The organism is Microbispora sp. NPDC049125, from assembly GCF_040802045.1.
Classification (GTDB): domain Bacteria; phylum Actinomycetota; class Actinomycetes; order Streptosporangiales; family Streptosporangiaceae; genus Microbispora.
The window spans coordinates 280,598-334,154 of record NZ_JBEZDW010000004.1 but is presented as its reverse complement, the minus strand read 5'-3'; the positions used below and the strand labels follow the sequence as shown (position 1 = coordinate 334,154).

The following is a 53,557-nucleotide window of genomic DNA, read 5'->3' as shown; positions in this document are numbered from 1 at the left end:
ACGAAGGTCCGGACGGCGTCGAGGTCCATGCGGACACCCTACGGATACAACCGCCGGTTGTGGCCAGGAGGGCTTTCGGTTGTTTGATCCGCAGGCATGATGCTCGCTTTGATGCTTCCGATCGCGGATCGGTTGTGCGAGTGAGTGACGAGGGGCGTCGGACATGAGGAACGGGCACCGGCTCGGACGGCCATTCGGGTGGCTCTGGGGAGCGTACGGGACCAGCGCGCTCGGCACGTGGCTCGCCTTCGGCGCGTTCCCGCTGATCGCGATCCGGTCGCTGCACGCCGGGCCGGCGGAGGTCGCGGCGTTGTTCTCCGTGGGGGCGGCGGTGGGCGCTGCCGTGGCGGTGCCGCTCGGCCCGTGGGTGGAGTTCCGCCGCAAGCGGCCGGTGCTGATCGGGATGGACCTGGTGCGGTTCGCGGCACTGCTGACGATCCCCGCCGCGTTCGCGTTCGGCGTGCTCTCCTTCGTCCAGCTCCTGCTGGTCTCGGTCGTCGTCGCCGCGGCCGACATCACCTTCCGTGCCGCCTCGGGGGCGTACCTGAAGACGCTGCTGCCGGCCGGGGACCTGCTCGTCGCCAACGCCCGATTCGAGTCCACGGCCTGGACGACCACGATCATCGGGCCGCCGCTCGGCGGTGCCGCGATCGGGCTCCTCGGCCCGGTGGCGACGGTGGTGGCCGACGCGGTCAGCTACCTGCTCTCGGCCCTGGGCATCCGCGCGACGGGCGGCCAGGAGCCGCGGCCCGAACGCGGGAATGCCGCGCGCATGCGGGCCGGGGACCTGCTCGACGGCTGGCGGTACATCCTCGCCGACGCGACGCTGCGTCCGCTGTTCTTCAACACCGCCCTGTTCAACGGCCTGGTGATGGCCGCCGACGCGCTGCTGGCCGTGCTGATGCTCGGCCAGCTCGGCTTCGCACCGTGGCAGTACGGCCTCGCCTTCGCCGCGCCCGCGATCGGCGGGCTGCTCGGTTCGCGGCTGGCCCGGCCGCTCGTCACCCGGTTCGGGCAGCACCGGGTCCTGGTTGTGGCGGGGGCGTCGCGCGCGCTCTGGCCCGTCGGCCTGGCCTTCCTGGGGCCGGGCACCGGAGGGCTGCTGCTGGTGATGGGCGTCGAACTCGGGCTCATCTTCAGCTGCGGGGTCTTCAATCCCGTCTACGCCACCTATCGCCTCGAGCGCACCGCGACCGGCCGGGTCGCCCGCACCCTGTCCGCCTGGGCGGTGACGACCAAGGCCTCGACCGCGCTCCTGACGGCCGTCTGGGGCGTGCTGGGCAGCCTGCTCGGCCCGCGCACGGCCATCGGCCTGGCCGGCGTGCTCCTGCTGGCGACCCCGCTGCTGCTCCCCCGACGCGCCGCGGCGTCAATCGCGGAGCCCGATGCGGCGCCGAGCCGTGCCTGACGGGCCGCCACGCCAGTCACCTCGCCGCGGTGGGCTTCGCCAAGCCGGCGGCGTAGACGGTGCCCCGTACTGCGGGACTTCATGCTTGCGCCCCCGGGGTGGACCGGCGTCAGACCTGAGTCGTACGGTCCGGCGTACCGGGATCAGCCTGCGGAGTGTCGCCCTGCGGACGCCGTGTTCCTAACGTCGATCCCATGATCGAGCTGCGAGATCTCACCAAGCGCTACGGCGAGCGGGTGGTCGTGGACGGGCTTTCCTGCGCCGTCCGACCCGGCGTGGTCACCGGATTCCTCGGACCCAACGGAGCCGGCAAGTCGACCACCATGCGCATGATCGCGGGCCTCGCCCTTCCCACCAGGGGAACGGCCACGGTCGGCGGGCGGCCCTACGCCGCCCTGCCCGCTCCCATGCGTGAGGTCGGCGCTCTGCTGGACGCCAGAGCGGTGCACGGCGGCCGTACCGCCTACAACCATCTGTTCTGCCTGGCGCGGAGCAACGGCATACCCCGCAGGCGGGTGGAGGAGGTCCTCGGCCAGGTCGGTCTGGACAACGTGGCCCACCGGCGCGTACGCACTTTCTCCCTCGGCATGTTCCAGCGGCTCGGCATCGCCGCCGCGCTGCTCGGCGACCCGGCGGTCCTCATGTTCGATGAGCCCGTCAACGGCCTGGACCCGGATGGCGTCCGGTGGATCCGCACACTCATGCGGGGCCTGGCCGCGCAGGGCCGTACGGTGCTGGTCTCCAGCCATCTGATGAGCGAGATGGCGCTGACCGCCGATCATCTCCTGGTCATCGGCAGAGGCCGGCTGATCGCCGACACCGGTATCGACGATTTCATCCGTGCCGGCTCGTCCCCGTCGGTGCTGGTCCGCTCCCCCGACGCCTTCATGGAGATTCTGGCCGACGCCGGCGCCAGGGTGAGGCGCCGGCCGGACGGCACGCTGGACGTGACCGGCCTGGACAGCGCGGAGATCGGCAGGCTCGCCGCGGCCCACGATGTCGTCCTGCACGAGCTGAGCCCGCAGAGGGTGTCGCTGGAGGAGGCGTACATGGAGCTGACCCGCGACAGCGTCGAGTTCGGCGTGACAGATGGAGCGGCCCGATGAGCGTGACTCCGCCGTACCGGCCGGCGACCTTCGCCGACACGCTGCTCTCGGAGTGGGCGAAACTGCGCACCCTGCGCTCCACCGCCTACACCCTGCTCGCCGCAGTGATCCTGGGGGTGGGCTTCGGCGTGCTGTACGCCGCGGGTGCCGCAGAGAACTATCAGGAACTGCGGCCGGAACAGCAGGCGGGCTTCGATCCCACGTTCGTCAGCCTCTTCGGCGGAACCGCGTTCAGCCAGCTGGCGATCGGCGTGCTCGGCGTGCTGGTCATCACCTCGGAGTACGCCACCGGCATGATCGGGCCCAGCCTGACGGCCGTACCGCGCCGGGGACGGTGGCTGCTGGCGAAGGTCATGGTGTTCGCCGCGGTGGCCGTGGCGGCGGGCATCGTGGTCGGGCTGGGCGCGTTCCTCATGGGCCAGCCCAACCTCGCCGCCGCGGATGCCCCGCGCGCCGCGCTCGGCCAGTCGCACGTGCTGAGAGCGGTCCTCATGACCGGGCCGTACCTGGCACTGGTCGGACTGTTCGGGATGGCGGTGGGCTTCCTGGTCCGGGCGACGGCGGGCGGCATCACCATCGTCGTGGCGGCGACGGCCCTGGTCCCCAACATCCTCCTGCAAGTCGTCGGAGGCGTCGCCGACTTGTGGCCCACCCTGGCCGGCCTGCGGATCACGACGACGATCGACGATCCCGGCGACCTGTCCCCATGGGCCGGATTCGGGCTGTTCACCGCCTTCGTGGCCGCGATGCTGACCCTCGCGTACGCCGTGTTCCGCAGGACGGACGCATGATGCGGCGGCACCGGACAGCGGCACTCCCCCGGCCCCGAGGGGAGTCTCATGACCGCGATGGCGGTCCTCGGCATCAGTACCCGTCGAAGACGCGAAGAGGAGTCTCCATGTTCGAGGACGCCGGGATCCACAGGCGGACGGTGCTGTCCGGGCTGATCGGGGCCGCCGGCGCCGTGCTCCTCGCAGGATGTGCGGAGGATGCGGCGACGGCACCAGGGCAGACCGGTGCGCCGGCGAAGACCGGCTTCCTCGAAGTGCCCGGAGCCGGCCTCTATTACGAGGTGCGGGGCTCCGGGCCCGTCCTGTTGATGATCCATGGCGGGGCCGGTGAGGCCGGGGTCTTCGCTTCGATCGCGCCCTTGCTCGCTTCGCGCTACCAGGTCGTCACCTACGACCGCCGCGGCAGCTCGCGGAGCAGACTGGACGGGCCGGTCGACGAGGTCCAGGTCGCGGACCACGCCGACGATGCCCGCCGTCTGCTGGACCACTTCGGCGCCGGCCTGTCGCATGTGTTCGGCAGCAGCGGCGGGGCGACCATCGCGCTCGACCTGGCCGCTCGCCGTCCGCGGCGCCTCGGCACGGTGGTGGCGCACGAACCGCCCGTCTACGACGTGCTGCCCGATCGTGCCCGCTATCGAGCGGTCGCCGAGGAGGTTCACGGGACATACCGCCGTTCCGGAGCCGACGCGGCCATGGAGGTGTTCATGAAGGGTGTCGACGATCCCGACGGGGACGCCGGCGCACCCGAGGCGGACGCGGTGGAGCCGGATCGCGCCATGTTGGAACGGCTGAAGGCCGACGAGGAGTTCTTCGTGGCGCACGAGGTGCGGGCCTTCATGGGCTACAAGCCCGATATCGCAGCCCTGAAAGAAGGCCCGGCGCGGATCGTGCTCGGCCTCGGACGTCATGGGGGGACGACGGCGCGTCGCATGAGCGCCGTGACAGCCGATCTCCTGGGCGCCAAGGCGGTGGAGTTCCCGAGTGGTCACATGGGCTACATGGACCATCCGCGGGCGTTCGCCACGAAGCTGATCCAAGTGCTCGCATGAACGGAAGGGTCCGGAAGGCGGGCCGTACGACTTCGGTCGCACACGGCGGTCACGATGTCCGCCTCAAGGTGGGTGCCGCGGCGGTGCCGCGAAGATAGCGTCGATCACGTGATTGACGGGGTCCGGGCCGCGGCGGGGCGCCATCCGCGAGCAGTCGACACCGGCGTCGCCGCGCTGGTCGCGGTGGCGAACGTCCCTTCGCTGGTGGAGGCCGGCACCGGTGGCACGGGGTGGATGTGGCTGTGCGCGGTCTGTCTTCCGTTGGTGTGGCGGCGACGTGCCCCCGTGCTGGTCTTCTGTGTGGTCGCTGTCCTCATGGCGGTCTCCTCCTGGTCCGGGGCGAAGGGGATCTATCCGGTTATCGCCGTCCTGGTAGCGGTGTACGCCCTCGCCCGTCACCGTCCATGGCGTTACCTGCCCCCGCCGGTCGTGCTGCTTGAGGTCGCCTTTCTCGGCGGCTTGCTGCAAGGTGATCTGCATCGGGCGGACTTCGCGACACTCACGTCCCTCCTGGCGGCCACGGCGCTGCTCGGGGTGACCAGGCGCGCCTACCAGGCCGGGCGGGAAGAGCGCGCCGAGCGTCTGGAGCAGGAGCGTGACCAGCGGGCCCACCTCGCCGTCGTGGCGGAGCGGGCCCGCATCGCCCGGGAGGTGCACGACATCGTCGCTCACAATCTGGCCGTCATGGTCGCGCTGTCCGACGGCGCTGCGTTCACCGCGACGCTGGCCCCGCGCCGGGCCGCCGACACGATGGAGAAGGTCTCGGCGACCGGGCGCGAGGCGCTGGCGGAGATGCGGCGCCTGCTCGGCCTGCTCCGCGACGGGGAGCCTCAGGTCACTATCGGGGACGCCTGCGCACCGGCCCCGCAGCCCGGCCTCGACGACGTCGACCGGCTGCTGGACCAGGTGCGAGCCGCGGGCGTCGAGGTCACCTTGATCCGTGAGGGCGTACCGGGGAGGTGGGGCCCCGGCGCGGGCCTCACCGTCTACCGGATCGTGCAGGAGGCGCTGACCAACACCATCAAGCATGCCGGTCCTCACACGACCGCCCTGGTACGGCTGAGCTACACGACCACGGAGGCCGACCTGGAGGTGACGGACGGCGGCGGTTCGGGCCGCCCTGTCCTCGCGGCCGCCGGGGGGTCGTCCGCCGGTCATGGGCTGGCCGGCATGAGTGAGCGGGTCGCCTCATATGGTGGCCACGTCGAGGCCGGTCCCCGGCCCGGCGGAGGCTGGCGCGTTCGCGCGCGTCTACGATTCGACGACGGTGGGGCACATGGCGATCCGACTGCTGCTGGTCGACGACCAGCCGATGCTCCGTCTGGGGTTCCGCATGGTGTTCGAAACCCAGCCTGACCTGGAGGTGGTCGGCGAGGCCGGCGATGGCTCCCAGGGGGTTACGATGACACATGCGCTCAATCCCGACGTGGTCCTGATGGATGTGCGGATGCCGGTGATGGACGGCGTCCAGGCCACCCAGCAGATCGTGGACTCGGGTTCGGCGGCGCGGATCCTGCTGCTGACGACGTTCAACCTCGATGAGTACGTGTTCTCCGGGTTGCGCGCCGGGGCGAGCGGATTCCTGCTCAAGGAAGTGCCGCCGCCCGACCTGCTCACCGGCATCCGCGCGGTGGCGGCGGGCGACGCGGTGGTCGCGCCGAGCGTTACCCGCCGGCTGATCGACGCCTTCGCACATCACCTGCCCAACCCTGCGGCCGCCCGGTCACCCGGCGACGAGCGGCTCGGCCGGCTCACGGAACGCGAGCGGGACGTGCTGGCCGAGGTGGCCCGAGGCCGCTCCAACGGCGAGATCGCCGAGTCGCTGACCGTGTCGGAGGCGACGGTGAAGACCCATGTCGGGCGGATCCTGGCCAAGCTCGGCCTGCGTGACCGGGTGCAGGTCGTCGTCTTCGCCTACGAGGCCGGCCTGGTCCGCCCGGGCGAGGGCCGCGGATGATCGCCGTCACCGGCTCCACCGGCCGTCTTGGCGGCCGCGTCGCTCGCCGCCTGGCCGCCGCCGGCGTCACGCAGACCCTCCTGGTGCGCGACCCGGCCCGCGCCCCCCGCCTGGACGGCGCGACCGCCGTCCGCGCCGGATACGGCGACCATGACGCCGTGGTGGCCGCCCTGCGCGGCGCCGGGACGGTCCTGATGGTGTCGGCGTCCGAGTCGGCCGACCGGGTCGACCAGCACCGCGCCTTCGTCGACGCCGCCGCGGAGGCCGGCGTCGCCCACCTGGTGTACGTCTCCTTCTACGGCGCGGCGCCCGACGCCACCTTCACCCTGGCCCGCGATCACTGGGCCACCGAACAGCACATCCGCGCCAGCGGCCTCGCCTTCACGTTCCTGCGCGACAATCTGTACGCCGAGGCCATGCTCGCCCTCGTCGGCGATGACGGCGTCATCCGCGGCCCCGCCGGACGCGGCCGGGCCGCGGTCGTGGCCCAGGACGACATCGCCGACGCCGCCACCGCCGTGCTCACCGGCCCCGTCCGGCACGCCGGCGCCACCTACGACCTGACGGGCCCGCAGTCGCTCACCCTGGACGAGGTCGCGGCGATCCTGTCACGGGCCACCGGCCGCGCCATCGCCTACGAGCCCGAGACGGTGGAGGAGGCCTACCGCTCCCGTGCCCCGTACGGCGTTCCGGGATGGCAGCTCGACGCGTGGGTCTCCACCTACACCGCCATGGCGGCCGGCGAGCTCGACGGCATCAGCGACGCCGTCCCCCGCCTGACCGGCCATCCCGCCACCCCGTTGGCCGACGTCGTCTCAGCCTCCTGACGCCGTGACGGGCGGAACGACCTCAGGCGCCGGACATGGCGCGGGCGACTTCACCGCCGCGGTCACGGCACGCCGCACAGACGCAGCACGGCCGTGGTGACCGCTGCGGCGATCACCACCAGCGGGAACGGCGCCCGCCGCAGCGCGAGCACGCCGGCGACCAGGACCCCGGCGGGCCGGGCGGGGCCGGCGAAGCCGTGGCCTTCGGTGAGCGCGGCCGTGGCCACAAGCGCGACCAGCAGCACGGCGGCGGCGGCCGTCAGCAGCCGCTGAAGACGCTCGGGTATGCGGAGCCGATGCCGCAGGACGGGCCCGGCCACCCGGAACGCGTACGTTCCTGCGGCCAGCAAGGCGATGGCGAGCAGCGTCATCAGCGTGCCTCCCCCATCGGCTCCTCGTCGCCTCCCACCGGTCCCCCGCCGTCCCCGTCCGGTGCCCCGTCCGATGCCCCGGGCGGTGCGCCGTCCGGCGCCGTGGAGGAGAGCCCGCCCAGGACGGCGAGCCCGCCGAGGGACAGCAGCACCGGCAGCCCGGCGGGCAGGAACGGCGTGGCCGCGACCGCGATGACGGCACCGGTCACGGCGGCGCGGCGGATGCCTGGATCGGCCAGCGAGGGCAGCACCAGGGCCAGCAGGACGGCGGGAAAGGCCGCGTCGAGCCCGAGCGTCCCGGTGTCGCCGACATGCGCACCGGCCAGCGTGCCGGCCACGACCGACAGGTTCCAGCAGGTGAACAGCGCGAGGCCGCAAGCCCAGAACACGGCCTGGCGCCGTCGCGGGTCGTCGTGGCGCAGGACGAAGGCGACGGACTCATCCATGATCAGATGGACGCCCGGCAGACGCGTCCACCACCGCCGGCCGACCGTGTCCGCCACGGCGAACCCGAACGGCAGCAACCGGGCGTTGAGGACCAGACCGGCCGCGACGGCCGCGGCGACGCCTCCGCCGGCGAGCACCACGCCCACTGCCGCGAACTGGGCGCCACCGGCGAAGACCAGCAAGGACATCGCGATCGGCACCCACGGCGGGAGGCCGCCGGAGACGGTGATCGCGCCGAAGGAGCCGCCCACGATCGAGTCGGCCACGCACACCAGGGCGATGTCCCGGACCGTGCCCCGATCGATTGTTCGCCATAGCGAATTCATGTCCACTAAAATGAACAACCGAGGCGTTGTTCGTCAAGTCGAACATTTGGGAGTGTGGACCGAACCGTGGTTAACGTGTCCTCGGGTGAGCTGATCACATTGATCGCGGCGTCGATCCGCCGTGAGCGTGAGCGCGCCGGTCTGTCTCTCACCGAGCTGGCCAGGCGTGCGGGGATCGCCAAGTCGACGCTGTCGCAGCTTGAGTCGGGCCTGGGCAACCCCAGCGTGGAGACCCTGTGGGCGCTCGGCGTCGCGCTGGAGGTGCCGTTCAGCCGGCTCGTCGAGTCGCAGCGGCCCGACGTGCGCGTCATCCGGGCGGGAGAAGGGCCGGTCACCTATTCCGAACAGGCGGGCTACGCCGCCACACTGCTGGCGTCCTGCCCGCCCGGGGCCCGCCGCGACATCTACCGGGTCGCGGTGGAGCCGGGCCGGCCGCGCAACTCGCAGCCCCACATGGCGGGAACGACGGAGCACGTGGTGCTCAGCACCGGCCGCGCGCTGGTGGGACCCACCGATGACCCGGTGGAGCTCGCCCCCGGCGACTACGTTGTCTACCCCGGCAGCCTGCCGCATGTCTTCAAGGCTCTGGAGCCCGGCACCGCCGCCGTGATGGTCATGGAGCACCGATGAAAGCCGGCGGGCACAGCCACAGGGTGCCACCGGCGCACGGGTGCGATCCGCACGCGGGAAGGCGGGTCAGGGGCGCAGCAGCGCCTTGATGGCACGGCGCTCGTCCATTGCCTCGTACCCCTGCGCCGCCTGCTCCAGGGGAAGGGTGAGGTCGAAGACCTTGCCCGGATCGATGTCGCGGTCGCAGATCAGCTCGATCAGCTCCGGCAGGAAGCGGCGAACGGGAGCCGGGCCGCCGTGCAGATGCACATGGGAGAAAAACAACTCCTCACCCGGCAGCGTCACGCCGTGGGCGACTCCGACGTAGCCGACGTGGCCACCGGGCCGGGTGGCTCGGATGGCCTGCATCATCGACTCCTGGGTGCCGACCGCCTCGATGACGCTGTGGGCGCCCAGCCCGCCGGTCATGTCCTTGATCCTGGCCACGCCCTCGTCGCCACGTTCGGCGACGAGGTCCGTGGCGCCGAACTCCAGGGCGAGCCTCCGCCGGGCCTCGTGCCGGCTCATCGCGATGATCCGCTCGGCGCCGAGTCGGCCGGCAGCCAGGACGGCGAGCAGGCCGACCGCGCTGTCGCCCACCACGGCGGCGGTCTCACCCGGCCCCACCTCGGCGGCGACGGCGCCGAACCAGCCGGTGCCCAGCACATCCGAGGCGGCCAGCAGGCTCGGGACCAGATCCGCCGGCGGCGGCTCGGGGGTGGCGACCAGGGTGCCGTCGGCGAGCGGAACACGTGCCAGCTCGGCCTGGGTCCCGATCAGACCCATGAGCTCGCGATGGACGCACGAGCTCTGGTAACCCGCCCGGCAGATCTCGCAGGTGTTGTCGGAGGCGAAGAACGAGCCGACCACGAACTGGCCCGGCCTGATGGTCGCGACCTGGGCGCCGACCTCCTCGACCACGCCGACGTACTCGTGGCCCATCGGGGCCGGCTCATCGCGCTTTTCCACCCCCCTGTAGGGCCACAGGTCCGAGCCGCACACGCAGGTGGCCACCAGGCGGATGATCGCGTCGGTCGGCTCGATGATCGTCGGGTCTGGGCGGTCCTCGACGCGGACGTCGCCCGGGGCGTACAGGACTGCTCCACGCATGGCAGGTCTCCTTCGCGAACATCGTGTGGTGACGAAACCGGAGCACCCGTGGTCCGCGGAAGCGGCGGGCGGAGAACGGCCACACTGGTCGCGTCTTCGGATACATGTCCAGAAAACCGCTGGTCAGACTGGATGAGTCAGCCGTCGCGCAGCTGACGACCCGACAGGCGCCGCGGGCGGCTTCGAGGGGAGACCATCGCCCAAGCGGATGGTCGAGGCGGGCCCGGCGGCTGGGAGCGCGAGCGCCCCTGCTCTCTGGAGACCACGAGGGCTCTCTGGAAACCACGAAGGTTCTCTGGAAACCACAAAAGCGAGGAGATCCCACTCCCCGCCACTTTCAACATATAACGCACCGAGGGGCTTGCGGCAAGCCCCCCGGTGTGCTGCACACTCGTCGGCCGAGGCCAGAGCCTGCGGGAATCAGGGGTTCGCGAGGTACGGGTGTAAGCGCCGCCCGGCCGCGCGGAGCGGCTGGCCGGCGACGAATGGGGGGTTCATGATTGACGTGATCATCGCGGGCGGCGGGCCGACCGGCATGATGCTGGCCAGTGAGCTGCGGCTGCACGATGTGCGCGTGCTCGTGCTGGAGAAGGAGGCGGAGCCGGTCAGGTACGTCCGCGCGCTCGGCCTGCACGTGCGCAGCATCGAGGTGATGGACCAGCGCGGTCTGCTGGAGCGGTTCCTGGTGCACGGCAACAGGCACCCCCTCGGCGGCTACTTCGCCGGCATCACCAAGCCCGCGCCCGAACGGCTGGACACCACGCATCCGTACGTCCTCGGCATCCCGCAGACCACCACCGATCGCCTGCTGGCCGAGCACGCCATCGGGCTCGGCGCCGAGATCCGGCGCGGCTGCGAGCTGGCCGGGCTGAGCCAGGACGAGCATGGAGTGACCGCCGAGCTGGCCGACGGCACCCAGCTGCGTTCGCGCTACCTCGTCGGTTGTGACGGCGGCCGCAGCACGGTACGCAAGCTGCTCGGTGTCGGCTTTCCCGGCGAGCCCGCCAAGACGGAGTGGCTGCTGGGCGAGATGGAGGTGGCCGAGGATCCGGCGACGGTCGCGGCCGTCGTCGCGGAAGTCCGCAAGACCCATCGTGGGTTCGGCGTCGGGCCCTTCGGAGGGGCGTACCGCGTCGTCGTGCCCGCGGAGAAGGTGGCCGAGGACCGCACGGTCCCGCCGACCCTGGAGGAGTTCAGGCAGCGGCTCCGGGTGTTCGCCGGCACCGACTTCGGCGTGCACTCACCGCGCTGGCTGTCCCGCTTCGGCGACGCCACCCGGCTGGCCGAGCGCTACCGGGCCGGCCGGGTGCTGCTGGCCGGCGACGCGGCGCACGTCCATCCGCCGCTGGGCGGGCAGGGGCTCAACCTCGGCATACAGGACGCGTTCAACCTCGGCTGGAAACTGGCCGCCGAGGTCGGCGGCTGGGCCCCGGAGGGGTTGCTGGACAGCTACGAGACCGAACGGCACCCGGTGGCCGCCGACGTGCTGAACAACACCCGCGCGCAGTCCGAGCTGATCTCCCTTGAGCCGGGTCCCCGGGCAGTACGCCGGCTGCTGGCGGAACTGATGGACTTCGAGGAGGTGAACAGGTACCTGATCGAGAAGATCGTCGGGATCGGGGTGCGCTACGACTTCGGTGAGGGGCATGAGCTGCTCGGCCGGCGGATGCGGGATGTGGGGCTGAAGCAGGGGCGCCTCTACGAGCGGATGCACGCGGGCCGCGGGCTGTTGCTCGACCAGACCGGCCGGCTCTCGGTGGCGGGCTGGGCGGATCGGGTCGACCACGTCGTGGACGGCAGCGAGGAGCTGGACGTGCCCGCGGCGCTGCTGCGGCCGGACGGCCACGTGGCCTGGGTCGGCGACGACCAGCGGGATCTGCTCAGCCGGCTCCCCAAGTGGTTCGGCGTGGCGTCATAAGGCGTGCGGCGTCATAAGGCGCGGCGTCATAAGGCATACGGCGTCAAGGCATGCGGCTCCGCAACGCATACGGCGCCCAGCCGCTTGGCGATCTACAACAGCCGTCTTTGCAGGACGTCGGCCATGACCGTGATCACGACCTTGTCGACGGCCCCGGCCTCCGGCGGGGCGCCCTCGCGGCCGGCGAACAGCAGGTGCCCGGCTCCGATAAGCGAGAGCGCGAGCGAGTCGACGTCCGCGTCGGCCGCGATGCGGCCCATCTCGCACTCGTCGGCGAGGTAGGCGGCGATCATCGCCGCGGCCTCCGTCAGGACCGGGAGGCCATGGGCCGGCCCGGCCTGGCGTAGCCGGGCGCGCAGCTCGTCGCGGAAGATGACGAGACCGACGATCGCCACGGCGACCGAGTCGAACAGGTCCGTCAGCGCGCCGGTGAGATTGCCGGCGACGGTGCCGGTCCCGGCGGAGTCGCGCAGGGCGGCGGCCTGGGAGCCGATCCGGGCGATGCGGTCCCGCACGAGCTCGGCGAGGAAGGCGTCGAAATCGGTGAAGTAACGGTGCAGGACGCCCTTGGCGACATCGGCCTCGGTGGTGACCGCCCGGCTGGTCAGCGCGCTCGGCCCGTCCCGGAGCAGCACGCGCTCGGCGGCGTCGAAGAGTTGCCGGCGCGCGTCGTGGATGTGCACCCCGGTCGGCAACAGCGCGTCCCTTCGTCGTCCCTCGATACGCCCACCCGCATTGACGAGTGGGCAAGCGCCCACTATGGTGGGCGCATGCCCATTATACCGCAGGAGCAATCGCGCCCTTCCGGGAACGAGCCTCACAGAGCCAGGCAGGTGGCGGAGTCGTTCGGGGTGGACGCCGAACGCTATGACCGGGCACGGCCTCGCTACCCCGACGCCCTGATGGAGCGGATCGTCGCCGCCGGCCCGGGGCTCGACGTCCTCGACGTCGGCACCGGCACCGGCATCGCGGCCCGCCAGTTGCAGGCGCTCGGCTGCCGGGTGCTCGGAGTCGACCCCGACCCGCGGATGGCCGAGTTCGCCCGGCGCACCGGGGTCGACGTCGAGGTGGCGACGTTCGAGGCGTGGGAAAGCGCTGGCCGGACATTCGACATCGTCGTCTCGGGTCAGGCCTGGCACTGGGTGGACCCGGTCGCCGGAGGGGCCAAGGCGGCACAGGTGCTGCGGCCCGGCGGCCGGCTGGCGGCGTTCGCACACGTGATCGAGCCCCCGCCCGTCGTCGCGGAGGCCTTCGCCACGGTCTACCGGCGGGTGGCGCCCGACTCCCCGCTCAATATCCCGTCGCCGAAGCAGGGCCTGACCATCTATGAGGCGATGTTCCACAAGTTCGCCGACGGCATCCGGGAGGTGGACGGGTTCGGCGACCCGGAGCAGTGGCGGTTCGACTGGGAGCGGTCTTACACCCGCGACGAGTGGCTGGACCTGGCTCCCACCACCGGCCCACTCACACAGCTCCCCCCCGACAAGCTGGCCGAGGTGCTGGACGGCGTAGGAGCCGCCATCGACTCGATCGGGGGCGGCTTCACCATGCCCTACACCACGCTGGCGGTCATCGCGGCGCGCACCGGCGCCGCCTGACCCGGCCCGCAGGGCCACAGACAGAGCCGGCTCGCCGTTTTCGCCCGGCGTCCGTCACCGCTGGCCAGGTCTCCCGGAACGCATCGTGGTCGAGAGCATCGCCGCGTAACCGCTCCCGGTCCGCCAGGTGTTGCGCATCGACAGCTCACTGAGCCGCCATCCCCGATCGGTGCGCACCACGAGTCCGTGGAGCACCCCACCGGCAAGGAAGTGTGTCTCCAGCGTGTTGGGATCTCGCTCCTGGTCGGCCCACAGGTGCATGGCGACCAGGTTGGCCCGGAGCCGGGCGCCGTCCCCGTCGAGGTCGACGACGTGGTCGGAGCTGACGTGGTGGGTGGCCCGGAAGCGGGCGAAGCTCTCGCTCTGCCCGGCGGCGATGGCCTCAGGTCCGACGAGTGACGAACCATCGGGCCGAGTCACGCGGCCACCGGCGGCGAACACCGCCTCGACGGCGGCGCGGTCGAGGCGCTTGTCGTCGATCGCACTGAAGTAGCGGCTGACGAGGCTGCTGATCTCGGCGCGATCGGCCAGATCTGAGACGACGGTCGTCATGACCGGCCGTTCGTGCCGCCGCCGGCCTGCGGAACCGCCTTGCGCTGCTGCTCGGTCAGGCGCTGCCGGTCCTGGTCGCTCAGTGCGTTCCATGCGTCTTTCCTCTTCCGGCTGAGCGCGGCGAAGTCCTCGTCGCCCAGCTCGCGTACGCGCCTTCGCATCTGTTCCTTGAGCTCCGCGAACTGCGTCGGGGTCATCGGCTCGTTCATCGCAACGGTCTCCTCGATGATGTGCAGGAGTTGCAGGACTGAGGGTTCGGCGTTCCTGCCCAGGTTGTTCAGGGCGTCCAGCAGCCGGGCGCGCAGGTCGCGGGCGTTGCGGATGCGCTCTTCCACGGCTTCGAGCTGGCGGCGGATCAGGTCGGTCGGGTCGGGGTCGCCGTCCAGGAGCGTCCCGATCTCCTCCAGCGAGATGCCCAGGCTGCGCAGCGCGACGATGCGGTGCAGGCGGCGGACGTCCTCGCTGGTGTAACAGCGATGCCCGCCCTCGGTCCGCGACAGTGGCGTCAGCAGGCCGAGCTGGTCGTAGTGGTGCAGCGTCCGGACTGTGAGCCCGGTCTCGCGGGCCAGCTCGCCGATCCGCCACGTCCCTCCAGGTCGTGACATGCCTTCCCCCTCGATCGGTGATGCATGGCCGAGCTTAGAACCCGACGTAACGTCAGGTTCAAGCCCTACGCGCGGTCACGTCGATGACGTCGCGCGGGCCGGCAAGGTGACAGTCGCGGCCGTGTCGCTGTCCGGAGCCACCGGATCGTCCGCGGTCAGGGAGCGGACGCGTGGTATCGGCGAGGAGAGCAGCCAGAGCAGCGACAGTGTTCCGCCGATGGCGGCGACGAGGAGGGTCCCCCGGAGGCCGATGAGGGTGGCGAGGAGTCCGCCGACGATCGCGCCCACAGGGCGTACGCCGTAGTTGATCGTGCTGAAAGCGCCGGCGACGCGACTGCGCATGCCATCGGGGATCACGGCAGCCTGCAGGGAGTTGAGGTTGACGTCGAACAGCATGACGCCGACGCCGGAGAGGAACTCGACCGCTGCCAAGGCTCCGGCGCGAGCCCAGAGGGGGCCGTCCGCGCCTGCGGCGATGGCGATCGGCGCGGGGAACAGCACAGCCCCCACGACGATGCTGCGGCCCACGCCGAGCCTTCGCGAGACCTTCGGGGCGATCACCGCGCCAAGCAGCGAGCCGGTGGCGCCGATCCCGAACGCCATGCCGATGACTCCCGCGGTCAACCCGAGGTTCCGGCTGGCGAACAGCACGATCAGTCCGCTGCCCGCGACGAAGGTGAAGAAGTTGACGGTCGCCGCGCACCCGAGGCTCGCTCGCAGCACCGGGTGACGGATGACGAACACCAGTCCCTCCCCGGCACGCCGCAGCAGCGTTGGTGCCGCTTGGTCATGGGCGGCCGGCGGTTCGTCGATCGAGACCCGGCCGACCAGAACCGCGGACGTTAGGAACGTCACGGCGTCGACGACGACGGCGACGGGAGCGGTCAACGCCTGGACCAGAGCGCCGCCGATCGCCGGGCCGGCGACGTATGACGCCGACCGGCTGGCGCTGAGCTTGCTGTTCGCGTCGACGTAGGACGACCGGGGCACCAGGTGGGCGAAGAACGGCGAATAGGCGGTGTTGAACAGCACCCCTGCGGCACCGGTCAGCAATGCAACGGCACACAACTGGAACAGTGTCACCGCCCCCAGGAGACAGGCCGCCGGGAGGGAGAGCAGCACCGCTGCCCGCACCAGGTCGGCGAGAACCATCAGGCGCCGCTTGTGGACGCGGCGGTCGACCCAGGCGCCGAGGACGATCGCGAGCAGGTTCGGGGCCCAGATGAGCGCGGTCAGCCACGCCACCTGGCCGGCCGAAGCATGCAGCGCCCCCACCGCGATCAGCGGCAGGGCCAGTTCGGTGATCCGGTCGCCGAACTGCGAGATCGACTGACCGGCCCAGAAACGACAGAACCGCCGATCGCGCCACAGCGATACGGATGTCGCCTGGTCCGTGGCGCTCATGGCGTCCCGCCGGTCTGCTCCTCGGCCCCCTCCGGCAGGACGTAACGCAGCAGCCGGACACCACGGCCGTCGGCCGGACGCGCGGCCTCGTCGCGCGTCACGTAGGGCGCGAGGACGCGCTCGATCGCGTCCTCGATGGCGGCGAGCTCGTCAGAGGAGACGACGACGCGGGTGCTGGCCAGACCCGCGAGCCTCAGCCACTCCGGTTCGAGCCTGGGCTCGACCTCGGCGGCCCACCGGCTCGCCAGGTCTCCCGAGCGAAGGAACATCTCCCTGGACAGGACCCGCGCGGCCGACCTGCCCTCCTCGTCATCCGGATCCTCCGGCGCCTCGAAACGGAAGCCGCGCGCCACGGCCTCCCACCGGCGCTGGCGACGGTCCGGGCCCGGCTCGGCGTCGCGGACCAGGCCGAAGCCCGCCAGGTGCCGCAGATGCCAGCTCGTCACCGACGGGGTGGCTCCCACATCGGGTGCGAGTTGCGTCGCCGTGGCCGGCCCGTACCGCTGCAGGCGTTCGAGGATCGCCAGCCGCACCGGATGCGCCAGAGCCCGCATCGCCTGCGGGTCGGTGATCTCGATATCGCCCAGACGATTACGTGAATCCATACGTGAGAGCTTCCTCTCACATATTGTGAGAGTCAAGTCGCACATCTCCAGGCGCCGGGCGGCCGCCTGATGCGCGTCCGGGCTTGAGCGGCAGCCGAGCGACCGGTCACGTCAATCGCTGGAGTTGCCGTTCGTGCACGCCGGCCACCCACTCCCAGCCGTCCTTGGCCGATGGGCCGACCCGCGGGTCGCTGAGAGGACGGCCGTCACGCAAGGACTGCAGGTACGCCCGATCCTGGTCGATCCGGGCATGCGCCTCGTCGGCTCCGCCGACGGATCCGTGACCCGGGACGAAGACGTCGACGTCGCCCGCCACGCCCTCCAGCAGCCGCAGCGCGGCGAGGTAGTCCTCGATCGGGTCAACGGCGCCGTTCAGGTCGAGCATGGGAACCAGGACGTCGGAGAGCATGTCGCCGGCGACGAGGACCCCGCGTTCCTCGATCAACAGCGCCGCGTGGCCCGGAGCATGCGCTTGATGCTCGACGATCCGGACCCCGGGGCCGTCCCAGGGGATCCGCGCCGTCTCGGCGGGCAGGCCGGTGATGAGGCCCAGCAGGTCCAGCGGCACCTCCTCGGGGATGCCGGCGGCCTTCGCGACCGCATCCACCCCACCCGACAGGCGCTCCCGGACAGTGGCCGCGCAACGCGCGGTGCCGTAACGGGGCGCCGCGCCGAGCCTGGGATGCCAGAGCAGGTGATCCCAATGAGGATGCGTCGAGAAGCCCGCCACCACGGTCTGGCCCGAATCGGACAGGTCGTTCGCGAGGCAGGCCAGCTCGTCGCTCAGCACACCGGCGTCGATGAGCAACACGCCACCCCGGCCCTGCACGACAACGGCTTTGCTCTGGCAGAACTCGCTCTCATGGACCCACACACCCTCCGCGACCCGCCTCAGCACGAGCTCGCCTCCTTCGCATCCTGGACGGCGTAGCGATGCATCGTGACGCCCTGCTCGAACGATCGCTGCTCAAGCAGGTCGAGGTCGATCGGCACGTCGTAGTCGTCGAACAGCGGCCTGCCGAAGCCGAGGATCGCCGGATGGGTGAAGAGCAGCAGCTCGTCGAGAAGCCCCGCCCGGAGCAGCTGCGTCGCGAGCGCCGCCCCGCCCACGCTGATGCTGCCGTCGGTGCCGGCCCGCAGGGCGGCGAGCTGCTCGATCGCGTCGTCTCCGCCGATGATCCGGGTGTTGTGATCGGCGTTGCGGCGGGTGCGGGAGACGAGCACCTTGGGCTTGGCGGTCCAGATCTCGCCGTACTCACGCATGTAGCCGGGCAGCGACGCGTCCTCGCGCGCCCGCGGCCAGTACTCCTCCATGACCTCGTAGAAGACCCGGCCCTGGACCATGAGCGCGAGCGCCTGGGTCTGCGCGTTGCACTCGCGGTGCAGTTCCTCGTCGATGCGCAGCCACTCGCCGGCGCCGTTGTCCCCGGGAACCTGCTCGATCCGCAGATCGAGGGACACCTGCATCGAGTAGACGAAGCGGCCCATCAGCACCCCTTCCAAAAGTGGTTGTATTCTGCAATCACTATAGGTAGGGCGAAATGCCTGTCAAGGGAGGAATCGTGGAACCACGGTCCGGGTGTCCGATCAACGCCGCCGTCGAGGTGCTCGGAGATCGCTGGTCGTTGCTCGTGCTGCGCGACGTCATCTTCGGCGACCGCCGCTACTTCCGGGCGCTGCTCACCGGGTCGATCGAGGGCATCGCGTCGAACATCCTCGCCGACCGCCTCGTGCGGCTCGTCGACGCGGGGATCCTCACCCGCGGCACCGCCGCGCGGGGGCAGCGTGCTCGCTACAGCCTCACCGAGGCCGGCATCCGGACCCTTCCGATCATCTACGCCCTCGGCGACTGGGGCCTCGACTGGCGCCCGGGCAGCGACGAGCTCCGGAGCCGGCAGCAGCTCATGCGCGATGGGGGTCCGGCGTTCATCGAGGAGCTCATGGACGAGCTTCGCGTCCGCCACCTCGGCGCCCCGCCGAGGCCGCACGACGGTCCAGGCCCGTTCGAGCGCCTCGACGCCGCCTGCGCCGTAGCCGCCGAGCAAGAACACGCCGATCGACAGTGACTGATCGGCCCCCGTCCCGACCTTCCTGGGCTCCGGTGGCTTGCCGGGGGATGCGTGAAAGCAATCCGGCCGATCGGGCAATCAGAGGTGACCGCTTTTCCGAATCGGATGGAGAGCAGTGTGACCCAATTGCGGATGCCGACGGGGCAGCCGGCATGAGCGTTCCGACCCGTCTGGGCATCGACCTCGATCGGATCTTCGACGCGCACTTCGCCGAGATCCACCGTTACATCGCCCGGCGGCTTTCCATAGACGACGCCGACGACCTGGCGGCCGAGGTCTTCCTCGTCGCCGCCAGAGGCGGTTACGAACCCTCGCGCGGTCAGGCCAGGCCCTGGCTGTACGGCATCGCCACCAAACTCGTCTCCAGGCACCGCCGCAGCGAGATCCGCAGGTGGAAAGCGCTCAGCCGGACATCCGAACGCGAGGCGCAAAGTCACGAGGACGCGACGCTCACTCGTGTCTCGGCCCGGAACCTCAACGGCAGGCTCGCGGGGGCGCTTGCCGGTCTGAACCGCGGCGACCGGGACGTCGTGCTGCTGGTGGCGCTGGGCGGGTTGACCCACCAGGAGGTCGCCGCCGCCCTGGAGATCCCCTACGGCACCGTGGCGTCCCGGCTCAACCGAGCGCGTAAGCAGCTTCGCAAGGCGCTGGGCGACGTCAACCCGCTGAAGGAGGCGCACGATGGATGAGATCACGCTGCTCGCCCAGGCGGTACCGGACGTGCCGCCGCCGTCAGCCGAGACCGTGGCCAGGGCCCGCGCGCGGCTGGCCGCTCAACAGGCTCCCGTACGACATCCCCGTACGCGCCGGCACTGGGGCTGGACGGCAGGCGCCGCCGTCGCCACCGCGGTGGTCGTCATGACAGTGGTCATGCTGGTGTCGAACCTCGCCGGCGTTTCCGAACCCGCGCCGCCGCTCGCGTCCTCCCCCGCCTTCGAGCAGGCGCCGCGCGTCTACAAGGGGCTGGATCGGCTGGCGGGAGCCGGGATGCCCCGGTCGGCGACGAAGGTGACCCTCCGGTTCCGTCCCGCAAGCAAGAAGATCGCGATCGTGATCTTCTGCGAGACGCCCGGCTCGATCTTCTACAGCAAGGAGGGAGGGAGCGGCGCCGGCGGCGTGTGCGGCCCGGACGGCGCGCTCAGCATGCTCGCGGACAAGGCGTACGAGCGGGGCTGGCTCGGCCGCGATCACAACATCACGTTCTGGGTCTTCCCCCCCGATGCTCCCGTCGCGCGCGGACGCGGTTCATGCCGGTCCGAGAGCACGTGCGAGGGGAAGTACGACCTGTCCGACCCGAAGACGGCCGACCGGCTGGCCGCCGAGCTGGGTGAGCGTCCCGGAGCCTGGTCGGTCGCGGCATACGACGTCCCGGCCGCGCCGACGGCCTCGTCCACCGACACGGGCGGGCCCCGGGGCTAGTTGATTTCGCTTTCCACCGGAAGAGCCTGGACGGGAAGGAGGTGCGGGCGTTTGGCTACGCGGCCGTCGCCGGACGACCGGCCTCGCAGACGCCTGCCGAGCCACGGGCCGAGGAAGGCGGCGGCCCAGCGCAGTTCGGCGGCCACGGCGCGCCATCCGTAGGGGACGGCCGCCGGAGAGGAGAGCGGGTGGGTCCAGGCGTCGCTGCTGCCGGGAAGCCTGAGCGCGTGGGCGACAGCGGCGGCGATCCGCTCGTGTCCAAGGGGGCTGGCGTGGAGCCGGTCCTCGCTCCACAGCCGGGGGTCGGTCACCACCGGGTGGTGGGCGGTCTCGGCGACGATCACCCCGTGGCGGAGGGCCGCGGCGCGGATGCGGTCGTTGAGGGCTGCCGCGCGGGAGCCGATCGGTCGTGCGAGTGGAGTGATCCTGGCGACGTCGGGGAACGTGACGGTCGCCACGCGGGCGCCTTGCGCGGTGAGCGCGGCGAACATCGCCTCAAGGTGGCCGGCCACCTCGTCGGCGTCGAAGCGGGGCCGGATCAGGTCGTTGACTCCGGCGACGACCGTGGCCAGGTCGGGGCGCAGGGCGAGGGCGGGGCCGAGCTGCTCGGCGTGGACGTGGGCCGCGAGGCGTCCGCGTACGGCCAGATTGGCGTACTGGAGGCCGGGGCTGCTCGCCGCGAGTTGTTCGGCGAGCCGGTCGGCCCATCCACGCAGGCCGGTGATCTCGTCGCCGTCACCGAGCCCCTCGGTCTGGCTGTCGCCCAAGGCGACGTAACGCAGGTACTCACCGCTGTGCATGAGCGGTCCGCCTTTCCCGCAGGATCGCCGCGCTCCGGCGGCACCAGTCCCGGTTGCCCTGCTCGAACGCGAGGCCGCGCAGACAGGTCAGGTAGGGGCCGATCCGTGCGCCGTGGCGCAGGAACTTCTCTTCACTCCTGTCGCCACGCATCCGCCGCAGCAGCCCGCCGAACAGTTCGATCTTCGCCTCGGCGAAGGCGGCTCGCTCCGTGAGCTGTGCGATCAGCTCGTCGGTGTCGACGTGGTCGGCGGCCTGGACCTTGACGAGCAGGTCGTCACGGATGAAGGACGGCTTGTTCACACTCGCCGCGAATCGGTCCAGCTCCGCGAGACCGGCCTCCGTGACCTGGAAGAGGCGCTTGTTGGGCCGGGTGTCCTGGACCACCTCCCGGCCCGAGACCAGCCCGTCGCTCTCCAGCTTGGCCAGCTCCGCGTACAGCTGCTGAGGCAGGGCGTGCCAGAAGTTCGCCACACCCGTGTCGAACGCCTTGGCGAGCTGGTATCCGCTGAGCTCCTCGTCCAGCAGTGCCGCCAATACTGCATGCCGCAACGCCATCGAGCCCCCTCTTTCCGGGACGAGCCTGTCGGATACTCAGTTTAGTGACTAATCACCTTTTTGACTATTCGGCTGCCCATGGTCGAGCTCCCCCGATCTCCACGACCCGACCCTGGCGCGGAAATACCTGGCCAAGGCCATGGCCAAGGGCTTCAGACCCCCGGCGGCCCCGCCTCTCCACTACAACGCCGACAGCACGCACGGAGACGCGGTCGCCCACACTCCGCCGACATGATCGAAGGCCGTGTCCCTCATGATGGGCCTGTGGATCCTGAGCGATACCGGGGTGAGCTGGTGGCGTACTGCTATCGGATGGTCGGCTCGTTCCACGAGGCTGAGGACCTTGTGCAGGAGACGATGCTGCGGGCCTGGAAGGCCCGGGACCGGTACGACCCCACGCGCGCGTCCGTACGGACCTGGCTGTATCGGATCGCGACCAATGTATGCCTGTCCGCGCTGGAGGGGCGTGCGCGGCGGCCGTTGCCGTCCGGGCTGGTCGCGGCCGGCGACGATCCCGGGGCACCGCTCACACCGGCCTTCGACGTTCCCTGGCTCCAGCCGTTTCCCGACGCGCGGTCCGACCTTGGGGTACGGGCCGACATACGCCTCGCGCTGGTGGCGGCCATGCAGATCCTGCCGCCACGACAACGGGCCGTGCTCGTGCTCCGTGAGGTGCTGGAATTCAGTGCCGCCGAGGTGGCCGCCCAGCTCGGCACCACGGTCCCGGCCGTCAACAGCGCCCTGCAGCGGGCCCGCGCCGCCGTCGCGGAAGCGAACGAGGTCGATGAGGCCGACGAGCCGGACGACCCGAAGACGCGCGCGGTGATCGAGCGGTACGTGCGGGCGTTCGAGGCGGCCGACGTCCCCGCGCTCGTGCGCCTTCTCACAGAGGACGCCGTCCTGGAGATGCCGCCGGTGCCATTGTGGTACCGGGGTCGTCGCGACTACGGCCTGTTCATGCGCCGCGTTTTCACGATGCGCGGCACGGGCTGGGCCACCAGTCGCCTGACGGCCAACGGCCAGCCCGCGCTCGCCGCGTACGCCCCGGAGCCTGGCGGCGGGCATCGGCTCCACAGCCTCCAGGTCTTGACGGTCACCGGCGGCCGGGTCGCGCGCAACGTCACATTCTCCGATCCACGCGTGTTCAAGGCCTTCGACCTGCCCGGGCGAATTTCTTCCGACGGGTCTCGCCTGGCGCGATGAGTCCGGCAGATGCCACCGGTATGTACGGGTGAGCATCGACCGAAGGGACATCCATCGTGAGCGTCATCGTCATACAGTTCATCACCCTGGACGGGATCGTGTCCGACCCTGACGGGCGCGCAGGCACGCCGACCGGCGGCTGGGCGTTCCGGCACGGCCCCGAGACCGTCGCCGGGGACAAGTTCCGGCTCGGGAGCACGCTGGACGACGGGGTGATGGTGCTGGGGCGTACGACCTGGCAGTTGTTCTCGCGGCTGTGGCCGGGACGTGACGACCCGTTCTCCGCGCGGATGAACGCCGTACCGAAGCTGGTCGTCTCCCGTACGCTGACCGACGCGTCGGCGTGGATGAACTCGCGGGTCATCGACGGCGATCTGGCCGACGCGGTCGGACGCGAGCAGCGGGATGTGATCGTCACCGGCAGCCTGAGCGTCGTGCGGGCGCTGATGGCCGCAGATCTGATCGATGAGTACCGCCTGCTGACCTTCCCCACGATCCTCGGCACCGGCGAACGGCTCTTCCCCGCCGGCGGGCCACCCACCTACCTGGAGTGCCTGTCGGCCGAGCCGGCCGGCGCCGCCGTCCTCACGCGGTACGGGAGGGCGGCGCGGTGACGGTTGGCTTCCTCTCCCCGCACGAGACACCGGCCGGCCCTTAGGCGTTTCGGGCGTCGATGCGGTCGATCGGATCGATCAACAGGGTGGCATCGTAGGAGCCGAGGCGGTCCTCGCGGACGGCGGTCAGCGGGCGAGCAGGTCGCGAAGCTCCTTGGCGATGTCGGCGGGGGCTTCCTCGGCCATGAAGTGGCCGCAGCTGACGGTGGTGTGCCGCAGGTCCGGCGCCCAGGCGCTCCACAGTGCCGCCGCGTCGAAGCCGAGGGCGGCGCCCCAGTCCTGCTGGATCACGGTGACCGGCATTCGCAGCCGGTTGCCGGCGTCCCGGTCCGCCTGGTCGTGGTCGACGTCGACGCCGGCGGACGCGCGGTAGTCGGCCACGATCGAAGGCACCGCGTCGCGGCAGGCGTCCAGGTAGGCGGCGCGGACGTCGGCGGGGATCGCCTGCGGGTCGTTGGCCCAGATGTCGAGGAAGTGGCCGAAGAAGGCGTCCGCGCTGGCGGCGATCATCTGCTCGGGCAGGCCCGGAGGCTGCGCCATCAGGTAGAGGTGGAACCCGACGGCGGCGCCTGTGCCGCGCATGACCTCCCACATCTCCAGCGTCGGCAGCACGTCCAGGCAGGCCAGGTGGGTGATCTTCTCAGGGTGATCCAGCGCGGCACGGAAGGCGACCAACGCGCCGCGGTCGTGTCCGGCCAGCGCGAAGCGCTCATGCCCCAGGGCGCGGGCCAGGGCGACGATGTCAGCGGCCATGGTCCGCTTGGAGTAGACGCCGGGACCGGTCTCGGCGGGTTTGTCGCTGTCGCCGTAGCCGCGCAGATCGGGGCATATCACGGTGTGGTCGGCCGCGAGGTCGGCGGCGACGTGCCGCCACATCAGGTGGGTCTGCGGGAAGCCGTGCAGCAGCACGTACGGGGTGCCCGAGCCCGCGACGGCGACGCGCAGTGAGACGCCGTCGGCGACGGGAACGCGCTGATAGTCGAAACCGGGGATGACAGGCGTCATGGCAGGCCCTTTCCGTAGATGAACAGGCGCCTCACAGCCTGCCGGGCGCGGATGAGCATCGAATGAGCGCGCTACCGTGACCAGGGACGATGCCTCCGGAAAGGGTGGTAAGGGGTGCGAGCGGTGTTCGGCGTGCTGGGACCCGTGGCGGCCTGGGACGGCGCCGGGGGCGCGATCGCCCTGAAGGGGCCGCGGCACCGCGCGGTGCTGGCCCGGCTGCTCGTCGCCCGGCGCCGGGTCGTCCCGGTGACCCGCCTCGTCGAGGACCTGTGGGAGGACCCGCCGCCGGGGGCCGTGGGCGCGGTGCGCACCTTCGTGGCCGCGCTGCGCCGCGCGCTGGAACCGCAGCGCCCGCCCCGCACGCCGGCCCGGCTGCTGGTCACCGAGGGGCCGGGGTACGCGCTGCGCGCGGAGCCGGGTGAGGTGGACGCCTGGCGTTTCGAGCAGGCGGTGGCCGGCGCCACGGCGCTGCCGCCCGCTGACGCGCTCGCGCGGTTGGAGGAGGCGCTGGGGTGGTGGCGTGGGCCCGCCTACGCCGACTTCGCCGAGGAAACCTGGGCGCGCGCGGAGCGCTCCCGCCTGGGCGAGCTGCGGCTGCACGCCGTCGAGCGCCAGGCCGAGGCGCGGCTGGCGCTCGGACGTGCCGCCGCGGCGGTGCCGGATCTGGACGCGCACGTGGCCGAGCACCCCTGGCGTGAGGACGCCTGGCGGCTGCTGGCTCTGGCGTTGTACCGCGCCGGCCGCCAGGGTGACGCGCTGGCGGTGCTGCGGCGGGCGCGGGCGATGCTCGTCGAGCAGCTCGGGGTGGCTCCGGGGCCAGGACTGCGCCACTTGGAGGTAGACATCCTCAACCATGCCCGTCACCTCGACCCCGCAGCCGGTGCGGCGGGACGGGTCTGGGCGCGGGCGGCCGCCGCCTACGACCGCACCGTCGCGTCCGGCGCCCGGGCCCGGCTGGCGTCGACGGTGGGCCTGCTGCGCGATCTCGCCGTGACTGGAGGCGACGGCCTGGAGGCGGCGCGCGAGCACCGCGTGGCGGCGATCACGGCGGCCGAAGAGCTGGGCGACGCCGAGCTGTCCGCCCGGGTGATCGGGGCCTACGACGTACCGGCGATCTGGACCCGCGTCGACGACCCGCGGCAGGCCGCCGATATCGTGGCGGCGGCCGAGCGCACCCTCGCCGCCCTCCCACCGGACGCGCACCCGGCGGCGCGGGCCCGCCTGCTGGCCACGATCGCCCTTGAGTCGCGCGGCACCCGCTCACCGCATGGGCCACGGGCCGCCCGGCAGGCGGAGCGGATCGCCCGCGGCCTGGACGATCCCGCCCTGCTGGCGTTCGCCCTCAACGGCGTGTTCATGCAGACCTTCCACCGGGCGGGTCTAGCTCTCCGTCGGGACGCGATCGGCGCCGAACTGGTCGCCCTGTCCGCCCGGCACGGCCTGGCGACCTTCGAGGTGCTCGGGCATCTCATCCGGCTCCAGGCCCGCAGCGCGCTCGCGGACTTCCCGGATGCGGACGGGCACGCGGACGCTGCCGAGCGCCTGGCCGAGCGCCACGAGCTGCCGCTGGTGGGCGTGTTCACCCAGTGGTACCGGGCGCTGCGGCTCGCCGCGACCGGGCAGGCACCCGCGGCCGAGGCGGAGGCGGCCTACCGGGACGCCGCCGCCCGATTGGACGGGGCCGGCATGCCCGGGCTGGAACGTGGGCTGCTCCCACTCGCGCTGCTGTGCCTGCGGGTGTGGCACGCGCGGCCCGTCGAGGCCGTAGAGGGCGCCGACTGGGGTCCCTACGAGCCATGGGCCCGCCCCTTCGTGCTGCTGGCCCGAGACCGCACCCGCGAGGCGGCCGCGGCGCTCCATCGGATCCCGGAGCCGCCCCGCGACCTGCTGTTCGAGGCCCTGTGGTGCCTCGCCGGCCGTGCGGCCATCGCCGTCGGCGACCGGCGCACGATGGAACGCGCACACAGCGAGCTTTCCCCCGCTGCGGCGGAGCTGGCCGGGGCGGGCAGCGGCCTGCTCACCGTGGGCCCGGTCGCGGACCATCTCGCCGCCATCGAGACCGCCCTCCGCCGTCCCCGGTGACCCGACGGCCCTCTCCCGGGCGGGCGCGCAGCGCATGCGACGATGCGGGCATGATCTGCGTCACCGGCTCGCACATGGTGAGAAACCTTCAGGAGAGGGCGGCCCGGGCTCTGCCCGCTGAGCACGTCGAGCACGTGGACGGGTGGTGGTTGCGCCTCGCGCCCGGCTGCTCCTGGTGGGTGGGAACGGTGCTGCCGCACGGCGACGCCGGGCCTGAGGAGCTTGCGCGCAGAGTGGGGCGGGCTGAGGAGTTCTACGGCCGGCACGGCCTGGACGCGCGCTTCCAGATCAGCCCGGGTGCCTGCCCTGACGGTCTCGACGCGTTCTTGGCGGATCGCGGCTACCGCCGTGGTGGCCGGATGTCGCTGCAGGCGGCGCCCACCGCGCGGGTGCTGGAGCAGGCGCCGGCAGGGTCGCCGCGGGTACGGGTGGACGACCGGCCGGTGGACGACTGGTTCGAGGTCTGGCGCGCTGTGCACGGTCACGATGGCGAGCGTGATCTGCTCCGACGGGTGGAGCGGCCGAGCGCCTACGCCTCGGTGATCGTCGGAGCCGATGTCGTCGCGGTCGGCCGGGCGGTCGCCGACGACGGCTGGGCGGGGGTGTTCGGCATGGCGACGCTTCCGCCGGCGCGGGGGAAGGGCGCGGCCCGCGAGGTGCTCGCCGCGCTGGCCGGCTGGGCTCGCACGCGGGCGGCGGACCGCATGTATCTGCAGGTGGAGGGCGAGAACGCCGCCGCCGTACGGCTGTACGCGCGGGCGGGTTTCGAGGAGGTGTGCGGCTACCACTACCGGGCGGCGCCGTGAGCGCGGCGATGACGAGTCCTTTTCTCGGCCGACAGCGGCAGGTGATGCGAGCCCGAGTGCTTCAGATGCGCTGGTCCCCGATCACCGACAGCAGCTGGAGCTTCTCGTAGCTCTCGCTGCCGGGTGCGGCGGTGAAGACCATCAACATCTGGGACTGGTCGGGGTCGACCAGGGTCTGGCAGTGCAGTTCGAGCGCGCCGAGCCGCGGGTGCCGGATGCGCTTCGGCTCGCAGTACGAACCCAGCACGGGATGCTCACGCCAGATCGCCTCGAACTCGGGGCTCACCGCCAGCAGCGCGTCGACCATCTCCGCCGCACGAGAGCCCTTGCCGTCCCGCGTGTACGCGTCGTGCAGGTGGGCGGCGATGAGGCGGGTGTGCCTCGGGTGGTCCTCCTCGGGATAGATCAGGCGCGAGGCCGGGTCGGTGAACCACCGGTAGTGCAGGCTGCGGGCCATCCCGGTGTGGAGGCTCTCGTCGCCCATCAGCGCGACGGCGAGCCGGGTCTGCTTGAGCGTTTCGCCGAGGTGGCTCACCACCTGTGCGGGGGTGTCATCCAGCCGGTCGATGATGCGCATCATTCCGGGGTTGATGTGGTCGCCACGGAAGGCCCGTCTCGGCGTGGCATGTCCGGCGAGGCGGAACAGGTGGTCGCGCTCTTCGAGCGACAGGCGCAGGCCGCGGGCGATCGCGGCGAGCATCTGCTCCGACGGGTTGGGCCCGCGCTGCTGCTCGATCCGGCTGTAGTAGTCCGCGGACATGCCGCACAGGGCGGCCACCTCCTCGCGGCGCAGCCCGCCCGTACGGCGTCGCGGCCCGCGTGGCAGGCCGACGTCCTCGGGTTGCAGCGCCTCCCGCCGCGTACGCAGGAAGTGGGCGAGCTGGGCCCGGTCCATGAGACGAGTCTCCCCCTCGATCGTCAGGCGTCGAACGTGACCCCGGCCAGCCGCTCGGAGACGTCCCAGAGCCGGGCCGCGGCGGCCTCGTCACGAGCCCGCTTGTAGACGGCCAGCTCGGTCGGGGCGCCGGTGAACTGGCCGAGGCCGTCAGGGCCGTAGAACCGGCCGCCCTGAGCGTTCGGGCTGGTCGCAGCGTACAGGGCGGGCAGCATGCCCTTGTCGACGGTCTGCACGAACAGGCCCAGGCGGAAGAGCCGCTTCATGATCGCCTCGTGGGGGGAAGGACGCTGCCGGCCCATGTTCGGGCCGGAGGCGTACAGGTTGGTCAGCGTCGTGCCGGGGTGTGCGACGTTGCTGACGATCCCCCAGCCGGCGGCCTGGCTGCGCCGGTCGAGCTCCAGGCCGAAGATCAGGTTGGCCAGCTTCGACATGCCGTACGAGCGGATCGGCGAGTACTTGCGCTCGCTCTGGAGGTCCTCCCAGTCGATCTTGCCGGTGCGGGCGGCGCTGCTCGACATGGTGGTGATCCTCGCCTGCCCGGCGCGCAGCAGCGGCAGGAGCCTCCCCACCAGCGCCATGTGGCCGACGTGGTTCGTGCCGAACTGCAGTTCCAGGCCGTCTGCCGTGGTGTGCCGGGTGGGCGGCGTCATGACGCCCGCGTTGTTGACCAGGATGTGGACCGGCCGGCCCTCGGCGTTCAGCTTGTCCGCGAGCGCGGCCACGGAGTCGAGCGAGGCGAGGTCCAGCTCGCGCAGACCCACCACCGCGCCGGGAGCCGCCGCGTGGATGCGGGTGACGGCGGCGTTTCCCTTGACCGGGTTGCGGACCGGCAGCACGAGGTCGGCGCCCGCTTGGGCGAGGCGTACGGCCAGGCCCAGGCCGATGCCGTCGCTCGCGCCGGTCACCACGGCGAGCTTGCCGGTCAGGTCGGGTACGGACAGGTCGTTCTTCATGGTGTCTTCCCTGGTCAGCGGTTCTGTCGGTCGCACCAACAGTCGCAAACGCGGCAAGACGGGTCCATGCCGTGCTCATCCACGGATCGATCGTCCGTGGATGAGCGCCTCACACGAGAGGCCCTCAACTGTCTCTGTGCACGAAGATTTTCCAGGCGATGGAAGCCGACAGAGCCGCCCAGGCCGCCAGCACGAGCAGCCCGGCGACCGGATGGAGCGCGATGGCCGGGTCGGCGGGCATCCCGAGAAGGCTCAGGGCTGCTTCGTGCGGGAGGAACTTCACCACGTGCGGCAGAGTGCTCCGAAACAGCGGTGAGACGAGAACGGGTGTGATGAACAGCACGGCGAGAGGAGTGATGACCGTCTTCGCGATAACTGCGAAACCGTGCCCGATGAGGCCGAGCAGGAGATAAACGGTCAGGAGAGCCACGAAGCCGGCCACGGCATGGCCGGCTCGCAGCTCTCCGGCGCGAACCGCCGCGGCGTGCCGCAGCGCGTAGCCCGGGAGGACGGCCGGTATCGTCGCGATCAGGCTGAGCGCCGCGCTGACGGTGAGTTTGGCGGCGAAGAGCCGGTCGCGGTCGGGGACGGCGGCGAGGCTGACGCGCAACTGGCCGCCGCGGTGCTCGCTGCCGGCCGCGAAGACCGCGATCGCGATGAACACGTAGACCGGTGCCAGCATGAGGGTGCCGAGCCGGGCGATCGGGATCGGACCGTCCTGACCGGCGATGCGGACGACGTCCGTGGCCGCGACGACCCCGAGCACGGTGTTGGCGCACAACGCGATGACCAGAGCGATCCAGGTGGCGGGGAGAGTGGTGATCTTGATCCGCTCGGCGGCCAGGATGTCGCTGAACCGGATGGTCTCCATCGGCAGAGGAGCCGGCGTCGCGGTTCTCATCGCGCGTCCCTCTTGCTGAGCGTGATCGCCGCGGCGCCGGCGGTTACGGCGGCCCATCCGACGAGGACGAGCAGGCCATGCTCCCGGCCGGCCGTGAGGTCGTTGACGCCGGGATCGAGCATGAGGTTCCTGGCCGCGCTGAGCGGCAGCAGCGCGTCCAGATGCGGGGCCGGCCCGGCCAGGACCTGGCTCATCGTGACGGCGATCAGTGCCACGGCGACGATGACGCCGGTCAGGGTGTTGCGCGCGACGATGGTGACAGCGGACACGGTAAGGCAGAACAAGACGGCGAAGGCGATGAACCGGGCCTGGCCGAGGAAGGCTTCACCGCTCAGGAGCATGCCCGGATTCCAGGCGTCGACGGCGCCGTACATGAACGCGGTGCCGATGCCCGCGATGAGGATCGCGACGACAAGCACGTACAGTGCCGTGGCGAGGAGCTTGGCGGCCAGCATGCGAACGGTGCGCGGCATGGCGAGCACGGTCAGCCCGATCTGCTGCGAGCGGAACTCCTGCCCCGCGATCACGGCGGCGAGCACGGGCAGGAACAGGCCCATCTGCAGCGTCCCTCCGGCTAGAAGGCCGAGGATCGCCTCCGCCGCCGGTTGAGGTTCGCCGGCGAAGACCTCGATAGTGCCCTCGGGAGTGATGTTCGCCACGGCGTCGGCGAACAGCTGGGCGGGCTGGAACTGGACCAGCACATGGAGGGCGAGGATGACGCCGGTGACGATCCACACGCTGGGCAGCGTGTAGATCTTGGTCAGTTCCGCTCGGGTCGCCGCCCGCATCGCGCTCACCACCGCGATCCGGTCCGGTATCCGGTGAGGGCGAAGAACGCCGTCTCCAGCGAGGCGTGACCGGCCGTGACCTCGGCCAGCGAGCCCTGGGTGACGATACGGCCGTGGTTGACGATCACCACGTCATCGGCGGTGCCGGCCGTCTCCGTCATGAGGTGACTCGACAACAGCACGGTGCGGCCACCGGCCGCGTAGTCCCGGAGGAAGGTACGGACCCAGCGGATGCCGTCCGGGTCCAGTCCGTTCACGGGTTCGTCGAGGATGAGGATCTCCGGCTCGCCGAGTAGCGCCCCGGCGAGCCCGAGTCGCTGCCTCATTCCCAGTGAGTACTTCTTCACCCGCTGCTTCGCCGCGTCCGTCAGGCCGACCAGATCGAGCACTTCCCGCACCCGCTCGCGGGGGATCCGGTTCGATTGGGCGATCCACGACAGGTGGTCGATCGCGCGGCGCTCGGGCACCGGGCCCGCGCCGTCCAGCAGTGCGCCGACCGTTCGCAGCGGGTCCTTCAGGTCCCGGTAGCGCCTCCCTCCGATCAGCGCTCGTCCGGTGGTGGCCCCGTCCAGGCCGAGCAGAACGCGCAGCGTGGTGGATTTGCCGGCGCCGTTCGGGCCGAGGAACCCGGTGACACGGCCGGGCCGGGCCGTGAACGTCACCTCATCGACCGCCCTTTTGCTCCCGTAGTGCTTGCTCAGGCCGGTAACTTCGATCACTGCACACCTTGATCCGTCGGCTGGATGATTTCGTCCAGCCTGCGGTGACGAAGTCCCGGGCCGCGTCCCCCGAAAGTGGACTCCTCAGCGAGACCCGTGCAGCAGTCCTGCCTCGTAGGCGAGCACGGCGAGGTGAGTGCGGTCGTTCACACCGAGCTTGGCGAACATGCGCTTGAGATAGGTGCGCACCGTCTCCAGGCTGAGGAAGAGCTCGTCGGCGATCTCCTGGTTCGAACGCCCGCGCGCGACCAGGCGGATCACCTGCAACTCTCTCTCGGAGAGCAGCTCGTCGGCGAACGCGTGCCGACGCTGCGACCGTCTCGGCGTGAACTGGCGCATCAGCCTCGCGGTGACCTCCGGTGCGAGCATGGCATGGCCCGCGTGAACGGTACGAACCGCATGGAGCACCTCGGGCGGCGAGGCGTTCTTCAGCAGGAACCCCGACGCGCCCAAGGTCAGGGCTTCGTGAACATACTCGTCGAGATCGAACGTGGTCAGCATGATCACTCGGGTGCCCTCCGCCTCGGCGAGGACCCGGCGGGCCACGTCCAGCCCGCCGCCGCCCGGCATCTGCACGTCGAGCAAGGCCACGTCGGGTGCGAGCGCGAGGATCAGCCGCAGTGCGTCCACGCCGTCGGCCGCCTCCCCGGCGACGCGGAAACCCCCGGTGCGCTCGAACAACTTCCGATACGCGGCGCGGAACCGGCTGTCGTCGTCGGCCAGGAACACGCTGACGGGCGTCATCGCGAGCCTCCCAGCGGAAGCCGCGCCTCGACCTCGAAGCCTCGATCCGGCAGGTTCCGCCAGGTCACGGTGCCACCGGCCAGATGCGCCCGCTCCCGCATCCCCCGCAACCCGAACCCGGACACGCCGTCCTTCATGCCGGGGCCGTCGTCACGGATGCGCACGACGAGCACATCGCCGTCCGCGTGGAGTTCCACGGTGCAGGCGGCGCCCGGTGCGTGCCGCACCACGTTGCTCAGCGCCTCCTGAACGCTCCGGAACGCGACTGCCGCGACAACGTCGCCGACCTGCTCAGGCGCGGTGATTCGCGCGTCGACGCGCACTCCAGCGGCGCGCGCGGCGGCGACGAGTGACGGCAGCCGCGAGATGCCGGGGACGGGCGCTGCCGTGTCCGCTCGGCCCGGCTCCACGCCCAGGCCCGCCCGGAGCGAACGGACGAGTGACTGGACGTCCTCCAAGGCCGACCTCGCGTGACTCTCGATGTCGGCGAGCGTGTCACGGAGCTCCTGCTCGCTCGCGTCCGCGAGGCCCCGTGTCACCCCGGCCTCGGCACTGATCACCCCAAGGGCGTGTCCCACCACATCGTGCACGTCACGAGCGACGTCAAGCTGCACACGAACGGCCTGCTCGGCCGCCCGGGCGCGTTCGCCCTCCCGAGCGGACTCGACCTGCCTCCCCACGGCGACCCCCAGCAACCACGACACGCTCAAGGCCGCGGCCGCGATCACCACACGCTGCCCCAACCCGCCCGGACTCCCTTCCGGGACACCTGTCACGACCGCCAGGACGGCGACGGCGCCGGCGAAAACGAGGACGAACATGGGCACCCGCGATGCGCGAGTCAGCGCCAGCGAGTAAAGACACCATGCAGTGGCGAGCATCGGATCCTGGCACAGGCCCAGCATGCCCGCCGCCACCGTCGCGGCACCCGCGGTCGTCGCCGCCGCCAACGGCAGACGCCGGTGGAGCAGCATCGCCGCCGCCGCGACCGCGGCCAGTGCCAGCCCCGCGACCGAGCGCCAGGTGCCGGCCGCCTCGATGATCGATGGAAGCCAGAAGACCCCGATGATCGCGGACGCCGCCGCCGCGTCCAGGAACGGCCGCCGCGGACCTGGAACGACGCCGCCGTGGGCGATGACGCGTCCAGCCACCCGTGCTCCCGTCGGAAAAGGTGGACTTTCCGGGACACCATAGCGCCAGTAAAGGGGTCGAACCTCTTCCATGTTCGGTGCGAGGCTGGGCTCGTGAGCGACACGCGAACCGTGGTCCTGGTCGAGGGGGCCAGTGACAGGTCGGCCGTCGAGGCGCTGGCCGAGCGCCGTGGCCGGGACCTGGCGGCCGAGGGCATCCTCCTCGTGGCGATGGGCGGTGCGACGAACATCGGGACGTACATCGGCAGGTTCGGCCCTCCCGGCCGCAATCTCCGGCTGGCCGGTCTGTGCGACGTCGGGGAGGAAGACGACTTCCGGAGGGGGCTCGAGCGCGCCGGCTTCGGATCCGATCTCAGCCGAAGCGACATGGAGGCGCTCGGATTCTTCGCCTGTGTCGCCGACCTGGAGGACGAGCTGATCCGCGCCCTCGGCACCGCCACGGTTGAGCGCGTCGTCGATGCCGAGGGCGAGCTCAGCTCCTTCCGTACGCTCCAGAAGCAACCCGCGTGGCGCGGGGGCGCCACTCACGACCAGCTGCGCCGGTTCATGGGAGCAGGCAGCGGCCGCAAGATCCGCTACGCCCGCCCGCTCGTCGCGGCACTCGACCTCGATCGCGTGCCGCGGCCGCTGGACATGTTGCTGACCTTCCTACGATGACCCGGCGGGTTGTGGCCCGGGGTGGACCAGCGGTGACGGCGGGCCGGTCCGCGGCAGAACCGTGAAGGCGACGAGGACGGCGGTGGCCAGGAGGGCGGTGTGGGCATCGAGGAATGACCGGCTCGCCGCCGCCATTGTCAACCCCGGTCGCCGGGCCGGTCCGTGAAAGCGCCGAAGAGCTCATGGGCCATGCCGAAACCGTGATCCTCCAGCAATCGCCGCCGGAAGGGGCGCTGCACGATGGCGTGAGTCAGGCGTCGCGTGGATCGAGGCCTGTCCATCATCGTCCGGGCGATCTGTCGTGCGCGAGGCAGCAGCTCGTCGGTGGGCAGCACCTCGTTGACCAGTCCCAGGTCGAGCGCCTTGCGAGCGTCGATCCGCTCACCGGTGTAGAAGGCGTGAGCGGCCCGTTTGGGCCCCAGCAAGGATTGGAAGGCCAGTTGAAGACCGTCGCCCGGCGCCTGTCCGGCGGCGAAGTGCCCGTCGGAGAAGACCGCGTCCTCGGCGGCGAGCGTGATGTCGCAGAACAGGGCAAGCTCGGTGTGGAAGCCGGGGCCGTTCACCACCCCGATCGTGGGGACATCGACTCCGAAAACAAGGTTTTCCAAGAGCTTCATCGCGTCGTAGTAGAGTTCGTGGGCGACATCGCCGGGCCATTCATGAAACGGTTGGGCGAAGGAGACGGGGTCGACGCCGGCCAGCCACGCGTCGCCGGTCCCCGTCAGAATCACGACCTCGTTGCGGGGGTCGTTGCCGATCTCCTGCCACGCCTGGCCCCAAGCGTTGTGAAGCCCCAGGGAGTAGACGGCAGGGCCGCCCTTGGAGTGCATTCTCAGCTCTATCACCCCGTCGTTGCGCTCTATGACAAGGTGGTCGGCGTACTTGTCTGCATATTCCTCCAACGTCGGCCGCCTGACGAATCCGCCCAGGCGGTCATGCCATTCATCCAGTTCCCTGGACATCGCCCGCACCTCCCGATCCGACGCCCCTCGCTGACGCGAGAGAACAAACGGGGACTGTCCCCGGTTCGATGTCGGTACCATATGGGGACACTCCCCGATTTGCAACCACGACTGAGGAACCGTACGTGACCAAGCCGGAGACCAGCGCGCCTGTAGCGGCACAACGTCCCATGCGCGCCGATGCACGCCGCAACTACGATCGGCTGCTCGCGGCGGCGAGGGACGCCTTCTGCGCCTACGGAGCCGATGCCTCCCTGGACGACATCGCCCGTAACGCGGGGGTCGGCAACGCTACGCTGTACCGGCATTTCCCCAGCAGAGAGGCCCTGCTGGACGCGGTCTTCCAGGACCGGGTCCACACGCTGTGCGCTCAGGCGGAAGAATTGCTCGGCCGCGAGTCGCCCGATGACGCGCTGGTCACCTGGCTACGGGCCCTCGTCGTACACGTCACCACATATCGAGGCCTGGCAGCCTGGCTCATGTCCACCGCGACCGGCGAGGAACAGTCCCCGGCCTCATGCCAGGAGTTGATACGCACGGCTGGAAAATCCCTGCTCATTCGGGCCCAGCAATCCGGAGCCGTCCGTCCTGACATCGGCACCTCGCAACTGCTCAGGCTCACCCACGCGATCGCCCTGGCCACCGAACAGACGCCAGGCGAAGCCGACCAGCTACTTTCACTGCTCATGGATGGCCTCCGAATGCGGACGGCCCCACCACCCGGCTCCTCCCCCGCGACCTGACGCACCCAGCCCTGGGCTCAGCCAAGACTTGCGCCAGACGCGTGTCCCAGCGGGTGAGCGGACAGTCGAGGGCCGGCCACCGCCACACGCGGAGGCCGGCCGTCGTCGTGCTCAGTGCGCGGCGCGCACCGCCGAGACCAGGCCGCCGGCGCCCTCGTCTTGCTGCGACGGGGTGAGCACCGGACGCCCATAGGCCTCGGCGCGCTCACGCAGGGTGAAGGTCTCCGCCTCCCAGCCGAGGCCGTCCAGCCAGCCGACCGGGTCCTCCGGCATCTCCGAGACCCACATCGACGCCGCCGATCCCGGACCGGCGTCTCCGCGGAAGCGTTCGACCACACCGCGCGAGCCCAGTGTCAGGCCCATCCTGCTGCCTGCGGCGGACAGCGCGCCGACCCGTTCGAGTAGCAACTGCACCGCGTCCCCGGGCAGGTAGATGAGCAGTCCCTCGGCGATCCACACCGTCGGCTGCGCCGGATCGTGCCCGGCCGCGGCCAGAGCGCCGGGCCAGTCCTCGCGTAGGTCGACCGGGACGGTGATCCGCTCGCAGCGCGGAACGGCCCGCTCCTGACGCAGCACCGAGGCCTTGAAGTCCAGCGGTTCGGCCGTGTCGACCTCGAACAGCCGGGTCCCCGCAGGCCAGTCCATCCGGAAGGCCCTGCTGTCCATCCCGGCTCCGAGCAGCACGACCTGCCGTATGCCGGACGCGACCGCCCGGTCCAGCAGGTCGTCCAGGAACTTCGTCCGGATGACGATCGAGAAGGCCACACCGAGCCAGCGGCGCCGCGCCGCCTCGTCCGCGCGCGGGGGCGGCGGCGTCTCGGGGCCTCTCCCGCCGGCCGTGGCGAAGGCCAGCGCCAGCGGGTCCCGGAACAGCGGTTGCTCGCGCGCCGTCTCCATTGCCCTCACCCGGGCCACGCCCACAGCTGTGGCCCACACCCCGGACGGCTCGACCCGTCCCGCCGCATCAGTCATGCGTTCAACCTAGCCAGGCCGCCTGAGAGTCACACCGGCGCGGTGGGAAACAGCACTTGGCGATCATCAGGTGCGTAGCGAGCATTACTCCGAGTGCGGCCTCCCGGAGCGCTGGGCGCTCCGGAGCGAGAACGGTGTGATCGCCGGTGGCGGGTCACGGAGCGCGACAGTGGACGATCCCCCTCCCGCCGGTTCCCCTGGAACGCTGAGGACGGTATTCGCTGCCTGGGTTGGGTTATCAGGGGTCCAGCAGGGCCCCTCACAGCGAACTTCGCGCTCCCCTCCCCCGCCTAGTGTGTGACTATGAGCGACCAGTCTCCCGGCACCGGGGGTGACACGGGGCTCGGGGGGTTCCTGCGCTCACATCGTGCCCGGATCACCCCCGAGGAGGCAGGACTGCCCACGCCGTCCGGCACCCGCCGGGTGCCGGGCCTGCGCCGGGAGGAGGTCGCCCAGCTCGCCGGCGTGAGCGTGGACTACTACGTGCGCATGGAGCGCGGACGCAACCTGAATGTCTCCAAGGGCGTGCTGGACGCCCTGGCCCGCGTTCTGCGGCTGGACCGTACCGAGCGCCAGCGTCTGTTCGCCCTGGCCAGACCCACCAGCACACGGCGCCGCCCGCTGCCGCCGCAGCGAGTGGGGCCGGGTCTGCAGCGGCTGCTGGAGACCCTGACCGAGACCCCTGCCATGATCCTCGGCCGCCGTCTGGACATCCTGGCCACCAACAGCCTCGCACGGGCCCTGCACATCGACTTCGACGCACTTCCGGCCCGGGAGCGGAACATGGCACGCTACGTGTTCTTCGACGAAGCCGCCCGCGAGCTGTATGTCGACTGGCCGACGGCCGCCCGGAGCATCGTCGCCGGCCTGCACCTGTACGTCGCACGGCATCCCGACGACCCGCAGCTCGCCGAGCTGATCGGGGAGCTCTCGCTGCATGACAAGGACTTCCGCCGCTGGTGGGCCGAGCATGACAGGCACCGCCACATCCAGGGGATGAGGCGCTATCACCACCCCCTGGTCGGCGAGCTCACGATGGACTTGGAGGCACTGACTCCCATGAACGACCCCGACCAGCTTCTCGCCCTGTACACCACGGAGCCCGGCTCCCCCTCCCGGCACGCCCTGCACCTGCTGGCGAGCTGGACCAGCCAGCCGGAGTCCTCGGACGAGCCGGGCTCCGCGGACCCGCGGCAGTGACCCGGTCAGGCTCACGGGCCTTCGGGGCTTCTGCCGCCGCACCGCCGGCGGGGCGGACCTGTCCCACAGATCGTCGCCAGGAGGGCTCCCGGCATCGTGTGGCAGACTCTCGCTCATGACCTCGGAGACGATCAACGCGGCGTCGGCCGGCACCTGGAAGCTCGGCGACCTGACGGTCAACCGGATGGGATTCGGCGCGATGCGCCTCACGCAGAACGGGGAAGCGTTCCGGCCCGGCGCCGTTCCGAGTGACCGCGGCCGGGCGATCGGCGTTCTGCGCCAGGCGGTCGAGCTCGGCGTGAACCACATCGACACCGCCGCGTTCTACTTCTCGGCCCTGCGCTCCGCCAACGAGCTGATCAACCGGGCGCTCGCCCCGTACCCGGACGACCTGGTGATCGCAACCAAGGTGGGGCCGGGCCGCGATCCCTCGGGTGCGTGGCTCCCTTATGCGACGCCTGAGCAGCTGCGCGGGCAGGTCGAGGAGAACCTGCGCCAGCTCGGCCGCGACCACCTCGACGTGGTGAACCTGCGCACCTATGGGCCCGGTCCGATCGCCGAGCGCTTCGGCGCTCTGGCCGAGCTGCGCGACGCCGGGCTCATCCGCCACCTGGGCGTCTCCAACGTCACGCCGGAACAGCTTGCCGAGGCCCAGTCCGTCGCGCCGGTGGTCTGCGTGCAGAACCGGTACGGCATCGACACGCGGCGTGAGGACGACGACTTTCTTCGGGCCTGCGGAAGGCAGGGCATCGCCTTCGTGCCGTTCTTCGCGCTCGCCGGTGTGGGACGCGAGGCGGGGATGGCCGCCACCGCCACCGACACCGAGGGGGTCCTCGCCGTGGCCCGCGCGCGCGGGGTGAGCGCCGCGCAGGTCCGCCTGGCGTGGACGCTGCACCGCGGCCCGCACGTGCTGGCCATCCCGGGCACCGGCAATCCCGATCACCTGGCCGACAACGTGGCCGCCGGCGCGCTGCGCCTCTCCGAGGACGAGCTGGCCCTCCTCGAAACCCGCTGACGCCGTCCGTCATCCCGATCCGGTGCGCGCCGAGTGGTTCACCGGGCCGGTGACGGCCGGCTCGTGCCGCTGACCTCCGGCGCCCCGGCCGTCGACGCGTCCTGCTGGGCGAGCTTCTGCGCCTCGGGGCCGAGCGCCGTCCCCGCCGGGGTGGCGCTCGGCGCATCCTTGAGCTCGACGAAGATCGAATGCGTCTCGGTGTCGCCGATGTTACGCCCGGCGTGTTCCTGCGCGCCGAGCCATCGCACCTGCCCGGCCTCCAGGGAGAGCTCGACCTGCCGCTCGCCCGAGGTGAGGCGGCGAGTGAAGGACGACAGTGTCACCATCACGCTGTCCGGATGCCCGTGCGGGCTGGTCGCGTCGCCCGGCCGGTCCCGGTAGCGCAGCACCCGCACCCGCTCGTTCTCGAACACCACCGTGTACAGCTCCGGGTTCGTCACCGTGGGATCGGCGCTCATGGACCACCTCACAAGGCGAATCGACTACATGGGACGAAGGTACCATGATGGGTATGTCGGTACCATATGAGCAGACCGGCCGTCACCAGCAGAAGGCCCGCACCCGCCATGCCCTGGTCGAGGCGGCCCGCCGGCTGCTGGCCGAAGGCGCCGACCCCACCGTCGAGGAAGCCGCCGCGGCAGCCGGCATCTCCCGCACCACCGCCTACCGCTACTTCCCCAACCAGTACGCCCTGCTCGCCGCCGCCCACCCCCAGATCGAACAGACCTCCCTGCTCCCCGCGGACCCGCCCGCCGACCCCGCCGCCAGACTCGACCTGGTGATGACCGCCTTCACCCGGCTCACCCTCGACTGGGAGCCGCAACTGCGCACCTCGCTACGCCTGTCCCTCCAACCCGGCGCCACCCAGCCTCCACTGCGCGGTGGCCGCGCCATCGCCTGGATCGAGGACGCCCTCACCCCGCTCCGCGAAACCCACCCCGGCCTCGACATCCACCAACTGGCCGTGGCGATCCGTTCGGCCACAGGCATCGAATCGCTGATCTGGCTCACCGACATCGCCGGGCTCAGCCGCCGGCAGGCGGCTGAAACCCTGCGCTGGTCAGCGAGAGCACTCCTGGCCGCCGCCCTCGGCCGGCACGACCCCCGCCCTGGCGAACAAGGATGACGGACCACCTGCGCCCCCTGGCGGCTCACCCGCGCCAACGTGGCGGTCCGCCGCCGTCGTCCTCACCAGGAGGCCGGCTACGCCCTACCCGACAGGGACACCGGCGGGCACCCGTACGGCGATGAACATGGCCGGGCGGCGAACCCGGAAGCCGAGGGACTCGTACAAGCGGATCGCGCCGGTGTTGTCCGCCGCCGCGTGCATGAACGGTTTGTCCCCCCGGCTGAGGACACCGGCGGCGACGGCCAGCACCAGCCGGGTCGCCAGCCCCTGCCCGCGGACGGCCGGGTCGGTGCAGACGGCGCTGATCTCCGTCCAGCCCGGCGGGCGCAGCCGCTCGCCGGCCATCGCGACCAGCGCGCCGCCGCGGCGGATGCCGAGATAGGCGCCGAGCTCGATCGTGCGCGTCAGGAACGGGCCGGGTCTGGTGCGCTCGACCAGGTCCAGCATCTCCGGCACGTCCTCGGCGCCCAGCGGGACGGCCTCCTCGTCCGGCCGGCCGGACACGTCCTCACCCGCCAGCTGGACACCGGCCAGGCGCATCTCGACCTCCCAGCCGTCGGGTGGCGGGACGTCCACGCCGGCGGACCAGACGACCGCGCCAGGCCCGGCCATGGCGGCCATGCCGGCCCAGTCCTCGGCATCCGGCTCGTCCGGAAGCGCCACGAACGGCGAGACGTCGGTCGGGTAGCGCAGCGCGCCGCCGCGCCTTTCCGCGAAGTGGGCGTGAGGCCCGGTGAGGGACGACCACGCGGGGTTGTCCAGCGGATGCGGCTTCTTCACCAGGCCGTCCCGATCACGCCGCACCCCTCGGGGCGGCGGCCCCCCGTCCGCATGCACACATGCCGCCTTTCCATGCATTTCCTACCAATTATATTCACAGCGGTGAGAGGATCATGAGGATCTCGTCCCGGTCGTCGGCCGGGCCCAGCCGGAGCGCGCCGGGCCAGCGGCCGATCTCCTTCCAGCCGAGCCTGCCGTAGAAGTTCTCCAGGCCCACCCCGGCCCGCGCCGCGAGGCGGAGCTGTTCGAGTCCCATCTCGTCTCTGGCGACCCGCCGGGCGTGGTTCACCAGGGCCGCGCCGATGCCGCGCCCACGGAAGGCGGGGTGGGTCTGCACGTGGTGGACGGTGCCCCAGTGCGCCACCAGTGGGTCGAGGTCGCGCCGGATGTGCAGCCATCCGGCGAAGGCACCGCCGACCATGGCGAGGATGAGCCGGCTGCGCGCCGGATCCAGGCCGGCGACGATCTTCTCGGCGGCCGGGCGGACGTCGGACTCGTCCACGGGCGGGAAGGGGAAGCCGGCCGCCCCGCCCGCATTGGTGACGGCGATCCAGCAGTCCACCAGCTCCGCGGTGAAGGCCATCCGGTCGGCACCCGTGATCTGCAGGAAGGCGGCGCCGGTCATGGTGGGAAGTCTCCCACAAGGCCGGCGGCCTCCCCCTGGCGGGCGCCTCAGACGCAGGCCCGGTGGACGGTCATGCGGACGGCGTTCAGATTCCGTAGACGGTGCGCACACTTGGAACGGCCAGCCGCATGTACATGTCGGCCATCTGCTCGGGCGTGTACGGCAGGTCGTCGTCCAGCCACCAGATCAGCAGCCCGAGCAGCGCGCTGAGCAGAAACTCCAGCGTCACCTCGCGCGGCAGCGCGACGTCCTGGTCGGGCAGGAAACCGTGGATGCGCCGGGCGCCGACCTCGCCGATCCGGCGTCTCAGCCCGGCCCGCATCACCTCGGCGCCCCTCTTGCCCGCCAGCGCCTTGTAGAGGTCGCGCTGCTGGTCGGCGTGCTGGAAGACGGCCAGGACCGGGTTGGGATGACCGCGGGTGGCGAAGTGCCGTTCCATGTGCTCCTCGAACGCCCTGGCGAGGTCCTCCATCCCGCTCAGCAGCAGGTCGTCCTTGTCGGTGTAGTGCGCGTAGAAGGTCGAGCGGCCGACGTCGGCGCGGTCGATGATGTCCTGCACGGTCAGCCGGTCGTAGCCCCTCTCCAGGATGAGGTCGACCAGTGCCCTGCGCAGCAGCTCGCGGGTCCTGCGCACCCGGCGATCCACGGTGTCTCCCACGCGGGCCCCCGCTCATCCGAACACATTGTTCAGCACAATACGCCGTGTCCGTCTTCTCCACATACGGCATCTGGTGCCGGAGCGCGCAGGAAGCGATCGGTGCCGCCTGGCCGCACACGAACCCGGACCAGGTCTGCCAGGGTGGGACGTATGGACCTCAACGACGCCACGGAGCTGGCGCGGGCCCTCACCGAGCTCATGAAGGACGCCCGTCACCAGCTCGACGACGCGAAGGGGACGCCCGAGCTGGTGGCCCGCGTCACCCGGCACCTGGGGTGCGACATCCGGGACGTCGTGAACGTCGCGGAGACCTTCCCGGGCTGGGAGCACGTCAACCTGCAGCGTGGTGTCGACGCCTACCTGGCGGCCCACAGCCCGCGTGCCGAGTGGTCCGGGATCGCGGGCCTGGGCCGTGAGCACAACGACATCGTCAACATGCTGGCCTCCGCCGCCCAGGGCTGGGAGCGCTTCGAACCGGGCGCGGTCGACTACGCGACGGCCGCGATCGGACCCGACCGGACCACCGAGGTCGTCTCTCTCGGCCTGGTCCTGACCCGATCCCCCGACGGCGCCCCCGTCGTCATCGGGCTGCGGGGCGCGCACGAGGGGATGCCCCCGAACTGCCAGATCGTCGTGCTGGCCCCGGACCGGGCGAGCGCCACCAGGACGCGCGACGAGGTCGAGCGCCTGATGCGCGAGCACGACGTCTACAAGGGCCAGATCCTGTCGTTCGCCTGGAGCGAGCACCGCGGGAACGATCTGGTGACGTTCCTGCCCAGGCCGGAGATCCCCGCCGAGCAGGTGATCCTCCCCGGCGGCCTGCTCCCGGCGATCGAGCGGCACATCCTGGGGATCGGCGAGCACGCCGCCCGGCTGCGCGAGCACGGCCAGCACCTCAAGCGGGGGCTGCTGCTCCACGGGCCGCCCGGCACGGGCAAGACCCACACCGTCCGCTATCTCATGGGCCGGATGCGCGACTGCACGGTGATCGTGATGACCGGCGCGGCGATCAGGTTCGTCACCCAGGCCGCGGGCCTCGCCCGCCGGCTGCAACCCGCGGTCATCGTCCTGGAGGACGTCGACCTGGTGGCCCGCGACCGCTCCTACACCGAGGACGGCAACCCCCTGCTGTTCGCGCTGCTGGACGCGATGGACGGGGTGGGCGCCGACGCCGACGTCACCTTCGTGCTCACCACCAACCGGGCCGACGTGCTGGAGCGTGCGCTGGCCGACCGCCCGGGACGGGTGGACCTGGCCATGGAGATACCCAGGCCCGACGCGGCCGGACGGATGGCCCTGCTCACCCTGTACGCCCGCGACCTGCGCGTGGAGGCCGACCTGGCGCCGATCGTGGCGAGGACGGAGGGCGCCACGGCGTCCTTCTTCAAGGAGCTGCTGCGGCGGGCGGTGCTCGCGGCGCTCCGGGACGGCGACGAGGTGCCCGCGCTCACCGGCGACCACCTGGGCCGGGCGCTGGACGAGATGCTCGGCGAGCGTGAGGCGCTGACCCGGTCGCTGCTGGGCTCCGGCGAACGGGTGCACGAGGACGGCGAGGATTACGCGGGACCTGCGCCGTTTCTCCCGTTCGGGCCGCAGGGCACGAGCTATCACAGCACCCTCACGATCAGGAGCGACGAGCCCTGATGCCCACGCCCCCCGAAGCAGGCGGCTCCGGCCGTACTCGCCTGCTCGCCGCCGGGGCGGCGGCGGTGACCGTCGCCGCGGGCCTCGGGGTCAGGTCGCTGGCGGAGGGCGACGTCGCCAAGTGCGCCGGGGACGCGCTCTACACCGTCTTGTTGTATGCCCTCGTCGTCCTGGTCGCTCCCCGCGCCCGGCCGGTGACCGCCGCCTGTGTCGCGGCCGCCGTCAGCTGGGTCGTCGAGTTCTCCCAGCTGAGCGGGGTGCCGGCGGAGCTGTCCCGGCACAGCGCCGTCGCGCGGCTCGTCCTCGGCTCCACTTTCAACGCGCCCGACCTGTTCTGGTACGCCGCCGGGGCCGCGGCGGCCTGCTCCGTCCATACGCTCGTGCGTGCTTTCGGGCGGGCGCGGCATGGTGCCGCGCGGAGGTAGCGCGCAGGTAGCCCGGTCAGGTGGCGGGGAGGTAGGCGGCGCGGCGTAGTTCGAGGGCCGCGTCGGCCAGGGAGCCGACGACGATCAGCCGACGGTCGGCACGTCACTGTGGGTCTGGGGCCGGCGTTCGAAGATGCCGGTCAGCCGTTCGTGCTCCTGGGGTCTCGGGGGCGAGGCCGGTGCCGCGCAGCAGGGAGGCGATCGCGGCGAGGAAGGCGAGAGCGGCGCCGAAGGTGAACACGACGACCAGGCCGGAGTGGAAGGGCCCGGAGATCAGGGACGGGAAGAACTCGCGTCCGATCAGGGTCTGTCGCCGCGCCGCGGTCAGGTGGGTCAGGACGCCGCTGGGCTGGAGAAGGTGCTGGATCGGATTGACGCCCAGTTGGGCGGCGAACAGGGATGAGACCGGGGGGAGACTGCCGACCTGGGTGGCGACGGCGGCCGGTACGCCCTGCTCTCGCAGGCCGGCGGTGAGGGTGTGCGGGAGGCTGCCGGCCAGCCCGGCGATCATGAGGGAGAAGAACACGCCGATCGAGACGGCGGTGCCGGAGTTCTGGAAGGTGGCGCGCATGCCGGAGGCGACACCGCGTAGGTGTGCGGGCACGCTGCCCATGATCGAGGAGGAGTTGGGAGAGGCGAACATGCCGTTGGCGATCCCGTTGAGCGCGATCAGCGCGGCGAAGATCCAGTAGCTGAAGTCGGTCGGCAGGAGCATCAGGCCCAGGAAGCTGGCACCGAACAGCAGCGCGCCGCCGGTGGACAGGCCCTGGGAGCCGAACCGGTCGGACAGGTAGCCGGACACCGGGCCCGCGGCGAGGAAGCCCGCGGTCAGCGGCAGCATGAAGATGCCCGCCCACAGCGGCGTGGCGCTGTAGTCGTAGCCGTGCGACGGAAGCCAGATGCCCTGCAGCCAGATGATCAGGACGAACTGCATCCCGCCGCGGCCGATCGCGATGGCAAGGCCCGCCAGATTGCCGAAGGCGAAGGGCCGCAGGCGAAAGAGATCCAGCTGGATCATCGGCGCGCAGACGCGGCCCTCGATGACGGCGAATGCCGCCAGGAGGACCAGTCCGCCGGCGATCAGCCCGTCGACCAGCGGGTTGGTCCAGCCCATGGTGTGCCCGCCGTAGGGCTGCAGGCCGTAGGTGACCGCGATCAGGACCGCGCTGAGGCCCACCGCGAAGGTGATGTTGCCCCACCAGTCGATCCGGCCGCCGCCGCGCCTTCCGGTTTCGCGCAGGGTCCGGTAGGCCCACAGCGTGAAGAACACGCCGACGGGCACGTTCACCCAGAACACCGCCCGCCAGTCCCAGGCCGACAGCAGACCACCGGCGACCAGGCCGATGAACATGCCGCCCAGCCCCGCGACCTGGTTGATGCCCAGGGCGAAACCGCGCTGCTCCTTGGGGAAGGCGTCGGTCAGGATCGCGGCCGAGTTCGCTGTCAGCATCGACCCGCCGACGGCCTGCACGCCCCTCCAGGCGATCAGCCACATCGCCCCGTGGCCGCCGTCGAAGGGGTCAAGGGACAGCAGGATCGAGGCGAAGGTGAAGACCGCGAACCCGGAGTTGTAGATCCGGATCCGGCCGTACAGGTCTCCCAGCCTGCCCACCGTGACCACGAGGACGGCCTGGACCAGCCGGTACCCCATGATCATCCACAGCAGGTAGGCGATGTTGCCCGGGGCCAGCGGGTCCAGGTGCACGCCATGGAAGATCGCCGGTAGGGCGATCAGCACGATGGAGCCGTCCAGTGCGGACATGAAGACCGCGGCGGTCGTGTTCGTCAGCGCCGTCCACTTGTACCGGTCGCCGGGTGGGCGGAGCGGGGCGTGCGTTTCCGGAGGCTCTGTCATTGGCTTCCTCATGGTTCTTCCGGCGTCAGATGTTGTGGGCGAGTCGCTCCAGCAGCGGCACGGCCGCCGCGAGCTGCTCCAGTTCCGCTGGGGTGAACGCGTCGCCGGTCAGGATCCGGGCGACGAGTTCGGCCCGCGCGTTGCGCCTGTCCTGCAGCGCCCGAAGGCCGGCGTCGGTCACCGTCAGCACCACGCGCCTGCCGTCGTCGGGGTCGGGGCGGCGTTCGACCAGGCCGCGGGCCCGCAGCGCGCTGAGCGTCGCCCCCATGGCCTGCGCGGTGATCTGCACCTCCTTGGCCAGCGCCGAGGAGGTGGTGGGGCCCGAGCGGTCCAGGTGTGACAGGGCGGTCCGCTCGGGCATCGTGAGCCCTCCGTCGGCCGGCAGTTGGCGTATCCGTCGCACCAGCACGCTGATACTCGCCAGCAGGGCTGAGGCGACTGCGTCAGGGGTCATGTCCTCGTTCATATACTAAGGCTACCTTATCAATCAGCCTTAGTAATTTCGGCCCATGGGGCTCTACCGGGCGGTGTTCGCCGTCGTGCGGCCATTGCTCATTCAGCCCAAAGACAGACGGGCGACCAGGTGTCGCCGGCACGTACGGCCGCCACGGCCTGGTCGAGACCCGTCAGCGATCGGCGGGCGTCCGCGTTATTGGTTGTCCTTGAGGAGTTGTTGTGTGCGGGTGAGGAACGCCTGGCGGACGTCTTCCGGGTGCAGTATCCGGAGTGGTCGGCCGAGGCTGAGCAGGTAGCGGGCCAGGCCGTCGGCGTCCGGCCCGCCGATTTCGACGATAGTGGCGTCATCGCCGTCCGGGCGGTGGACGCCGACCGTTGGCGGTACCAGCCTGCGGGCCTCATCGGCCGGTACGGCCAAGCGGATGGTCACCCGCACCGGGTACCCCCTCAGCGCGATGCCCGTGCCGACCATCTGTGCTGGATCCGGCGGGTCGGGCAGGGCGGTGGGCTGCCCGGTGGATGTGGCATCGACGATCCGGTCGGCGCGGAAGGTACGCCAGTCCTGCCGTGTCACGTCGTGGGCGACGAGGTACCAGCGGCGGCCGGTGTAAACGAGGCGGTAGGGGTCCACTCGCCGGGTGGACATTGCTCCGGTCCGGTCGCGGTAGGTCAGCCGGATGCGTTCGCCGCGTCGGCAGGCGGCGGCCATGTCGAGCAGCAGCGCGGGGGAGATCTCGCTTTCGTCAGGTCGCGCGATGTGGGTGAACGCGGCGTCCAGTTCACCGAGCCGGCCGGCGAGCCTGGCCGGCAACACCTGACGGAGCTTCAGCAACGCCGACAGGGCTGCCTGGTCACTGCCGGAGATCCCGCTGAGCGCGGCGGCGCGCAGCCCGACGGCGACCGCAAGCGCCTCCTCGTCGTCGAGGATCAGCGGCGGGATGCTGGTTCCGGGCCCGAGGTGGTAGCCGCCCCACGGGCCCATCTCCGATTCGATGCCGTAGCCGAGCTCACGCAGCCGGGCGATGTCACGGCGAACCGTCCGCTCGGTGATCTCCAACTGTGCGGCCAGATCAGCGCATGTCCAGGACGGCCGTGTTGACAGCAAGGACAGCAGCCGCAGCAGCCGTGCCGAAGTGTTGAGCACGGCCAACAGTCTGCTCGATGACCAGGACCGTTTCTGACCGGGTTGCCCTCTAGCGTTGCCGACGTGACCGAGGACTCCTCGGCCGAAAGTCCATTACGACGCAGGCGACCTCCGCCAAGGCGCCTTCGATGACAGGCCCGGATGGCCGCACGTAACCGAAGAGGGGCAGGACCCATGGAAGCACGCATGAAGAGCGTGGCGAACCCCGACGTGATCACCGCGATCCAGCATCTCCACAAGGCGATTCACGCCGGTGGTGTCGACCCGCTCGTGCTCGAGCTGGTCCATCTGCGGGCCAGCCAGATCAACGGCTGCAGCCCGTGTGTGTTCGCCGGCGTCCAGTCGGCGAAGAAGTATGGAGAGACCGAGGAGCGGCTGCACAGCGTGGTCACCTGGCGTGAGACCCCGTTCTTCACCGAGGAGGAGCGGGCAGCGCTCGCGCTGACCGAGGCCGCCACCCGGATCCAGGACGGCGCGCCGGGCGTGACCGACGAGATCTGGGACGCTGCCGCCACCCACTTCGACGAGAACCAGATGTCCGCGATCATCCTGAACATCGCAATCACCAACTTCTTCAACCGGATCAACCACACGATCCGGGAGCAGGCCGGCAAGACCTGGTAAAGGTGGCGGGCGTCATCCGTCCGGTGGCCGCGGTGGCCGACGTGGCGAAGGACATGATCGGCCGGCTCCACCGCTGACCGATCCGGCGCCACTTCCGGCCGCCCCCTGTCCCGGGCTCGCACCGGACGAACCGCACTGCGGGGTGAGCGTTGACGACCCACCTTCGATGGCCACTCCGGCCGACCCGTTGGGGCAGCGTGGGCCGAATGCCGGTTCACGCTGCCCATCGGCAGCCGAAATACCTTTCCGAGACAATGACGTTCTGTGAGAACACCCGTGTGTTGAGCACCGTGCCGTGCCAGACGATGATCTTTGGTGGTACCTGACGATGAGCGGCGAACTGCCGGAACTGACCGTTCCCGATGTCCGGGCCTGGCGGGAGTGGCTTGGCGAGCACCGCGACAGCCCCGCAGGAGTGTGGCTGGTCCTCGCCAAACAGAACACGACCGAACCCACCAGCCTGACCTATGACCAGGCGCTCGATGAAGCCCTGTGCCATGGCTGGATCGATGGCCAGCTACGACGGCGGGATGAGATCACCTATTGCCGGCGCTTCACCCCCCGCGGGAGGCGAAGTCCCTGGTCGGCGCGGAACGTTTCCATCGTCACCCGTCTGATCAGCGAGGGCCGGATGCAGCCGGCCGGAATGATCGAGGTCGAACGCGCCAAGGCCGACGGCCGGTGGGAGGCGGCCTATGCGGGGCAGGCCGCCATCGAGGTGCCGTCCGACCTGGCCGCCGCATTGGCCGCAAAACCCCAGGCAAGAGATATGTTCGACACCCTGACCTCCCAAAACCGCTACGCCGTCCTCTACCGGATCGCGAACGCCAAACGCGCCGAGACCCGAGCCCGCCGCATCACCCAGCTCGTTGAGATGCTCGCCCGTGGGGAGACGATCCACCCGCAGAAGCGGGCCCCCGGCAGCTGAACGCTGGCCCCCTCCCCGCCTCGCTCCTCCACACCCACGCGCACGGCGGCTCGGCGTCCGGTCAGACCCGGAAACCACCCAGCGGGCTCGGCTCAACAGCGGCCGGCCCGATCAGGGGGTGGCCTGGCCGGCGTCGGTCCGCATCGCGGCGAGGAGGAAGTCCTTCACCTCGGTCGCGGCGATGCGGTCGCGGGCCAGGGCCGGGTCCGAGCACAGCAGCACCGGGCCGTCCTCGGGGTCGCGCGGCAGCAGGCCGTGCGATCCGCGTACGGCGCGGGCGCCGGCGTCCAGGCCGACGACGCTCATGAGGTAGCGCATGCCGGCCTTCTTGCGGACAAGCGCGACCGCCGCCCGCCGCTTGGCCGCCGACGGGTCCGCGGGGTCGAAGAACAGCTCGGCGGGGTCATAGCCCGGCTTGCGGTGGATCTCCACCGCGCGGGCGAAGTCGGGCGCCCGCTCGTCGTCGAGCCAGTAGTAGTAGGTGAACCACGCATCGGGGTCGGCCAGCAGCACCAGCTCTCCCGACCGGGGGTGATCGAGGCCGTGGGCCGCCTTGCCCTCCGCGTCGAGGACCTCCGCCACGCCCGGGAGGGCCGCGCACACCTTCGCCACGGCGGCGATGTCGGCGGGGTCGCGCACGTAGACGTGGGCCACCTGGTGGTCGGCCACGGCGAAGGCGCGGGAGGTCCACGGATCGAGGTACTCCATGCCCGCCTGGGTGTGGACGCGCAGCAGCCCCTCGGCCCGCAGCGTCCGGTTGACGTCGACGGGGCGGGACACGTCCGTGATGCCGTACTCCGACAGCACGGTCACCGTCGTCCCCAGCTCCCGGGCGGTGTCGAGGAGCGGCGCGAGCACGCCGTCCAGCTTCGCGGCGGCCGCGGCCGAGCGGGGGTCCGAGGCGCCGTACCGCTGCAGGTCGTAGTCGAGGTGCGGCACGTACGCCAGGGTCAGGTCAGGCCGGTGCGTCGTCATGATGTGCTGGGTGGCGGCGCAGATCCAGGCCGACGACGCGATGCCCGCCCCCGGGCCCCAGTAGGTGAACAGCGGGAACTCGCCCAGCCGTGACGTCAGCTCGTCGTGCAGCTCGGGCGGGTCGGTGTAGCAGTCGGGGTCCTTGCGCCCGTCCGCGTGGTAGATGGGCCGGGGGGTGACGGTCCAGTCGACGTCGGCCCCCATCGCGTACCACCAGCAGACGTTGGCGACGGTGAACCCGGGGCGCTCGCGGCGGGCGGCGTCCCAGAGCTTCTCCCCGCCGACCAGCGCGTTGTGCTGGCGCCACAGCAGCACCTCGCCCAGGTCCCTGAAGTACCAGCCGTTGCCGACGACGCCGTGCTCGGACGGCGGCGCACCGGTCAGGAACGTCGACTGGACCGAGCACGTCACGGCGGGCAGGACGGTGCCGAGCTCCGCCTGGAAACCCACGTCGGCGATCGCCCGCAGGCGGGGCATGTGCCGAAGCAGCCGGGGCGTGAGCCCGACGACGTCGAGGACGAGATGAGCGGTCACGGCGTCACTCCCAGGTGGCGTAGCTCGTCACGGGCGAAGGCGAGCTCCGCCGCTATTCCCGCCGCGAGGTCGGCGGAGGTGCTTGGGCGGTGCTCGGGGGGCAGCACACCCCAGGTGTAGGTCTCCACGTCGTAGTGGTCGCAGGCGCCGCTCCCGACCAGCAGGGCGAGGGCCTCCCGCAGCACCGGCGTGGTCGAGGAGAGGGGCGGCTCCGGCCGCATGTGCAGCGGCACATGGTAGTGCACCCGCCAGGGGCCGGGCAGGGCCGTGCCGAGCGCCTCGTCCAGGTCGTCGGCGGTTCCGCCGTCCGGGTTGCGGGTCTGGTGGAGGAAGCGCGGCTCGGCGTATTCCCGCAGCGCCTCGGGTTCCGCGGTCTCCAGGGCCGCGGACACCTGCACCTTCACCACCGGCAGGCCCGCCTCGCGCAGAGTGCGCAGCGCGTCCGCCGGGCTTTCCCAGGAGCAGGCCAGATGGGCCAGGTCGAGGCAGACGCCGAGCCGGTCGGTGTCCATGCCCGCCAGCCGGGCGGCGGCCTGCCCCGACGTCTCCACGACGCAGCCGGGCTCCGGCTCGAAGGCGACCTCGATCCTCCTGCCGGTGGCCTCCTCGACCCCGGCCAGTCCCTTGGCGAGCTCGTCGAGGCGGCGGGCGGCCTGGTCCGCCATGCCGGCGTCCCAGGGATGCCGCCACGCGAGCGGCAGGGTGGAGATCGAGCCGCGCGCGGCGTCGCCGGGCAGCAGGTCGGCCAGCACCCGGGCCAGGTCGAGCGTGTACGTCAGCCGCTCCGCGGTCGTCCAGTCCGGGTGGTAGACGGCGTGTTTGACGACCGGCCGCTGGAAGGATCGGTAGGGGAAGCCGTTGAGGGTCACGACCTCCAGGCCCCGGGCGTCCAGCTCCCGGCGCAGCCTGCGGCGGGCGTCCGGGTCGGCGGCGAGACCTGCGGCCACCGGCGCGGCCAGCCACAACCCCAGCCCCAGCACGGGCGAACCGAGCCGCTCCCGGATGGGCACGGCGAACTCGTCGAGCTGCGCCGTGATGCCGGGCAGGTCCTCGGCGGGGTGGACGTTGGTGCAGTAGCTCAGGTGCAGGGTCCGGCCGCCGGGGGCGCGCAGCCGCATCAGGAACCGCCCCGCCGGATCGAGCTGCCCTCGAAGGCCGGCTCGACCTCCGTGATGTCGGACAGGTCGAGCCGCCCCGACTGGCCGTAGAACTCGACGGGGTTGCGCCACAGGACCCGGTCGACGTCGTCCTCGGTGAACCCGGCGTCCAGCATGGCGCGGGCGGTCTCCACGGTCAGCAGCGGATCGGAATGCCCCCAGTCGGCGGCGGAGTTGACCAGCATCCGCTCCGGCCCGTGCCGCAGCAGGATCTCCACCATCCGCGGCGGTGACATCTTGGTCTCCGGGTAGATGGAGAAGCCCATCCAGCAGCCCGACTCCTTGACGATGTCCACGGTGAGCTCGTTCAGGTGGTCGACCAGGACCCGCCCCGGCGCGATGCCGGACTCGGCCACCACGTCGAGCGTCCGCTGGGTCCCCCGGGCCTTGTCGCGGTGGGGGGTGTGCACGAGGGCGGGCAGGTCGTACTCGACGGCGAGGGCGAGCTGGCGGGTGAAGGCGTCGTCCTCCTCCGGTGTCATGGAGTCGTAGCCGATCTCACCGACGGCGACGACGCCGTCCTTGTCGAGGTAGCGGGGAAGCAGGTCGAGCACCGGGCGGCAGCGGGGATCGTTCGCCTCCTTCGGGTTGAGCGCGATCGTGGCGTGGTGGCGTATGCCGAACAACCCGGCCCGGTACGGCTCCCAGCCGAGCAGCGAGTCGAAGTAGTCGGCGAACGATCCCGGGTTGGTGCGCGGCTGGCCCAGCCAGAAGGCGGGCTCCACCACGGCGACGACCCCGGCGTCCGCCATCCGCTGGTAGTCGTCCGTCGTCCGCGACGTCATGTGGATGTGCGGGTCGAAGATGCGCATCAGGCCTCCCTGCCTACGATGCCGGGTCCGCCTGCTGCGCCGACGGCGCCGTTCCCGTCCGGTCCCGCGGCCCCGGGGTCCCGAGGGCGGGTGAGGCGCCGGAGCAGGTCGACCGCGTCGGACGGCATCGTCCTGCCCGCCGCGGTCCGCTCCTCGGCGAGGCCGGCCAGCATGCCGGTCAGTTCGGCGTCCGCCCGCCCGTCGAGGTCGTCGATCCCGGCGAGGGGCACGCCCATGAACACGCACTTGAGCACGGCCTGCCGCCAGGCCGCCTGGTCGAGGTGCCGCGCGTACGGGCCCAGGGCCGCCGTGACCAGCCGGGGGTCGTTGGTGCGCACCGCGTCCCGCAGGAGCGGCACAGCCTCCCCGCCGAGAGGCAGCAGCGGCAGGGCGCGCAGGATGGCGTGCTTCTCCTCGGCGCTGCCGTGCTCGTACAGGGTCTCCAGCAGGGCGGGAAGCTCCGCCGGCGGCAGCGCGGCCAGTAGGACGGCGCGGGCGGCCTCGTCGGCGGCCCAGCCGGGCGCCCCGGGCAGCGGCGCGCGCCCGATCCGGCGCCGTGCCGCGGCGAAGTGACGCACTATCGCGTCGGGCCGCCGCGCGACTTCCGCGCGGGCCTCCACCACCCAGTCGTGACCGAGGGCGGCGAGCAGCGTGTCGGCGTCCATCATCGGCCCCCCTTCGCAGCGGCCGCGAGCCGCTCAGCCCCGCCTGCCGTATCCACCGAGTCCGGGTCCGGGCCGGCCGCCGCCGACGCGGCCCTGCGGAGGAAGCCGATCGAACGGGCGGCGACGTCGGGCGCGGCGTGGGAGTGGCGGGGCAGCTCCACCGCGACCAGCCCTGTGTAGCCGGCAGCAGTCAAAGCGCGCAGCAC

The 53,557-nt window shown here is 71.3% G+C and carries 61 protein-coding genes (2 of these 61 cut by a window edge); 26 read left to right on the top strand and 35 right to left on the bottom strand.

The genetic code is table 11. The annotated features are described in order from the left end of the window. On the bottom strand, positions 1–29 hold the start of the coding sequence (locus AB0B72_RS07470) for a LysR family transcriptional regulator (RefSeq protein ID WP_367737589.1). Its footprint begins 907 nt before the window's first position; only the first 29 of its 936 coding nucleotides appear in the window; it begins with the start codon at positions 27–29; its stop codon lies off the left edge, out of view. 134 nt (positions 30–163) lie between these two features. Between AB0B72_RS07470 and AB0B72_RS07465 the strand changes: the two genes are divergently transcribed. The 7 genes from AB0B72_RS07465 (at position 164) to AB0B72_RS07435 (ending at position 7,138) form a co-directional block, all read left to right on the top strand. Next, positions 164–1,408 (top strand): MFS transporter, encoded by a 1,245-nt coding sequence (locus AB0B72_RS07465; protein WP_367737588.1) that lies wholly within the window; start codon positions 164–166, stop codon positions 1,406–1,408. A gap of 194 nt (positions 1,409–1,602) precedes the next feature. Next, the gene (locus tag AB0B72_RS07460; protein ID WP_367737587.1) at positions 1,603–2,514 is read left to right on the top strand and encodes an ABC transporter ATP-binding protein; all 912 of its coding nucleotides are present in this window, start codon (positions 1,603–1,605) and stop codon (positions 2,512–2,514) included. Further along, on the top strand, positions 2,511–3,305 hold the full coding sequence (locus AB0B72_RS07455; RefSeq protein ID WP_367737586.1) for an ABC transporter permease: 795 nt from the start codon (positions 2,511–2,513) through the stop codon (positions 3,303–3,305). Before AB0B72_RS07460 ends, AB0B72_RS07455 begins: the two co-directional genes overlap by 4 nt. 140 nt (positions 3,306–3,445) lie before the next feature. After that, on the top strand, positions 3,446–4,354 hold the full coding sequence (locus AB0B72_RS07450; protein WP_367737585.1) for an alpha/beta fold hydrolase: 909 nt from the start codon (positions 3,446–3,448) through the stop codon (positions 4,352–4,354). 108 nt (positions 4,355–4,462) lie between these two features. Then, positions 4,463–5,710 carry a sensor histidine kinase gene (locus AB0B72_RS07445; protein ID WP_367737584.1) on the top strand — a complete coding sequence of 416 codons (1,248 nt, stop codon included), beginning with the start codon at positions 4,463–4,465 and terminating at the stop codon, positions 5,708–5,710. Next, positions 5,631–6,311 carry a response regulator gene (locus AB0B72_RS07440; protein ID WP_367737583.1) on the top strand — a complete coding sequence of 227 codons (681 nt, stop codon included), beginning with the start codon at positions 5,631–5,633 and terminating at the stop codon, positions 6,309–6,311. Before AB0B72_RS07445 ends, AB0B72_RS07440 begins: the two co-directional genes overlap by 80 nt. Further along, positions 6,308–7,138: an SDR family oxidoreductase gene (locus tag AB0B72_RS07435; protein ID WP_367737581.1), complete on the top strand. Its 831-nt coding sequence runs from the start codon at positions 6,308–6,310 to the stop codon at positions 7,136–7,138. Before AB0B72_RS07440 ends, AB0B72_RS07435 begins: the two co-directional genes overlap by 4 nt. 62 nt (positions 7,139–7,200) lie before the next feature. Here AB0B72_RS07435 and AB0B72_RS07430 read toward each other — a convergent pair whose 3' ends face one another. Next, positions 7,201–7,509 (bottom strand): AzlD domain-containing protein, encoded by a 309-nt coding sequence (locus AB0B72_RS07430; RefSeq protein WP_367737577.1) that lies wholly within the window; start codon positions 7,507–7,509, stop codon positions 7,201–7,203. Further along, complete coding sequence (locus AB0B72_RS07425; RefSeq protein ID WP_367737575.1) at positions 7,509–8,282, bottom strand: AzlC family ABC transporter permease; 774 nt, start codon at positions 8,280–8,282, stop codon at positions 7,509–7,511. Before AB0B72_RS07425 ends, AB0B72_RS07430 begins: the two co-directional genes overlap by 1 nt. Positions 8,283–8,357: 75 nt before the next feature. On the opposite strand from AB0B72_RS07425, the gene AB0B72_RS07420 reads away from it, so the two are divergent. Beyond that, positions 8,358–8,912, top strand: a complete 555-nt coding sequence (locus AB0B72_RS07420) for a helix-turn-helix domain-containing protein (protein ID WP_367737573.1) — start codon at positions 8,358–8,360, stop codon at positions 8,910–8,912. A 66-nt stretch (positions 8,913–8,978) separates the two neighbouring features. Here the strand turns inward: AB0B72_RS07420 and AB0B72_RS07415 are convergent, their stop codons facing one another. After that, entirely contained in the window at positions 8,979–10,001 is a 1,023-nt protein-coding gene (locus AB0B72_RS07415; RefSeq protein ID WP_367737572.1) for a zinc-dependent alcohol dehydrogenase family protein, read from the bottom strand. 496 nt (positions 10,002–10,497) lie between these two features. On the opposite strand from AB0B72_RS07415, the gene rox reads away from it, so the two are divergent. Further along, positions 10,498–11,919, top strand: coding sequence for a rifampin monooxygenase (gene rox, locus AB0B72_RS07410; protein ID WP_367737570.1), 1,422 nt, complete (start codon positions 10,498–10,500; stop codon positions 11,917–11,919). Between the two features lie 92 nt (positions 11,920–12,011). Here the strand turns inward: rox and AB0B72_RS07405 are convergent, their stop codons facing one another. Beyond that, complete coding sequence (locus tag AB0B72_RS07405; protein WP_367737568.1) at positions 12,012–12,614, bottom strand: TetR family transcriptional regulator; 603 nt, start codon at positions 12,612–12,614, stop codon at positions 12,012–12,014. 138 nt (positions 12,615–12,752) lie between these two features. Here AB0B72_RS07405 and AB0B72_RS07400 point away from each other — a divergent pair, with 138 nt between their 5' ends. After that, entirely contained in the window at positions 12,753–13,517 is a 765-nt protein-coding gene (locus tag AB0B72_RS07400; protein WP_367737566.1) for a class I SAM-dependent methyltransferase, read from the top strand. A 54-nt stretch (positions 13,518–13,571) separates the two neighbouring features. Here AB0B72_RS07400 and AB0B72_RS07395 read toward each other — a convergent pair whose 3' ends face one another. From AB0B72_RS07395 to AB0B72_RS07370, 6 genes are all read right to left on the bottom strand, one after another. Next, positions 13,572–14,069: a nuclear transport factor 2 family protein gene (locus tag AB0B72_RS07395; protein ID WP_367737564.1), complete on the bottom strand. Its 498-nt coding sequence runs from the start codon at positions 14,067–14,069 to the stop codon at positions 13,572–13,574. Then, a complete protein-coding gene (locus AB0B72_RS07390; RefSeq protein WP_367737562.1) occupies positions 14,066–14,674 on the bottom strand; it encodes a MerR family transcriptional regulator in 609 nt (202 codons plus the stop codon). The genes AB0B72_RS07395 and AB0B72_RS07390 overlap by 4 nt, the downstream gene beginning before the upstream one ends. Before the next feature lie 75 nt (positions 14,675–14,749). Then, the gene (locus AB0B72_RS07385; RefSeq protein ID WP_367737560.1) at positions 14,750–16,078 is read right to left on the bottom strand and encodes an MFS transporter; all 1,329 of its coding nucleotides are present in this window, start codon (positions 16,076–16,078) and stop codon (positions 14,750–14,752) included. Further along, positions 16,075–16,683 (bottom strand): ArsR/SmtB family transcription factor, encoded by a 609-nt coding sequence (locus AB0B72_RS07380; RefSeq protein WP_367737558.1) that lies wholly within the window; start codon positions 16,681–16,683, stop codon positions 16,075–16,077. Before AB0B72_RS07380 ends, AB0B72_RS07385 begins: the two co-directional genes overlap by 4 nt. Before the next feature lie 106 nt (positions 16,684–16,789). Then, positions 16,790–17,581, bottom strand: coding sequence for an MBL fold metallo-hydrolase (locus AB0B72_RS07375; protein ID WP_367737556.1), 792 nt, complete (start codon positions 17,579–17,581; stop codon positions 16,790–16,792). Further along, a complete protein-coding gene (locus AB0B72_RS07370; protein ID WP_367737554.1) occupies positions 17,575–18,171 on the bottom strand; it encodes a dihydrofolate reductase family protein in 597 nt (198 codons plus the stop codon). The genes AB0B72_RS07375 and AB0B72_RS07370 overlap by 7 nt, the downstream gene beginning before the upstream one ends. Positions 18,172–18,245: 74 nt before the next feature. Between AB0B72_RS07370 and AB0B72_RS07365 the strand changes: the two genes are divergently transcribed. The 3 genes from AB0B72_RS07365 to AB0B72_RS07355 all read left to right on the top strand — a co-directional run bounded on the left by AB0B72_RS07365 (position 18,246) and on the right by AB0B72_RS07355 (position 20,171). After that, positions 18,246–18,749: a winged helix-turn-helix transcriptional regulator gene (locus AB0B72_RS07365; RefSeq protein WP_367737552.1), complete on the top strand. Its 504-nt coding sequence runs from the start codon at positions 18,246–18,248 to the stop codon at positions 18,747–18,749. A gap of 155 nt (positions 18,750–18,904) precedes the next feature. After that, on the top strand, positions 18,905–19,441 hold the full coding sequence (locus tag AB0B72_RS07360) for an RNA polymerase sigma factor (protein WP_367737550.1): 537 nt from the start codon (positions 18,905–18,907) through the stop codon (positions 19,439–19,441). Next, positions 19,434–20,171 carry a hypothetical protein gene (locus AB0B72_RS07355; RefSeq protein WP_367737549.1) on the top strand — a complete coding sequence of 246 codons (738 nt, stop codon included), beginning with the start codon at positions 19,434–19,436 and terminating at the stop codon, positions 20,169–20,171. Before AB0B72_RS07360 ends, AB0B72_RS07355 begins: the two co-directional genes overlap by 8 nt. Here AB0B72_RS07355 and AB0B72_RS07350 read toward each other — a convergent pair. Both AB0B72_RS07350 and AB0B72_RS07345 read right to left on the bottom strand, forming a co-directional pair. Further along, the gene (locus tag AB0B72_RS07350; RefSeq protein WP_367737548.1) at positions 20,168–20,971 is read right to left on the bottom strand and encodes an SGNH/GDSL hydrolase family protein; all 804 of its coding nucleotides are present in this window, start codon (positions 20,969–20,971) and stop codon (positions 20,168–20,170) included. The two genes, AB0B72_RS07355 and AB0B72_RS07350, sit on opposite strands and share 4 nt — an antisense overlap. After that, on the bottom strand, positions 20,958–21,527 hold the full coding sequence (locus tag AB0B72_RS07345) for a PadR family transcriptional regulator (RefSeq protein WP_367737547.1): 570 nt from the start codon (positions 21,525–21,527) through the stop codon (positions 20,958–20,960). Before AB0B72_RS07345 ends, AB0B72_RS07350 begins: the two co-directional genes overlap by 14 nt. Positions 21,528–21,791: 264 nt before the next feature. On the opposite strand from AB0B72_RS07345, the gene AB0B72_RS07340 reads away from it, so the two are divergent. After that, on the top strand, positions 21,792–22,730 hold the full coding sequence (locus tag AB0B72_RS07340; protein ID WP_367737545.1) for a sigma-70 family RNA polymerase sigma factor: 939 nt from the start codon (positions 21,792–21,794) through the stop codon (positions 22,728–22,730). A gap of 56 nt (positions 22,731–22,786) precedes the next feature. Then, complete coding sequence (locus tag AB0B72_RS07335) at positions 22,787–23,344, top strand: dihydrofolate reductase family protein (RefSeq protein ID WP_367737543.1); 558 nt, start codon at positions 22,787–22,789, stop codon at positions 23,342–23,344. Positions 23,345–23,470: 126 nt separating this feature from the next. Here AB0B72_RS07335 and AB0B72_RS07330 read toward each other — a convergent pair whose 3' ends face one another. Then, positions 23,471–24,349: an alpha/beta fold hydrolase gene (locus AB0B72_RS07330; protein WP_367737541.1), complete on the bottom strand. Its 879-nt coding sequence runs from the start codon at positions 24,347–24,349 to the stop codon at positions 23,471–23,473. Positions 24,350–24,463: 114 nt separating this feature from the next. Between AB0B72_RS07330 and AB0B72_RS07325 the strand changes: the two genes are divergently transcribed. Continuing rightward, a complete protein-coding gene (locus AB0B72_RS07325; protein WP_367737539.1) occupies positions 24,464–26,431 on the top strand; it encodes a BTAD domain-containing putative transcriptional regulator in 1,968 nt (655 codons plus the stop codon). A 50-nt stretch (positions 26,432–26,481) separates the two neighbouring features. Then, positions 26,482–27,237: a GNAT family N-acetyltransferase gene (locus AB0B72_RS07320; RefSeq protein WP_367737536.1), complete on the top strand. Its 756-nt coding sequence runs from the start codon at positions 26,482–26,484 to the stop codon at positions 27,235–27,237. Positions 27,238–27,298: 61 nt separating this feature from the next. On the opposite strand, the gene AB0B72_RS07315 is transcribed toward AB0B72_RS07320, so the two are convergent. From AB0B72_RS07315 to AB0B72_RS07285, 7 genes are all read right to left on the bottom strand, one after another. Continuing rightward, positions 27,299–28,132 (bottom strand): helix-turn-helix transcriptional regulator, encoded by an 834-nt coding sequence (locus tag AB0B72_RS07315; RefSeq protein ID WP_367737534.1) that lies wholly within the window; start codon positions 28,130–28,132, stop codon positions 27,299–27,301. Positions 28,133–28,155: 23 nt separating this feature from the next. Next, positions 28,156–29,088: an SDR family oxidoreductase gene (locus AB0B72_RS07310; protein ID WP_367737533.1), complete on the bottom strand. Its 933-nt coding sequence runs from the start codon at positions 29,086–29,088 to the stop codon at positions 28,156–28,158. Positions 29,089–29,212: 124 nt separating this feature from the next. After that, on the bottom strand, positions 29,213–29,989 hold the full coding sequence (locus tag AB0B72_RS07305) for a hypothetical protein (RefSeq protein WP_367737531.1): 777 nt from the start codon (positions 29,987–29,989) through the stop codon (positions 29,213–29,215). Beyond that, positions 29,986–30,777 (bottom strand): ABC transporter permease, encoded by a 792-nt coding sequence (locus AB0B72_RS07300; RefSeq protein ID WP_367737529.1) that lies wholly within the window; start codon positions 30,775–30,777, stop codon positions 29,986–29,988. Before AB0B72_RS07300 ends, AB0B72_RS07305 begins: the two co-directional genes overlap by 4 nt. 5 nt (positions 30,778–30,782) lie before the next feature. Beyond that, a complete protein-coding gene (locus tag AB0B72_RS07295; protein ID WP_367737528.1) occupies positions 30,783–31,496 on the bottom strand; it encodes an ABC transporter ATP-binding protein in 714 nt (237 codons plus the stop codon). Between the two features lie 84 nt (positions 31,497–31,580). Continuing rightward, a complete protein-coding gene (locus AB0B72_RS07290) occupies positions 31,581–32,240 on the bottom strand; it encodes a response regulator (protein ID WP_367737526.1) in 660 nt (219 codons plus the stop codon). After that, positions 32,237–33,391, bottom strand: a complete 1,155-nt coding sequence (locus AB0B72_RS07285; RefSeq protein WP_367737524.1) for a sensor histidine kinase — start codon at positions 33,389–33,391, stop codon at positions 32,237–32,239. Before AB0B72_RS07285 ends, AB0B72_RS07290 begins: the two co-directional genes overlap by 4 nt. 93 nt (positions 33,392–33,484) lie before the next feature. On the opposite strand from AB0B72_RS07285, the gene AB0B72_RS07280 reads away from it, so the two are divergent. Next, a complete protein-coding gene (locus tag AB0B72_RS07280; protein WP_367737522.1) occupies positions 33,485–34,048 on the top strand; it encodes a TOPRIM nucleotidyl transferase/hydrolase domain-containing protein in 564 nt (187 codons plus the stop codon). 137 nt (positions 34,049–34,185) lie between these two features. On the opposite strand, the gene AB0B72_RS07275 is transcribed toward AB0B72_RS07280, so the two are convergent. Next, positions 34,186–35,010 carry an enoyl-CoA hydratase/isomerase family protein gene (locus AB0B72_RS07275; RefSeq protein WP_367737521.1) on the bottom strand — a complete coding sequence of 275 codons (825 nt, stop codon included), beginning with the start codon at positions 35,008–35,010 and terminating at the stop codon, positions 34,186–34,188. A gap of 125 nt (positions 35,011–35,135) precedes the next feature. Here AB0B72_RS07275 and AB0B72_RS07270 point away from each other — a divergent pair, with 125 nt between their 5' ends. Next, positions 35,136–35,753 carry a TetR/AcrR family transcriptional regulator gene (locus AB0B72_RS07270; protein ID WP_367737520.1) on the top strand — a complete coding sequence of 206 codons (618 nt, stop codon included), beginning with the start codon at positions 35,136–35,138 and terminating at the stop codon, positions 35,751–35,753. 111 nt (positions 35,754–35,864) lie between these two features. Here the strand turns inward: AB0B72_RS07270 and AB0B72_RS07265 are convergent, their stop codons facing one another. Next, the gene (locus tag AB0B72_RS07265; RefSeq protein ID WP_367737518.1) at positions 35,865–36,725 is read right to left on the bottom strand and encodes a class I SAM-dependent methyltransferase; all 861 of its coding nucleotides are present in this window, start codon (positions 36,723–36,725) and stop codon (positions 35,865–35,867) included. A gap of 303 nt (positions 36,726–37,028) precedes the next feature. On the opposite strand from AB0B72_RS07265, the gene AB0B72_RS07260 reads away from it, so the two are divergent. Beyond that, positions 37,029–37,925, top strand: a complete 897-nt coding sequence (locus tag AB0B72_RS07260) for a helix-turn-helix transcriptional regulator (protein WP_367737516.1) — start codon at positions 37,029–37,031, stop codon at positions 37,923–37,925. Between the two features lie 115 nt (positions 37,926–38,040). Continuing rightward, a complete protein-coding gene (locus AB0B72_RS07255) occupies positions 38,041–38,940 on the top strand; it encodes an oxidoreductase (RefSeq protein WP_367737515.1) in 900 nt (299 codons plus the stop codon). A gap of 38 nt (positions 38,941–38,978) precedes the next feature. On the opposite strand, the gene AB0B72_RS07250 is transcribed toward AB0B72_RS07255, so the two are convergent. Further along, positions 38,979–39,398, bottom strand: coding sequence for a hypothetical protein (locus AB0B72_RS07250; RefSeq protein ID WP_367737514.1), 420 nt, complete (start codon positions 39,396–39,398; stop codon positions 38,979–38,981). A gap of 53 nt (positions 39,399–39,451) precedes the next feature. Here AB0B72_RS07250 and AB0B72_RS07245 point away from each other — a divergent pair, with 53 nt between their 5' ends. Continuing rightward, positions 39,452–40,066 carry a TetR/AcrR family transcriptional regulator gene (locus AB0B72_RS07245; RefSeq protein WP_367737513.1) on the top strand — a complete coding sequence of 205 codons (615 nt, stop codon included), beginning with the start codon at positions 39,452–39,454 and terminating at the stop codon, positions 40,064–40,066. An 84-nt stretch (positions 40,067–40,150) separates the two neighbouring features. On the opposite strand, the gene AB0B72_RS07240 is transcribed toward AB0B72_RS07245, so the two are convergent. From AB0B72_RS07240 to AB0B72_RS07230, 3 genes are all read right to left on the bottom strand, one after another. Continuing rightward, the gene (locus AB0B72_RS07240; protein ID WP_367737511.1) at positions 40,151–40,849 is read right to left on the bottom strand and encodes a GNAT family N-acetyltransferase; all 699 of its coding nucleotides are present in this window, start codon (positions 40,847–40,849) and stop codon (positions 40,151–40,153) included. Positions 40,850–40,943: 94 nt separating this feature from the next. Continuing rightward, complete coding sequence (locus AB0B72_RS07235) at positions 40,944–41,474, bottom strand: N-acetyltransferase family protein (RefSeq protein ID WP_367737509.1); 531 nt, start codon at positions 41,472–41,474, stop codon at positions 40,944–40,946. Between the two features lie 85 nt (positions 41,475–41,559). After that, positions 41,560–42,132 (bottom strand): TetR/AcrR family transcriptional regulator, encoded by a 573-nt coding sequence (locus AB0B72_RS07230; protein ID WP_367737507.1) that lies wholly within the window; start codon positions 42,130–42,132, stop codon positions 41,560–41,562. 150 nt (positions 42,133–42,282) lie between these two features. On the opposite strand from AB0B72_RS07230, the gene AB0B72_RS07225 reads away from it, so the two are divergent. Both AB0B72_RS07225 and AB0B72_RS07220 read left to right on the top strand, forming a co-directional pair. Beyond that, the gene (locus tag AB0B72_RS07225) at positions 42,283–43,776 is read left to right on the top strand and encodes an AAA family ATPase (protein ID WP_367737505.1); all 1,494 of its coding nucleotides are present in this window, start codon (positions 42,283–42,285) and stop codon (positions 43,774–43,776) included. Further along, the gene (locus AB0B72_RS07220) at positions 43,776–44,201 is read left to right on the top strand and encodes a DUF2809 domain-containing protein (RefSeq protein WP_367737504.1); all 426 of its coding nucleotides are present in this window, start codon (positions 43,776–43,778) and stop codon (positions 44,199–44,201) included. Before AB0B72_RS07225 ends, AB0B72_RS07220 begins: the two co-directional genes overlap by 1 nt. 103 nt (positions 44,202–44,304) lie before the next feature. Here the strand turns inward: AB0B72_RS07220 and AB0B72_RS07215 are convergent, their stop codons facing one another. The 3 genes from AB0B72_RS07215 to AB0B72_RS07205 form a co-directional block, all read right to left on the bottom strand. Continuing rightward, positions 44,305–46,056, bottom strand: a complete 1,752-nt coding sequence (locus AB0B72_RS07215) for an MFS transporter (RefSeq protein ID WP_367737503.1) — start codon at positions 46,054–46,056, stop codon at positions 44,305–44,307. A 25-nt stretch (positions 46,057–46,081) separates the two neighbouring features. After that, positions 46,082–46,522 carry a MarR family winged helix-turn-helix transcriptional regulator gene (locus AB0B72_RS07210; RefSeq protein ID WP_367737501.1) on the bottom strand — a complete coding sequence of 147 codons (441 nt, stop codon included), beginning with the start codon at positions 46,520–46,522 and terminating at the stop codon, positions 46,082–46,084. Positions 46,523–46,705: 183 nt separating this feature from the next. Then, complete coding sequence (locus tag AB0B72_RS07205; RefSeq protein ID WP_367737499.1) at positions 46,706–47,656, bottom strand: helix-turn-helix transcriptional regulator; 951 nt, start codon at positions 47,654–47,656, stop codon at positions 46,706–46,708. 186 nt (positions 47,657–47,842) lie between these two features. On the opposite strand from AB0B72_RS07205, the gene AB0B72_RS07200 reads away from it, so the two are divergent. Together AB0B72_RS07200 and AB0B72_RS07195 are read left to right on the top strand one after the other, a co-directional pair. Beyond that, positions 47,843–48,280, top strand: a complete 438-nt coding sequence (locus tag AB0B72_RS07200; RefSeq protein ID WP_367737497.1) for a carboxymuconolactone decarboxylase family protein — start codon at positions 47,843–47,845, stop codon at positions 48,278–48,280. A 328-nt stretch (positions 48,281–48,608) separates the two neighbouring features. Next, positions 48,609–49,208, top strand: coding sequence for a YdeI family protein (locus tag AB0B72_RS07195; RefSeq protein WP_367737495.1), 600 nt, complete (start codon positions 48,609–48,611; stop codon positions 49,206–49,208). A gap of 111 nt (positions 49,209–49,319) precedes the next feature. On the opposite strand, the gene AB0B72_RS07190 is transcribed toward AB0B72_RS07195, so the two are convergent. The 5 genes in view from AB0B72_RS07190 to AB0B72_RS07170 are tightly spaced (at most 53 nt apart) and all read right to left on the bottom strand, a layout consistent with a single transcriptional unit that may run on beyond the window. Next, positions 49,320–50,660, bottom strand: a complete 1,341-nt coding sequence (locus AB0B72_RS07190; RefSeq protein WP_367737622.1) for an alkaline phosphatase family protein — start codon at positions 50,658–50,660, stop codon at positions 49,320–49,322. Between the two features lie 53 nt (positions 50,661–50,713). Then, on the bottom strand, positions 50,714–51,835 hold the full coding sequence (eboE, locus tag AB0B72_RS07185) for a metabolite traffic protein EboE (RefSeq protein ID WP_367737493.1): 1,122 nt from the start codon (positions 51,833–51,835) through the stop codon (positions 50,714–50,716). Beyond that, positions 51,835–52,686, bottom strand: coding sequence for a TatD family hydrolase (locus AB0B72_RS07180; protein WP_367737492.1), 852 nt, complete (start codon positions 52,684–52,686; stop codon positions 51,835–51,837). The genes eboE and AB0B72_RS07180 overlap by 1 nt, the downstream gene beginning before the upstream one ends. Beyond that, entirely contained in the window at positions 52,686–53,354 is a 669-nt protein-coding gene (locus AB0B72_RS07175) for an EboA domain-containing protein (RefSeq protein ID WP_367737490.1), read from the bottom strand. The genes AB0B72_RS07180 and AB0B72_RS07175 overlap by 1 nt, the downstream gene beginning before the upstream one ends. Then, positions 53,351–53,557, bottom strand: partial view of a sugar phosphate isomerase/epimerase family protein gene (locus tag AB0B72_RS07170; RefSeq protein ID WP_367737489.1) — the 3' portion only. The gene runs 699 nt beyond the window's last position; 207 of the gene's 906 nt are visible here — the last part of the coding sequence; its start codon lies off the right edge, out of view — the gene reads right to left on this strand; the stop codon is at positions 53,351–53,353. Before AB0B72_RS07170 ends, AB0B72_RS07175 begins: the two co-directional genes overlap by 4 nt.

What these genes read in the sequence shown, in the direction of transcription:
- AB0B72_RS07465 (WP_367737588.1), top strand. Translation starts at nt 164, where the DNA reads ATGAGGAACGGGCACCGGCTCGGACGGCCATTCGGGTGGCTCTGGGGA.
- AB0B72_RS07460 (WP_367737587.1), top strand. Translation starts at nt 1,603, where the DNA reads ATGATCGAGCTGCGAGATCTCACCAAGCGCTACGGCGAGCGGGTGGTC.
- AB0B72_RS07455 (WP_367737586.1), top strand. Translation starts at nt 2,511, where the DNA reads ATGAGCGTGACTCCGCCGTACCGGCCGGCGACCTTCGCCGACACGCTG.
- AB0B72_RS07440 (WP_367737583.1), top strand. Translation starts at nt 5,631, where the DNA reads ATGGCGATCCGACTGCTGCTGGTCGACGACCAGCCGATGCTCCGTCTG.
- AB0B72_RS07435 (WP_367737581.1), top strand. Translation starts at nt 6,308, where the DNA reads ATGATCGCCGTCACCGGCTCCACCGGCCGTCTTGGCGGCCGCGTCGCT.
- AB0B72_RS07430 (WP_367737577.1), bottom strand. Translation starts at nt 7,509, where the DNA reads ATGACGCTGCTCGCCATCGCCTTGCTGGCCGCAGGAACGTACGCGTTC.
- AB0B72_RS07425 (WP_367737575.1), bottom strand. Translation starts at nt 8,282, where the DNA reads ATGAATTCGCTATGGCGAACAATCGATCGGGGCACGGTCCGGGACATC.
- AB0B72_RS07415 (WP_367737572.1), bottom strand. Translation starts at nt 10,001, where the DNA reads ATGCGTGGAGCAGTCCTGTACGCCCCGGGCGACGTCCGCGTCGAGGAC.
- rox (WP_367737570.1), top strand. Translation starts at nt 10,498, where the DNA reads ATGATTGACGTGATCATCGCGGGCGGCGGGCCGACCGGCATGATGCTG.
- AB0B72_RS07395 (WP_367737564.1), bottom strand. Translation starts at nt 14,069, where the DNA reads ATGACGACCGTCGTCTCAGATCTGGCCGATCGCGCCGAGATCAGCAGC.
- AB0B72_RS07390 (WP_367737562.1), bottom strand. Translation starts at nt 14,674, where the DNA reads ATGTCACGACCTGGAGGGACGTGGCGGATCGGCGAGCTGGCCCGCGAG.
- AB0B72_RS07385 (WP_367737560.1), bottom strand. Translation starts at nt 16,078, where the DNA reads ATGAGCGCCACGGACCAGGCGACATCCGTATCGCTGTGGCGCGATCGG.
- AB0B72_RS07380 (WP_367737558.1), bottom strand. Translation starts at nt 16,683, where the DNA reads ATGGATTCACGTAATCGTCTGGGCGATATCGAGATCACCGACCCGCAG.
- AB0B72_RS07370 (WP_367737554.1), bottom strand. Translation starts at nt 18,171, where the DNA reads ATGGGCCGCTTCGTCTACTCGATGCAGGTGTCCCTCGATCTGCGGATC.
- AB0B72_RS07360 (WP_367737550.1), top strand. Translation starts at nt 18,905, where the DNA reads ATGAGCGTTCCGACCCGTCTGGGCATCGACCTCGATCGGATCTTCGAC.
- AB0B72_RS07355 (WP_367737549.1), top strand. Translation starts at nt 19,434, where the DNA reads ATGGATGAGATCACGCTGCTCGCCCAGGCGGTACCGGACGTGCCGCCG.
- AB0B72_RS07350 (WP_367737548.1), bottom strand. Translation starts at nt 20,971, where the DNA reads ATGCACAGCGGTGAGTACCTGCGTTACGTCGCCTTGGGCGACAGCCAG.
- AB0B72_RS07345 (WP_367737547.1), bottom strand. Translation starts at nt 21,527, where the DNA reads ATGGCGTTGCGGCATGCAGTATTGGCGGCACTGCTGGACGAGGAGCTC.
- AB0B72_RS07330 (WP_367737541.1), bottom strand. Translation starts at nt 24,349, where the DNA reads ATGACGCCTGTCATCCCCGGTTTCGACTATCAGCGCGTTCCCGTCGCC.
- AB0B72_RS07320 (WP_367737536.1), top strand. Translation starts at nt 26,482, where the DNA reads ATGATCTGCGTCACCGGCTCGCACATGGTGAGAAACCTTCAGGAGAGG.
- AB0B72_RS07315 (WP_367737534.1), bottom strand. Translation starts at nt 28,132, where the DNA reads ATGGACCGGGCCCAGCTCGCCCACTTCCTGCGTACGCGGCGGGAGGCG.
- AB0B72_RS07310 (WP_367737533.1), bottom strand. Translation starts at nt 29,088, where the DNA reads ATGAAGAACGACCTGTCCGTACCCGACCTGACCGGCAAGCTCGCCGTG.
- AB0B72_RS07305 (WP_367737531.1), bottom strand. Translation starts at nt 29,989, where the DNA reads ATGAGAACCGCGACGCCGGCTCCTCTGCCGATGGAGACCATCCGGTTC.
- AB0B72_RS07300 (WP_367737529.1), bottom strand. Translation starts at nt 30,777, where the DNA reads ATGCGGGCGGCGACCCGAGCGGAACTGACCAAGATCTACACGCTGCCC.
- AB0B72_RS07290 (WP_367737526.1), bottom strand. Translation starts at nt 32,240, where the DNA reads ATGACGCCCGTCAGCGTGTTCCTGGCCGACGACGACAGCCGGTTCCGC.
- AB0B72_RS07275 (WP_367737521.1), bottom strand. Translation starts at nt 35,010, where the DNA reads ATGTCCAGGGAACTGGATGAATGGCATGACCGCCTGGGCGGATTCGTC.
- AB0B72_RS07265 (WP_367737518.1), bottom strand. Translation starts at nt 36,725, where the DNA reads ATGACTGATGCGGCGGGACGGGTCGAGCCGTCCGGGGTGTGGGCCACA.
- AB0B72_RS07260 (WP_367737516.1), top strand. Translation starts at nt 37,029, where the DNA reads ATGAGCGACCAGTCTCCCGGCACCGGGGGTGACACGGGGCTCGGGGGG.
- AB0B72_RS07255 (WP_367737515.1), top strand. Translation starts at nt 38,041, where the DNA reads ATGACCTCGGAGACGATCAACGCGGCGTCGGCCGGCACCTGGAAGCTC.
- AB0B72_RS07250 (WP_367737514.1), bottom strand. Translation starts at nt 39,398, where the DNA reads ATGAGCGCCGATCCCACGGTGACGAACCCGGAGCTGTACACGGTGGTG.
- AB0B72_RS07245 (WP_367737513.1), top strand. Translation starts at nt 39,452, where the DNA reads ATGTCGGTACCATATGAGCAGACCGGCCGTCACCAGCAGAAGGCCCGC.
- AB0B72_RS07235 (WP_367737509.1), bottom strand. Translation starts at nt 41,474, where the DNA reads ATGACCGGCGCCGCCTTCCTGCAGATCACGGGTGCCGACCGGATGGCC.
- AB0B72_RS07225 (WP_367737505.1), top strand. Translation starts at nt 42,283, where the DNA reads ATGGACCTCAACGACGCCACGGAGCTGGCGCGGGCCCTCACCGAGCTC.
- AB0B72_RS07220 (WP_367737504.1), top strand. Translation starts at nt 43,776, where the DNA reads ATGCCCACGCCCCCCGAAGCAGGCGGCTCCGGCCGTACTCGCCTGCTC.
- AB0B72_RS07215 (WP_367737503.1), bottom strand. Translation starts at nt 46,056, where the DNA reads ATGACAGAGCCTCCGGAAACGCACGCCCCGCTCCGCCCACCCGGCGAC.
- AB0B72_RS07210 (WP_367737501.1), bottom strand. Translation starts at nt 46,522, where the DNA reads ATGAACGAGGACATGACCCCTGACGCAGTCGCCTCAGCCCTGCTGGCG.
- AB0B72_RS07200 (WP_367737497.1), top strand. Translation starts at nt 47,843, where the DNA reads ATGAAGAGCGTGGCGAACCCCGACGTGATCACCGCGATCCAGCATCTC.
- AB0B72_RS07195 (WP_367737495.1), top strand. Translation starts at nt 48,609, where the DNA reads ATGAGCGGCGAACTGCCGGAACTGACCGTTCCCGATGTCCGGGCCTGG.
- AB0B72_RS07190 (WP_367737622.1), bottom strand. Translation starts at nt 50,660, where the DNA reads ATGCCCCGCCTGCGGGCGATCGCCGACGTGGGTTTCCAGGCGGAGCTC.
- eboE (WP_367737493.1), bottom strand. Translation starts at nt 51,835, where the DNA reads ATGCGGCTGCGCGCCCCCGGCGGCCGGACCCTGCACCTGAGCTACTGC.
- AB0B72_RS07180 (WP_367737492.1), bottom strand. Translation starts at nt 52,686, where the DNA reads ATGCGCATCTTCGACCCGCACATCCACATGACGTCGCGGACGACGGAC.
- AB0B72_RS07175 (WP_367737490.1), bottom strand. Translation starts at nt 53,354, where the DNA reads ATGATGGACGCCGACACGCTGCTCGCCGCCCTCGGTCACGACTGGGTG.